Source organism: Herbaspirillum sp. ST 5-3 (genome assembly GCF_004804275.1).
Classification (GTDB): domain Bacteria; phylum Pseudomonadota; class Gammaproteobacteria; order Burkholderiales; family Burkholderiaceae_D; genus Noviherbaspirillum.
The window spans coordinates 313,912-371,582 of sequence record NZ_STGI01000004.1; the positions used below are offsets into that span (position 1 = coordinate 313,912).

At 57.0% G+C, this 57,671-nt stretch carries 51 protein-coding genes (1 of these 51 running past the window's edge); 19 read left to right on the forward strand and 32 right to left on the reverse strand.

Going from position 1 to position 57,671, the window contains the following annotated elements; translation table 11 throughout:
• Together E6W33_RS10580 and E6W33_RS10585 are read right to left on the reverse strand one after the other, a co-directional pair.
• Positions 1-1,338, reverse strand: the 5' portion of a protein-coding gene (locus tag E6W33_RS10580) for a PQQ-dependent methanol/ethanol family dehydrogenase (RefSeq protein WP_136417256.1). It extends 411 nt beyond the left edge of the window; 1,338 of the gene's 1,749 nt are visible here — the first part of the coding sequence; the start codon lies at positions 1,336-1,338; its stop codon lies off the left edge, out of view.
• A 498-nt stretch (positions 1,339-1,836) separates the two neighbouring features.
• On the reverse strand, positions 1,837-2,304 hold the full coding sequence (locus E6W33_RS10585; RefSeq protein WP_168798605.1) for a Spy/CpxP family protein refolding chaperone: 468 nt from the start codon (positions 2,302-2,304) through the stop codon (positions 1,837-1,839).
• A 227-nt stretch (positions 2,305-2,531) separates the two neighbouring features.
• On the opposite strand from E6W33_RS10585, the gene E6W33_RS10590 reads away from it, so the two are divergent.
• Positions 2,532-3,251 (forward strand): response regulator, encoded by a 720-nt coding sequence (locus E6W33_RS10590; RefSeq protein WP_211097299.1) that lies wholly within the window; start codon positions 2,532-2,534, stop codon positions 3,249-3,251.
• On the forward strand, positions 3,248-4,597 hold the full coding sequence (locus tag E6W33_RS10595) for an ATP-binding protein (RefSeq protein ID WP_136417258.1): 1,350 nt from the start codon (positions 3,248-3,250) through the stop codon (positions 4,595-4,597). Before E6W33_RS10590 ends, E6W33_RS10595 begins: the two co-directional genes overlap by 4 nt.
• Here E6W33_RS10595 and E6W33_RS10600 read toward each other — a convergent pair.
• The gene (locus E6W33_RS10600; protein WP_136417259.1) at positions 4,594-5,526 is read right to left on the reverse strand and encodes a hypothetical protein; all 933 of its coding nucleotides are present in this window, start codon (positions 5,524-5,526) and stop codon (positions 4,594-4,596) included. The genes E6W33_RS10595 and E6W33_RS10600 overlap by 4 nt on opposite strands.
• A gap of 119 nt (positions 5,527-5,645) precedes the next feature.
• Here E6W33_RS10600 and E6W33_RS10605 point away from each other — a divergent pair, with 119 nt between their 5' ends.
• The 6 genes from E6W33_RS10605 to E6W33_RS10630 all read left to right on the forward strand — a co-directional run bounded on the left by E6W33_RS10605 (position 5,646) and on the right by E6W33_RS10630 (position 14,102).
• Complete coding sequence (locus E6W33_RS10605; RefSeq protein WP_247869611.1) at positions 5,646-6,500, forward strand: M15 family metallopeptidase; 855 nt, start codon at positions 5,646-5,648, stop codon at positions 6,498-6,500.
• A gap of 91 nt (positions 6,501-6,591) precedes the next feature.
• Positions 6,592-6,861, forward strand: coding sequence for a PAAR domain-containing protein (locus tag E6W33_RS10610; protein WP_136417260.1), 270 nt, complete (start codon positions 6,592-6,594; stop codon positions 6,859-6,861).
• 56 nt (positions 6,862-6,917) lie between these two features.
• Positions 6,918-8,459: a hypothetical protein gene (locus tag E6W33_RS10615; RefSeq protein WP_136417261.1), complete on the forward strand. Its 1,542-nt coding sequence runs from the start codon at positions 6,918-6,920 to the stop codon at positions 8,457-8,459.
• Complete coding sequence (tssM, locus tag E6W33_RS10620) at positions 8,422-12,222, forward strand: type VI secretion system membrane subunit TssM (RefSeq protein WP_136417262.1); 3,801 nt, start codon at positions 8,422-8,424, stop codon at positions 12,220-12,222. Before E6W33_RS10615 ends, tssM begins: the two co-directional genes overlap by 38 nt.
• Before the next feature lie 30 nt (positions 12,223-12,252).
• Entirely contained in the window at positions 12,253-13,248 is a 996-nt protein-coding gene (gene tagF, locus E6W33_RS10625) for a type VI secretion system-associated protein TagF (RefSeq protein ID WP_136417263.1), read from the forward strand.
• Positions 13,249-13,301: 53 nt separating this feature from the next.
• The gene (locus E6W33_RS10630) at positions 13,302-14,102 is read left to right on the forward strand and encodes an OmpA family protein (RefSeq protein WP_136417264.1); all 801 of its coding nucleotides are present in this window, start codon (positions 13,302-13,304) and stop codon (positions 14,100-14,102) included.
• 286 nt (positions 14,103-14,388) lie between these two features.
• On the opposite strand, the gene tssA is transcribed toward E6W33_RS10630, so the two are convergent.
• The 9 genes from tssA to E6W33_RS10675 form a co-directional block, all read right to left on the reverse strand.
• Positions 14,389-15,462 (reverse strand): type VI secretion system protein TssA, encoded by a 1,074-nt coding sequence (gene tssA, locus E6W33_RS10635; RefSeq protein ID WP_136417265.1) that lies wholly within the window; start codon positions 15,460-15,462, stop codon positions 14,389-14,391.
• Positions 15,463-15,477: 15 nt separating this feature from the next.
• On the reverse strand, positions 15,478-18,198 hold the full coding sequence (gene tssH / locus E6W33_RS10640) for a type VI secretion system ATPase TssH (RefSeq protein WP_136417466.1): 2,721 nt from the start codon (positions 18,196-18,198) through the stop codon (positions 15,478-15,480).
• Positions 18,199-18,218: 20 nt separating this feature from the next.
• Positions 18,219-19,325, reverse strand: a complete 1,107-nt coding sequence (gene tssG / locus E6W33_RS10645) for a type VI secretion system baseplate subunit TssG (protein ID WP_136417266.1) — start codon at positions 19,323-19,325, stop codon at positions 18,219-18,221.
• Positions 19,289-21,130 carry a type VI secretion system baseplate subunit TssF gene (gene tssF, locus E6W33_RS10650; RefSeq protein WP_136417267.1) on the reverse strand — a complete coding sequence of 614 codons (1,842 nt, stop codon included), beginning with the start codon at positions 21,128-21,130 and terminating at the stop codon, positions 19,289-19,291. Before tssF ends, tssG begins: the two co-directional genes overlap by 37 nt.
• 6 nt (positions 21,131-21,136) lie before the next feature.
• Positions 21,137-21,646, reverse strand: coding sequence for a type VI secretion system baseplate subunit TssE (gene tssE, locus E6W33_RS10655; RefSeq protein ID WP_136417268.1), 510 nt, complete (start codon positions 21,644-21,646; stop codon positions 21,137-21,139).
• Between the two features lie 88 nt (positions 21,647-21,734).
• On the reverse strand, positions 21,735-22,241 hold the full coding sequence (locus tag E6W33_RS10660) for a type VI secretion system tube protein Hcp (RefSeq protein ID WP_136417269.1): 507 nt from the start codon (positions 22,239-22,241) through the stop codon (positions 21,735-21,737).
• A 68-nt stretch (positions 22,242-22,309) separates the two neighbouring features.
• Positions 22,310-23,797: a type VI secretion system contractile sheath large subunit gene (gene tssC, locus E6W33_RS10665; protein WP_136417270.1), complete on the reverse strand. Its 1,488-nt coding sequence runs from the start codon at positions 23,795-23,797 to the stop codon at positions 22,310-22,312.
• Position 23,798: 1 nt separating this feature from the next.
• Entirely contained in the window at positions 23,799-24,308 is a 510-nt protein-coding gene (gene tssB / locus E6W33_RS10670; protein ID WP_136417271.1) for a type VI secretion system contractile sheath small subunit, read from the reverse strand.
• 51 nt (positions 24,309-24,359) lie between these two features.
• On the reverse strand, positions 24,360-25,001 hold the full coding sequence (locus E6W33_RS10675; RefSeq protein ID WP_136417272.1) for a tetratricopeptide repeat protein: 642 nt from the start codon (positions 24,999-25,001) through the stop codon (positions 24,360-24,362).
• Positions 25,002-25,225: 224 nt separating this feature from the next.
• Between E6W33_RS10675 and tssJ the strand changes: the two genes are divergently transcribed.
• The 4 genes from tssJ to E6W33_RS10695 all read left to right on the forward strand — a co-directional run bounded on the left by tssJ (position 25,226) and on the right by E6W33_RS10695 (position 28,799).
• Complete coding sequence (tssJ, locus tag E6W33_RS10680; RefSeq protein WP_136417273.1) at positions 25,226-25,891, forward strand: type VI secretion system lipoprotein TssJ; 666 nt, start codon at positions 25,226-25,228, stop codon at positions 25,889-25,891.
• Positions 25,892-25,923: 32 nt separating this feature from the next.
• On the forward strand, positions 25,924-27,270 hold the full coding sequence (gene tssK / locus E6W33_RS10685; protein ID WP_136417274.1) for a type VI secretion system baseplate subunit TssK: 1,347 nt from the start codon (positions 25,924-25,926) through the stop codon (positions 27,268-27,270).
• Positions 27,267-28,061 (forward strand): type IVB secretion system protein IcmH/DotU, encoded by a 795-nt coding sequence (icmH, locus tag E6W33_RS10690; protein WP_282183690.1) that lies wholly within the window; start codon positions 27,267-27,269, stop codon positions 28,059-28,061. Before tssK ends, icmH begins: the two co-directional genes overlap by 4 nt.
• 312 nt (positions 28,062-28,373) lie before the next feature.
• On the forward strand, positions 28,374-28,799 hold the full coding sequence (locus E6W33_RS10695; RefSeq protein WP_136417275.1) for a hypothetical protein: 426 nt from the start codon (positions 28,374-28,376) through the stop codon (positions 28,797-28,799).
• A 45-nt stretch (positions 28,800-28,844) separates the two neighbouring features.
• On the opposite strand, the gene E6W33_RS10700 is transcribed toward E6W33_RS10695, so the two are convergent.
• The 7 genes from E6W33_RS10700 to mltG form a co-directional block, all read right to left on the reverse strand.
• The gene (locus E6W33_RS10700; protein ID WP_136417276.1) at positions 28,845-29,528 is read right to left on the reverse strand and encodes an ankyrin repeat domain-containing protein; all 684 of its coding nucleotides are present in this window, start codon (positions 29,526-29,528) and stop codon (positions 28,845-28,847) included.
• A 7-nt stretch (positions 29,529-29,535) separates the two neighbouring features.
• Positions 29,536-30,315, reverse strand: a complete 780-nt coding sequence (locus E6W33_RS10705; protein WP_136417277.1) for a TatD family hydrolase — start codon at positions 30,313-30,315, stop codon at positions 29,536-29,538.
• Between the two features lie 62 nt (positions 30,316-30,377).
• Positions 30,378-30,875 (reverse strand): GNAT family N-acetyltransferase, encoded by a 498-nt coding sequence (locus E6W33_RS10710; protein WP_136417278.1) that lies wholly within the window; start codon positions 30,873-30,875, stop codon positions 30,378-30,380.
• 17 nt (positions 30,876-30,892) lie between these two features.
• On the reverse strand, positions 30,893-31,282 hold the full coding sequence (locus E6W33_RS10715; RefSeq protein ID WP_136417279.1) for a PilZ domain-containing protein: 390 nt from the start codon (positions 31,280-31,282) through the stop codon (positions 30,893-30,895).
• A gap of 25 nt (positions 31,283-31,307) precedes the next feature.
• A complete protein-coding gene (locus E6W33_RS10720; RefSeq protein ID WP_136417280.1) occupies positions 31,308-32,348 on the reverse strand; it encodes a DNA polymerase III subunit delta' in 1,041 nt (346 codons plus the stop codon).
• 5 nt (positions 32,349-32,353) lie between these two features.
• Positions 32,354-32,962, reverse strand: a complete 609-nt coding sequence (gene tmk, locus E6W33_RS10725; protein ID WP_136417281.1) for a dTMP kinase — start codon at positions 32,960-32,962, stop codon at positions 32,354-32,356.
• Positions 32,963-32,995: 33 nt separating this feature from the next.
• Complete coding sequence (gene mltG, locus E6W33_RS10730) at positions 32,996-33,976, reverse strand: endolytic transglycosylase MltG (protein ID WP_136417468.1); 981 nt, start codon at positions 33,974-33,976, stop codon at positions 32,996-32,998.
• Positions 33,977-34,114: 138 nt separating this feature from the next.
• On the opposite strand from mltG, the gene E6W33_RS10735 reads away from it, so the two are divergent.
• From E6W33_RS10735 to E6W33_RS10745, 3 genes are read left to right on the forward strand one after another with little or no spacing between them, the layout of a single operon-like run.
• Positions 34,115-35,149, forward strand: coding sequence for a folate-binding protein YgfZ (locus E6W33_RS10735; protein ID WP_136417282.1), 1,035 nt, complete (start codon positions 34,115-34,117; stop codon positions 35,147-35,149).
• 21 nt (positions 35,150-35,170) lie between these two features.
• Positions 35,171-35,458, forward strand: a complete 288-nt coding sequence (locus E6W33_RS10740) for a DUF4936 family protein (RefSeq protein ID WP_136417283.1) — start codon at positions 35,171-35,173, stop codon at positions 35,456-35,458.
• Positions 35,449-36,174, forward strand: coding sequence for an NRDE family protein (locus tag E6W33_RS10745; protein WP_136417284.1), 726 nt, complete (start codon positions 35,449-35,451; stop codon positions 36,172-36,174). The genes E6W33_RS10740 and E6W33_RS10745 overlap by 10 nt, the downstream gene beginning before the upstream one ends.
• A gap of 5 nt (positions 36,175-36,179) precedes the next feature.
• On the opposite strand, the gene E6W33_RS10750 is transcribed toward E6W33_RS10745, so the two are convergent.
• The 10 genes from E6W33_RS10750 to E6W33_RS10795 all read right to left on the reverse strand — a co-directional run bounded on the left by E6W33_RS10750 (position 36,180) and on the right by E6W33_RS10795 (position 45,457).
• A complete protein-coding gene (locus E6W33_RS10750) occupies positions 36,180-36,605 on the reverse strand; it encodes a GNAT family N-acetyltransferase (RefSeq protein ID WP_136417285.1) in 426 nt (141 codons plus the stop codon).
• Positions 36,602-36,979: a thioesterase family protein gene (locus E6W33_RS10755; protein ID WP_247869613.1), complete on the reverse strand. Its 378-nt coding sequence runs from the start codon at positions 36,977-36,979 to the stop codon at positions 36,602-36,604. Before E6W33_RS10755 ends, E6W33_RS10750 begins: the two co-directional genes overlap by 4 nt.
• Before the next feature lie 197 nt (positions 36,980-37,176).
• Positions 37,177-38,073, reverse strand: a complete 897-nt coding sequence (locus E6W33_RS10760; RefSeq protein ID WP_136417287.1) for an alpha/beta hydrolase — start codon at positions 38,071-38,073, stop codon at positions 37,177-37,179.
• Positions 38,074-38,086: 13 nt separating this feature from the next.
• The gene (locus E6W33_RS10765; RefSeq protein ID WP_136417288.1) at positions 38,087-38,992 is read right to left on the reverse strand and encodes an SDR family oxidoreductase; all 906 of its coding nucleotides are present in this window, start codon (positions 38,990-38,992) and stop codon (positions 38,087-38,089) included.
• Between the two features lie 22 nt (positions 38,993-39,014).
• The gene (locus tag E6W33_RS10770; RefSeq protein WP_136417289.1) at positions 39,015-39,944 is read right to left on the reverse strand and encodes a glutathione S-transferase family protein; all 930 of its coding nucleotides are present in this window, start codon (positions 39,942-39,944) and stop codon (positions 39,015-39,017) included.
• 31 nt (positions 39,945-39,975) lie between these two features.
• Positions 39,976-40,971, reverse strand: coding sequence for an NADP-dependent oxidoreductase (locus E6W33_RS10775; RefSeq protein ID WP_136417290.1), 996 nt, complete (start codon positions 40,969-40,971; stop codon positions 39,976-39,978).
• Positions 40,972-41,068: 97 nt separating this feature from the next.
• Complete coding sequence (locus tag E6W33_RS10780; protein WP_136417291.1) at positions 41,069-41,503, reverse strand: PaaI family thioesterase; 435 nt, start codon at positions 41,501-41,503, stop codon at positions 41,069-41,071.
• The gene (locus tag E6W33_RS10785; protein WP_136417292.1) at positions 41,503-42,288 is read right to left on the reverse strand and encodes an SDR family oxidoreductase; all 786 of its coding nucleotides are present in this window, start codon (positions 42,286-42,288) and stop codon (positions 41,503-41,505) included. Before E6W33_RS10785 ends, E6W33_RS10780 begins: the two co-directional genes overlap by 1 nt.
• A gap of 60 nt (positions 42,289-42,348) precedes the next feature.
• Positions 42,349-44,163 (reverse strand): acyl-CoA dehydrogenase, encoded by a 1,815-nt coding sequence (locus tag E6W33_RS10790; RefSeq protein ID WP_136417293.1) that lies wholly within the window; start codon positions 44,161-44,163, stop codon positions 42,349-42,351.
• A gap of 115 nt (positions 44,164-44,278) precedes the next feature.
• Positions 44,279-45,457 (reverse strand): acetyl-CoA C-acyltransferase, encoded by a 1,179-nt coding sequence (locus tag E6W33_RS10795; RefSeq protein ID WP_136417294.1) that lies wholly within the window; start codon positions 45,455-45,457, stop codon positions 44,279-44,281.
• 329 nt (positions 45,458-45,786) lie between these two features.
• On the opposite strand from E6W33_RS10795, the gene E6W33_RS10800 reads away from it, so the two are divergent.
• On the forward strand, positions 45,787-47,451 hold the full coding sequence (locus E6W33_RS10800; RefSeq protein ID WP_211097300.1) for an MFS transporter: 1,665 nt from the start codon (positions 45,787-45,789) through the stop codon (positions 47,449-47,451).
• Between the two features lie 382 nt (positions 47,452-47,833).
• Positions 47,834-50,473 carry a bifunctional diguanylate cyclase/phosphodiesterase gene (locus E6W33_RS10805; protein WP_168798606.1) on the forward strand — a complete coding sequence of 880 codons (2,640 nt, stop codon included), beginning with the start codon at positions 47,834-47,836 and terminating at the stop codon, positions 50,471-50,473.
• Here the strand turns inward: E6W33_RS10805 and E6W33_RS10810 are convergent.
• Complete coding sequence (locus tag E6W33_RS10810; protein ID WP_136417295.1) at positions 50,470-52,902, reverse strand: penicillin acylase family protein; 2,433 nt, start codon at positions 52,900-52,902, stop codon at positions 50,470-50,472. The genes E6W33_RS10805 and E6W33_RS10810 overlap by 4 nt on opposite strands.
• Before the next feature lie 110 nt (positions 52,903-53,012).
• On the opposite strand from E6W33_RS10810, the gene nadB reads away from it, so the two are divergent.
• A complete protein-coding gene (nadB, locus tag E6W33_RS10815; RefSeq protein ID WP_136417296.1) occupies positions 53,013-54,614 on the forward strand; it encodes an L-aspartate oxidase in 1,602 nt (533 codons plus the stop codon).
• A gap of 58 nt (positions 54,615-54,672) precedes the next feature.
• Here the strand turns inward: nadB and nadC are convergent, their stop codons facing one another.
• The gene (gene nadC, locus E6W33_RS10820; protein WP_136417297.1) at positions 54,673-55,539 is read right to left on the reverse strand and encodes a carboxylating nicotinate-nucleotide diphosphorylase; all 867 of its coding nucleotides are present in this window, start codon (positions 55,537-55,539) and stop codon (positions 54,673-54,675) included.
• Entirely contained in the window at positions 55,536-56,675 is a 1,140-nt protein-coding gene (nadA, locus tag E6W33_RS10825) for a quinolinate synthase NadA (protein WP_211097301.1), read from the reverse strand. The genes nadC and nadA overlap by 4 nt, the downstream gene beginning before the upstream one ends.
• Positions 56,676-57,040: 365 nt before the next feature.
• On the opposite strand from nadA, the gene E6W33_RS10830 reads away from it, so the two are divergent.
• Entirely contained in the window at positions 57,041-57,646 is a 606-nt protein-coding gene (locus tag E6W33_RS10830; RefSeq protein WP_247869614.1) for a hypothetical protein, read from the forward strand.
• The last annotated feature ends 25 nt before the right edge of the window (positions 57,647-57,671 follow it).

Here is a 57,671-nt window from a genome sequence, read left to right on the forward strand (position 1 = left end):
TTTCTTGTAGCTGATCGGCTCGTTCCAGATCTCCATGCCCCACTCGTTGGCCGGCACGTAGAACAGCTTCGATTTCGGGCTGTATGCCATCGGCATCTGGTTCTTGCCGCCGAGGAAGGACGGCGCGGAGAATACGGACTTGCCCTTCTTGCCAGTCTCGCCCTTGGTCGGATCGCCGGGACGTCCCTCTTCGATATAGTTCGGACGGCCTGTCTTCAGATCGATGCTGCTAGCCCAGGTGATTTTCTTCACGAACGGAAACGCGTTTTGCAGCTTGCCGTTGTTCGCGTCGATCACGTAGAAGAAACCATTACGGTCGGCCTTGCCGCCGTAGCGCTTGCCGTCCATGTCGAATGTGACGAATTCATTGACGCCGTCGAAGTCCCAGCCATCGTGCGGCGTGGTCTGGTAATGCCACTTGATTTGCCCGGTCTCGACATCGATCGCGACGGTGGACGACGAGTACAGGTTGTCGCCTGGACGCAGGTGGCTGTTCCATGGCGCCGGATTGCCGGTGCCGAAATAGGCCAGCCCGGTTTTGGGATCATAGGTGCCGCCCAGCCAAGTCGCCGCGCCACCGGTTTTCCACAGTTCGCCAGGCCAGGTCTTGTTGGTGGTGCCGGATACGCCGTTGGGGATGGGATTGCCATCCTTGTCGTACTTGTAACCCATGTGGCCTTCCACCGTAGGCCGCGACCACACCAGTTGACCGGTGCGCGGATTGCGGGCTTCCACGCGGCCGACGATGCCGAACTCGCCGCCCGACACACCTGTCAGCAGCAGGCCTTTCGCAATCAATGGCGCCGCAGTATTCGAATAACCTGCGGCATAGTCGTCGATCTTTTCCTTCCACACCACTTCCCCGGTCGCCTGATCGAGCGCGACCAGCTGCGCGTCGAGCGTGGCGAAGATCACCAGGTTGTCGTACAGCGCTGCGCCGCGATTGATCACGTCGCAGCAAGGCATGATGTTTTCCGGCAGACGGTGTTCATATTTCCACAGCTTGGCGCCTGTCTTCACATCCAGCGCGTAGATGCGCGAATACGATGCGGTGACGAACATGCGGCCGTTGTAAATCAGCGGCTGCGATTCCTGTCCGCGCTGCTTTTCACCGCCGAACGAGAATGACCAGGCCGGCGTCAATCGACGAACGGTTTTGGTATTGATTTGCGTAAGCGGAGAAAATCGTTGGCCTTGCTGGCCCATTCCCCACGTCAGCACGTCGCCGGTCGATTTTGTGCCGGCTTCGATCATGGCGTCGGTGACGCCAGCGGCATGCGCCGCCAACGGCCCCGCCAGGGCTGCTAATACAGACAACTTGATCAGATGCGTTTTCATTCACTCCTCCTGTTATAGGTTTTCCTTCTTCAGCCAGGCAGCCGTCGCACATGACGCTACCCAACCTGGCCAACAGTGCTCAGGCACGTGACTGATCGACTGGTGCGCACGCAGCGCGCAATGCGCATGCGAGGAACCGATGTCATTCAGGCCTGTGTCACAAATCCTTTGGTGACGCGCATGGCTAACGCAATCTGTGTGCCATCTCTTATTTATCGATGTATGCAGGAGGTAGGAAGGAGGAAATCTACGGCGTACCTGATTTCATCTGATACAAAATTCACCACTTGTCCCAAAACGGGACAGTCCGCCTGACAGTGCGCGGCAAGCTTATCGAGCGCGGACAGCGCGATGCATCGTCATACGGTGCATCGCGCTCTAATGGAAATTCGCCAAGTACGAGTGTGAGACGAACGCCAGCCTTTTGCAGGCCGGCGTCGAAGAAGGGCAAGCCCCGATTCAATGACGAGGAAGCTGCCTTCCTCGTCGATTTACAAATTACCGACGGAAGCGACGATGTCCTCCTGCGGCAAACTCGTCGTTAAAAATCTTTTGCTGTTCGGGCGTCAGCACTGCATAGAAATCCTTCACGGCGACCACATGATCGGCCATGCGCTGTTCGCGATCTTTCATCAGTGCAAGCATTTTTTCCATGCGCTCGGGCGCGGATAACTTGTCCAGCTCAGCCCTATTGCCCCACGCAGGCGGGGTTCCCGGTTGCATTTTCTGGGTAAAGGTCTTCCACGCCGGCTCCTGAGCCGCCGTCAGCTTTAGCTTGTCATGCAGTTGCGCCTGGCGCTGTTCCATGCGCTCTTTCATGCGCTCGCTGAACCTCGCCGGACCACCATCTCCTCCCGGGCCCATCCCATAGCCCCAGCCCGGCCCGCCGGCATAGGCGGCAAAAGATCCGGCACCGATACCCAGCGCAACAAGCCCGGTCAACAATTGTTTGCGAAATTTCATCATGATCACTCCTATGCTCATATTCATTCGATGTATGCGTGCATCCGTTTCAGCACGGTTCTCATGATGGTGGCCGGATGTATCGGGAGCTTGTCTGCCACTCGGATTCTTGTAGCACCGCGTAACGCCTGAGGTGCAATTTGTATCGTGTTGTATCAGCCCGACCGGGCGAAATAGAGGGATACAATTCAGTCACGCCTTGTACCGTCCGAATCGCCATAATTACGTCTATGGAACAACCTGCCCAAATCCTGATCGTGGATGACGATCGCGAAATCAGTGCCCTTCTCGCCGAGTACCTGGAGAAGAACGGCTATCGCACGCTCACGGCCGGCGACGGCAAGGCGATGTGGAAAACCCTGGACGAAGCGCGCATCGACCTGATCGTGCTCGACCTGAACCTGCCCGGCGATGACGGACTGACCTTGTGCCGCAACCTGCGCACCCGCTCGAACATACCGATCATCATGCTCACCGCGCGCGGTGAACCTCTCGACAGGATCCTCGGCCTTGAAATGGGCGCAGACGACTATCTCCCGAAGCCCTTCGAGCCGCGCGAACTGTTCGCCCGGATTCGCAGTGTCCTGCGACGTGCACAGTCATTGCCGCATAATGCACAAACTGCCGAAGCGCAGCAGATGCACTTCGCCGGCTGGACCATGGATTTCACCGCGCGCCACCTGATCAATCCGCAGGGCACCGTCGTCGCGCTGTCCGGAGCGGAATATCGCCTGCTCAAGGTTTTCCTCGACCATGCCAATCGCGTCCTCAGCCGCGACCAGTTGCTCAACCTGACGCAAGGGCGCGACGCCGATCCTTTCGACCGGTCAATCGACTTGCAGATCAGCCGCCTGCGCCAGAAGCTGGGGGAGGATGCGCGCTCACCGCAGATCATCAAGACCGTGCGCAATGAAGGCTATGTGCTCGCCACGGTGGTTGCCAAGGAATGAGAGCGCTCTTCCAGTCCATGACGAGCAGGGTGATTCTCATCCTGATTTCCGGCGTCGTCGTCAGCGCACTCCTGACGCTGTTTCTCGCATTCGGCGAGAGCCAGCGGATGGCAAGACAATTTCGCGACTTCCATGCTGTCGAACGTGTGGCGCAGTTCATCGTTTCGCTGGAGACCGTTCCAGCCGATGTGCGGCCGCAGTTTCTTGCCGCAGCATCCGGCATGGGCATTCGTGCCCAAATGGCCGATCCCACCGAGGACGCGACCGAACAGCGCACCGAACTCGCCGAAATGTTGAATGAACGCCTGCCGCAGGAGTATCAAGTTGCGTCCGTCACGAGCAAGCCGTCGGACTGTCCGCCTCCAGGCATGCGTCGTCGCATGCGCCGTATGCCGGACCACTGGGCCGGCTGTGAAGCCTTGCTCATCACGCTGAACGACGGTGCAAGATTGCGCGTGACGATCGCGCCGCCGCGCGCGCCTCTGCCGCGCCCGCGGCAAGACTATCTGACCTACGGCGTCGTGTTTCTGATCAGCGTCGGCCTGCTTGCCGCGCTCATTGCACGCATGACCATGCGCCCGCTGAAAAAGCTGGCGCAGGCAGCCACCGAACTCGGCAACGACATCGAACGCCCTCCACTGGCCGAACGCGGCGCGCTGGAGATCCGCCAGGCCGCTGCTGCCTTCAATGCCATGCAATCGCGCATCCGGCATCACATCAAGCAGCGCGCCCATATCCTGGGCGCGATCACACATGATTTGCAGACGCCTCTGACACGACTGCGTCTGCGTCTGGAAAAAGTGGAAGATGCCGAGCTGCGGGAAAAACTCATCAACGACCTCTCCGCAATGCAAAGCATGGTGCGCGAAGGATTGGATCTTGCGCGAAGCATGGATTCATCCGAAGCCCTGCAACTGCTCGACCTCGACTCCTTGATCGACAGCGTATGCACCGACGCGGTCGATGCAGGCCAATCGGTGACGATCGACGGCAAGACGCGCGCTGCGCTGCGGGCGCGACCGCTGGCACTTCGCCGATGCCTCACCAACCTGATCGACAATGCGGTGAAATACGGCCAATACGCGCATGTCACGGCAGAACGCGACGGCGCATTCGCCACCATACGGATCAAGGATGGCGGTCCCGGCATCCCCGAAGCTGAATTGGAAAAGGTGTTCGATCCGTTCTATCGGTTGGAAAATTCCCGCTCCCGCGATACCGGCGGCACGGGACTCGGACTGACGATCGCGCGCAATATCGCGGAGCAGCACGGCGGTACTATTCGCCTGCAAAACCATCCGGAGGGCGGGCTTTTGGTCATCCTTTCGCTGCCCTGCAAGCACTAGTGAGTGTTGGCCGCCTTGTCCACGCTGGTTGGGCACGCCGGGTTCTTGCCCCAAAGACCCGAACAGATGCGCACGCGGCACAATTCGCCTTCAATGAAGCCGAGGGCCTTGCAGCGCTTCACCAGTGATTCGGTCGAATCCCCCGGCCCTCGCATGACAATTTCACTGCTCCGATCATTCGCTCGAGCCCGGTCCGGCACCACGGATACCGCTCCGGCATGCTGGGTTGAAGCGGTCTCTGCCCTTCCATGGGAAGGCTGAGTGCCACCTGCCGCGGGTCGCGACACATGAGACAAGAGTGCCGCAATGAGTTCAACATCCTTGTCCTTGCTCTTCCCGTTTGAAGACGCGAGCTTCGTCTTGCTTGTGCTGTCGTGTTTCTTCGTTTTGACGATCTCCTTACGCTCGACTCGACCTTTTTTCAAAGGAGCTTGAACTGATTTCGGGTCCGGCACAGTTGTTTTCTGCGGGCTCCCCTCATTTTCCTGCGCCGGATTCACGGTAATTGCCGTCGCCAGGGTCGTCGCGGGTGGTTCGAGCACATCATCCACCCGCGCAAGTGCGTGTTGCGCTTCGGGCAGCGCGGGCGACGGTTCGGCACCGTGCAGCTCTGCCGAGGCAAGTGTGGGCACCGATTCCACTGCCTTTAGGACGGGAGCCGGTTGGGGAAGCTCTCCTCTCACCGCTGAAGACAAGCTTTCATTCAGCCACGCCGGGTTCAAAGAAATGACCATAACGATGGCAACCATCAGCGCCAGTGCCGCGCCCAAGACCCGGCCGCGATACCCCCGCAGCTTTCCGCGCCGCGGCTCAAGCGCCTCCAGAATGCTGAATTGCGCGTTGCTGCTCGCGGCCGCTCCCGCTTCATACAAGGAGGGGAGATCCAATTTATTCATATTCACAACGGTTCCGGTCATTCGCTTATTCATTCGGTGGTCGATCTTTCCTGGAGCAAATGTGATTGCTCGCAAGTATTTGCCAAAATTGCATTTATAATAACATCTGATTTTGCTTTTTTGACAATGTTCAATTACAAAGGCTGGAGCTTGTGGGCGCAACGTTTTTCTTTGTATTTCTTGCGGTGATTTACGGTGCAGCGATCGGGTTCGGCGGCTGGTATGTCGCGGGAAATGATAGAAGACGGCAGTGGCGACTGCACTTCACGGAAAAACGCGCCGCTCTTATGGGATGGTTTAGCGCACGACGCCAATCGGCCTCATACCGGCGACGACAGGTATTTCCGCTCATCCTGACGCACGCCGACCACGCCCGCAACCTTCTTCACCGGCATCGGCGCGCCCTTTCCCTGGCACTAGTCATCCTTTGCGTGCCCCCCATCCTTGTTCAGCTGCTCGCACCGACCGGCGGCCTCGAAGGCTATGACGATATGCCGCGTGCCAGCGCGCCGGTCATTGCCGGCCTCCTCCAGGGCGAACAACTCGTTCCACCGCCGCCACTTCCGCCGGAACTGTTTGTGACCCGTGAAATCGCGGCCGAGAGAAACGAGCTCGCCTCTGCAAATCGGGAATGGAATGCATTCGATACCGAATTCCGCCAGCGCCTGCTGACCGTCTATCAGTTGATAGCAAAGCACGGATACCAGATGGCCCTCCTGGAAGGCTATCGCAGCCCGGAGAGGCAAGCCTCCCTCGCCCGGCTCGGCCCGCATGTCACCAACGCCGGCGCATATCAAAGCTATCACCAGTACGGGCTTGCCGCCGACAGCGCGTTTTATCGGGGAGGCAGGATCGTTATCTCAGAACGCGATCCTTGGGCGATGGAGGGCTATCGTCTTTATGGACAATTCGCGGAATCGGTCGGGCTTGTGTGGGGCGGGCGCTGGCAATTGATGGATTTCGGCCATGTCGAACTGCGAAAACCCGAAGTGATGGCGCGTCGCTAACAGGCAAATATCCAACGGCAAAAGGGGATGACTTTTTCCCGCAATTCAAGTTATCATCTAGACAAGTTTATCAAAACAACAACTTTGCCATATGACACGACCATTCATCGTAATCGGTGACTCCACGGACCACGGCGGAAAGGTCGTGGGCGGCGCCGCCACCACGGATACACATGGCAAGCGGATAGCGCGTGTGGGTGACAAGGTTACTTGTCCGAAAAAGGGTCACGGCGGCACAACGGTCATTGTCAGCGGCGATCCAACTGTCACCATCGACGGCAGTCCTGCCGCCCGTCATGGAGACAAGACAGCATGTGGCGCGGTGCTGATCGCAACACAGTTCCCGACAGGCAGCAAGTAGCCGAAAAGGAATCTTGCCACAATTCAAATCGCCACTTGCAATCCAGCCCTTTATCGATGTCATCCCAATTTCCATCCAGCAGCAGGTTGCGCCGCACGTCACGCGTCGCCGTCGCATCCATCGCGCTGATCGCCGCAACCTGGTGCATCGTGCTTACCTGGTGGCATGTCACGCAACGTGTTATTACGACTTCAGACACCCTCGTCTATCTCATCGCGCTTCCGGTCCTGCTCGTGCTTAGTCTGGGGATCCTTGCCTGGCGCGCCTCAAGCAAGCAATCCGCAGCCAAGGCCGAAAGTCCAACATCGGAAATGCCGGACGCAGTACCGATACCCAGCGCGGGCTTCCTGCCCGCCGCTAATCTGCCCATTCTCGGCACCTGGTCCGCAACCCCGCTCTCTTACACTGCCGGGGGATTTATCGAGTCGCTCGCAGAACGACGGCGTCGCCCGGTGCCGGATGAATTTTTAACCGATGGCAACGGATTTCCGGTGCTATCCGGTAGAACCCGCGATCTCGACACGACATTCGTCGAGGAAAACCTGCGGCAAATTTTGCGCATCGAACTGGCGGAAAACGCGCACGAGGAAGCGGAAGAGGAATTGCGCGACGCCGTCATCAGGGCGCTCACCCTCCTCGACTCTGTCGTGGAACAGGCGTTACAAGAATGGCCATCGGAGCTGATTGATGAAAACGGGTCAGACGCCGCACCTGCTTCATCAATCCCCATTTTGCGCGGTTCGGCCGGAATACGTCCACCGTCCGGGAAGGCTCTTCAACTTCGCGTCACGTTGCTCGTCGCCGACGACCTTTCTCCGCCTGAACACCTGCTCATCCAGAAGTTTCTAGTTTCCCGAATCACAAGCCTGCAGCACGCCGTTCAAGATCTCACAGTCGAAGTCATGCCCGCCTGCGACGACGCGCGCGCCTTGACCCTGTCCGAGGACTTTCGCCGCGCCACGCAAGATGACGACCGTCCGCGCGCACTATTGCTGCTAGCCTGCGATTCCCTGCTTTGCGCAAACGTGGTCGAGAATCTGGAGTCCAAGGGAAAGTTGTTCGACGCGGAACGGCCTAATGGTCTGATGATCGGCGAAGCGGCTTTCGGCGTCCTGTTCGCCAATCAGAGCGCATTGGTTACCGCAACCGTGCAACCGCTCTGTCATTTGACACCGGTGCAACGAGTGCAGCGCGAAGCCCCCGTCGATGCGCGAGTTCGGACTTCGTTCCTGCATCTCGCCAGGACTGTGGAGGCCGCACTAAAGGCTTCCGGCATCCCAGCGAACCAAATAGGGACTGTCGTATGTGATGCAGACCACCGGGCCAACAGAGTGCTGGAAAGCATCGAAGCTATTGCCGCCCATGCGCCCCAACTCGACGCTATTCAAAACCGCCTCGCCCCAAATGAAGCATGCGGCCATCTTGGCGCCGCCTCGGTACTCGGTGTCCTTTCCGCCGGCATAAGCCAGTGTGTCGACGCTGGTCATCCGGTTCTGGTTTTCAACGTCGGTCACGACACCGATCGCGCCGCCACATTACTTCTCCCCGCAAACGGCTTCCATGCCGAATCGGATTCACAACATTCTCAAGCCGTATAACCGATTGATTTCAATGAGCCGCATCTTCGATTTCCTCAAGGACAAGCGGGTAATTTCCGCGCTTGGTCTGATACTCGGCCTCGCCGTCATCTATCTTGTCGCCTCGGTATTTCATGTGCCGACGAAGTGGTCTATTGCGATAGCGCTTGCTTTTCTGCTCGCATGGACTGGCTACTGGGTCATGCAGTGGAAGCAATCGCGGCGCGCTTCCGACGCCATGGACCGCATGTTTCAGAACCAGGCGGAAGAAGCCGTCAAAGCGGCTCCGGCCGGCCAGAAACAAGATGTCGATGTCCTACGCAAGCGATTGCTCGAAGCGATCCAGACGATCAAAACATCCAAGCTCGGCCAGACAACGGGGAGCGCCGCCTTGTATGAAATGCCGTGGTACATCATTATCGGCAACCCTGCCGCCGGCAAGAGCACCGCAGTGATTAACTCGGGATTGAATTTCCCGTTCTCGGACAAGGGCGGCCAAGCCGTTCAAGGCCTCGGAGGAACGCGCAATTGCGACTGGTTCTTCACAACCGAAGGCATTCTGCTCGACACCGCCGGCCGTTATGCCGTGCATGAAGAAGATCGAAGCGAATGGTTCGGCTTCCTCAGCCTGCTCAAGAAATATCGCCCCAAGGCGCCGATCAATGGCATCGTCATTGTCGCCAGTATCGCCGAACTGACGAACAATCGACCGGAAGTCACCATCAATCTCGCAAAGCAGTTGCGACAGCGCGTTCAGGAACTCACTGAGCGACTCGAGCTCTTTGCACCGGTCTATGTGATGTTCACCAAGGTCGATTTGATCGCAGGATTCGTCGACTTTTTCGAAGATTCCGATGCAGAGGAGCGCAGCCGCGTGTGGGGCGCAACCCTGCCATATGACATGGACGGCAAGGCTAACGCAGTCTTGTTGTTCGACCAGCACTTCGACGCACTCAGTGACGGCATCAAGGAACTCGGCAGCACACGCATGTCGCTCAATCGAGGCCAGGCCATGAGCCCTGGCATTCTGACTTTTCCCATGGAGTTCATTGGTATCAAACAGCATCTTCGAACGTTCATTGCGACTCTCTTCGAAGAAAACCCATTCCAGTTCAAGCCCGTTTTCCGCGGCTTCTACTTCACAAGCGCCGTGCAGGAAGGTGTGGCAACTCACGCGACCGGCCAGCGCATCGTCCAGCAATACGGGCTTTCCATCGGTCGAAAAATGACGGCAAGCATCAGCTCCAATACGGGCTTTTTCCTCAGGAATCTGTTCTCGTCCGTCATCTTCGCCGACCGCAACCTGGTGCGCCAATACGCAAGCCGGAACAAGCTGCTGATGCGACAAGCCATCTTTTTCGGTAGTGTGCTGGTGCTTGGCCTGCTGCTCGGCGGCTGGAGCTGGTCATTTGTCACCAATCGCCAATTAGTCGCCAACGTTCAGGCCGACTTGGAGAAAGTCGTCAAGATCCAGGAAACAAGTGTCGACCTTGCTTCCCGGCTTGAGGCGCTCGAAGTCATGCAAGACCGGCTGGAGCAACTGCAGCGCTATCGTACGACCAAGCCCCTGGCGCTTGGCTTCGGTCTGTATCAGGGCGCACGTGTCGAACATATGCTGCGCGCCGAATACTTCAAGGGACTGCAACAGGTAATGCTCGCCCCGGTAACAGCCAACCTCGAGAGCTTTCTTGGCGAGGTGAATGCCAATGCAGGCAAACTCGAATCTGCAGTGAGGCCGCAGTCGAACACCGATACTTCCGCGACAGGGGCCGCGACCGACACCAGACAAGCCAGAGCAGGCGGCGCCTTGTACAAAGACCTTTCACCGACCAACCCCGAGGACGCCTACAATGCACTTAAAACCTACCTGATGCTTGCCAGCCGCGAGCATATCGATGCCGGCCACCTGGGGGATCAGATCACCCGCTTCTGGCGCAACTGGCTGGAAACGCGCCGCGGCAATGCCCCGCGTGAACAAGTGATTCGCAGCGCCGAAAAGCTCATCACCTTCTATCTCGCCCAGGCGCAGGAACCGGACTTCCCGCTCATTGAAAATAAACTTGCCCTGGTTGACCAGGCGCGCGAAACACTCCGCGTGGCCATCAAGGGAACGCCTGCGCGTGAACGCGTATACAGCGAAATCAGGATGCGCGCCTCCACGCGCTTCCCCGCTGTCACCGTCGCCGGCATCGTCGGCGATCAAAACAAGGAGATTGTCGCCGGCAGCCATGCAGTCTCCGGTGCATTTACCCATGACGCATGGGAGCAATTCATCGAAGCAGCGATCAAGGAGGCGAGCACGAAGGAATTGCAGAGTGCAGACTGGGTTCTGAAAACGACCGCTCGCGACGACCTGTCGCTCGAAGGCAGCCCGGAACAAATCCAGCGCGAGTTGGTGCGCATGTACAAGACCGAGTACATCAGCGAGTGGAAGAAGTTCGCGCAAGGCATCACGATTGCCGACTTTGGCAATTTCGACAAGGCGGTAGCAGGCATGAACCGGCTCGGCGACCCGATATCATCCCCGCTCAATATTCTGCTACAGACCTTGTACCGGGAAACGTCCTGGGACAATCCCTCGCTCGTCAACCAAGGGCTACAAAGTGCGCGTAATGGAATTGCCGATTGGTTCCGCGCCACCATTCTTCGCCAGACACCTTCGCAGCTTAATGTCAACCTCGGCACGGCCAAACCAGGTGAAATCCGGACGGGCATGATCGGTCAGAATTTTGCCGCCATCGCCAATCTCGTTGTCGTACGTGGAGAGAACAAGGACAGCTCGCTGATCAACGGCTATCTCGCCCAGCTGTCCAAAGTGCGTACGCGTTTCAATCAAATCAAGAACTCGGGCGATGTAGGCCCGGCGAGCCGGCTACTGATGCAAGCAACGCTGGACGGTGGCAATTCGGAACTGTCAGAAGCGCTGAAGTATGTCGACGAAAGCATGCTGACGGGCATGCCGGACGCCGAGCGCTCAACCATACGCCCACTACTGGTTCGCCCGTTGATGCAGGCGTTTGCCGTCATCGTTCAGCCAACCGAGGCAGAACTGAATCGAACCTGGGCAGCACAAATATTCGAACCATTCAACAAGTCACTGGGCACGAAATATCCTTTTGCTGCCGACTCGCGGGTTGAGGCGACGCCGGCTGAAATTGTCCAGATGTTCGGGCCGGACGGCGCGATCGCCAAGTTCGTGCAGACCACCATGGGTCCCTTGGTAGTGCGACGCGGTGATACGATTTCGGCCCGAACCTGGGCCGATATGGGCCTGCATCTCAATTCATCTTTTACCCAAAATCTCGCGCGCTTCATCGCTGCTCAGGGCGCATCCGCCCCATCAGCGTCCGGCAACACCCAGCCTCAAACCAACTTCCAGCTCCAGCCACTACCGACCCCCGGCCTGGTCGAATACCGGATCGAGATCGACGGTCAAAGCCTGCGTTACAGAAACGGCAGGCAGGATTGGCTTAACTTCACGTGGCCCTCATCCCTCGGCCAACCAGGCGCGAAAATCACCGCCATCACCGCCGACGGGCGATCGGTCGACGTTGTTGATTTTCCCGGTCAATTCGGACTGGAAAAACTTATCAATTCGGCGCAGCGCAAAAAACTCGATAACGGCCTGTTCTCCATGACCTGGACGGGTGCTGGTACAACGGTAGGCGTCAATTTCAAGCTCATCAGCGATTCGCGGAACGGCAGCAACGGATCAGGAGCCGCTGCCGAGACGGGATTGCGTGGCCTGAAACTGCCAGCCTCGGTGGCAGGTATCGAAGGCTGACATCAGATATTTGAACAGGCGAAGCAAATCATGAGTTCAAGCAATGCAATTCAGCTACGCAATTCCAGCTCACTCTATTTTGGAAAGATCGCCTCACGCGGTGATTTTGTAAAAAGCACGTCTGGCACCAAAATCATTGCCCTGATCGACAACTGGATCGCGCAAGGGATGGAACTGCTGATCGCGAATCCCGGATGGAAGAATTACTACGACAACGCCGGCCCCGTCGACTTCCTTCTCCTGGGAACGCGCAAGAAACGCGCAATATGCGGCTCGCTGATTCCGAGCGGCGATGCATCTTCCCGCCGCTTTCCATTTATCGCTGCGACTCTGTTCGAGACTGATAACGCACTCGAATTTCTCCACCTCAGTCCGATGGTGCTGGAGCGGCACGTCAATCATCAACGAGCCCTTATTCATCACGCGGCCAAAGCGCATGACGCCGTAGACACATTGATTACGTTAAGTGACGTACCGCTGGAAGCTGAGTTCGCGAGAAGCAAAGTCTGCGATGGCTACGATCAGTTCCTTGGTTCCACCACTGTCGCCGGGCTGACGAATGCCCTCGGCATCTCCGATGGCCAGGCATCCGTGCGCCAGATGGTTCTTGCGATCGGATATCTGCTGCAGCCCGTGTTGACCAATTACGCGGTTGCGCCTCAAAAAGGTCTGGCCATGCCGCTACCGCGTGACCCGACGAGGCTCGCGCTGGTCAAGGCCCTATGGCTTCAACTGATCAGTGTCTTTCTCTCCAGAGCAGACTTCGAGCTGAGCGTATTTTCATGCATGCACTTTGGCAGCCCCAAACTGATTCTCACTTTCAACGGCACGACACCAACCATCTTTCGCGCGCTGTTTGAAGAAGATACGGCATCGGCTACGCTGATCGACATCAGCCGATCCACTTGGGTCGAAGACCATGCATTGCAGGACGCGGCGACACTTAAGTTGTCAAGCTATCTGGAACATGAGGAACTCTCATTGCAGCAGCTTGTTGAAACCTTTCGGCAAGGATTTTCTGGATAGATGAACGATATCCCCGCCGGATGCCGCCACTTCACGTCAATAATTTATTTCGAATGAACATCTCTCTTCGCTCAAGCATCACCTTGTCGGCCATCATGATGCTTCATTCCGCCATGGCGGCCGCAGGCGACGGCACCTCACCGTCCCAGGTTTCCGTCCCGCCGGGACGCGTTGTTATTTCGGGAACGGTTCCGGATGAAGCCAGTAAAGCGGCCTTGCTGGCGCGCCTGCAAGAGATCTATGGGGCCGGCCAGGTCATCGATCAAATAGGCGTTGGTGGTGTTGTAGCTCCGCCTAACTGGTCGGCCAATGCATCGAAGCTCATCACCCAGCGATTGAAGTCCATCAGCAAAGGGCAATTGGTCCTTGAAGGCACAACTGTTTCCATTCGAGGCGAGGTCAATAGCGAAACGGTGCGTAAAGCAATCGCAAATGACTTTGCCACTGCACTCAATCCAAATTATGTCGTGAAGAATGGTCTTCGCGTCACCGCTGACGATCAATCCCTGGTCGATAGAGCATTGGCAAATCGCGTAGTGGAATTTGAGCCTGGCAGCGCAATGTTGACCGAATCCGGGAAGGAAATTCTCAACGAAATGGTGGATGCACTGAAAAAACTGGATACCAAGAAAATAGAAATCATCGGACATACCGACAACGTCGGGGCACCTGCGCGTAATACTTCTCTTTCGCGCTCACGTGCCGAGTCCGTCAAGACATATCTTGTGGCACACGGAATTTCTTCGCAAGCATTGAACACCAGCGGCATGGGCGCAGACCAACCAATTGTTTCTAACACCACCGAAGAAGGCAGGCGGCGAAATCGGCGTATCGAGTTTCGGGTAAGCCAATAAGTGGATGGATCTATTCAGAACATTGCCTTGCTGCGCCGCTAATTAAAGACCTAAGTACCTGCTCATAAAACACTGTGAGATGGATGTGGTCCGTGTCGGATGCGATGCAAGGCGCCTGACCCGACGGAGTGCGAGCACTGCCAGGGGCGGGCAACGCAGTAGCGCGCCGACTTGGGCCACAGACAATCACAGTTTTTTATGAGCAAGTACTTAGACCCGGCGTTGTCTTGCATGAAGTGTGCCGATCTGTAATTCCTACCACATGAGATTTTCGCAGCAGGAACAGTCAAGCTCCACGACTGCTGTCCTGATCAGCTTCCAAGCCCAGCAATTCCTCGATGTGCGACATGCTGCTCTGATCCTTGACCACGCTCCGCAACCACAGGTGCAAAGGCATTGCCCCCCAATGGGCGGCCTTATCTGCAAGATACGCGACCGGACTGTGAGGCTCGGTAGTTCGGAAAAACTTCGCGACCTCGCGCAATGCCTCCAACGCCTGTGCACGGGTTCGGATAGGTCCACGAGACGTCGCCTGGGCGGCCAACTCCCCCTCAATGGGGTCCGAGCTTCCGTTCATGCCTGCTGGCGTATCCTCGACTGAAAGGATGCCGAGCTCCTTGGCAATTGATTCGAGGCGCTGCCGGATCGCGTCAATCCCGTCGCGCAATTGTGTAAACGACGGACCGTCGACACCGAACTGACGATCTGCCGCCGTTGCCAACTGCATTAATGCGTCACGACCGCGCGAAGCATCATCCATCCATTGCCTGTACAGTGACTTCTCAGTCTTGCCGGCAGCGCTAGAAAATTTTTCGAGCGTGGCGCCTTCTTCCGCATTTTCCGCAGCCTCCGCATTGCGTTGCCGTTGCGCCTGCAACTGGCGAGCCGCAACATAATCGTTCAAGCTGTATTGACCTTCCTTTGCGCGCGTGAGGGGTATCTGACGAACAAGTTCCGACATTCTCAGGTTGAGCCAGTTCAGCGTGCCAATGCGCATCTCCTGGTCTCCCTCATCGCCCTGCGGATGAATGTCCAGACCAAAACGCTCCATCAGGCGCGCATGAAGCTCGATGCCGTCGGCAAGGCCGCGCAATCCAGCTGTCTTTACAAGACCTTCGGTCAGCCATGCTGCCAAACGCAAGTCCTTGCTGCGAGTCCGAAGCAAGTCGGTGCAACAAGCGATCACTGCAGGCCAATCGGCTTGCTTGAGCGTCGTTTGCCACGCGCCATAATCCACATTCGGGTCGTCTTCCCGCCGCGCCTCCTGAATCTGGTCGAATTCGGCAGAAAAGGACAAATCCTCGCCGCACGGCCGAGCGTCGGAAATTGGTACTAACAAGTCGCTGATATTTGCAGTCATAAGCTTTGTACCCGATCAATTGACCTTGTAACTGAACTGGCCGTCCTTGTTGACACCGATCTTGACTGCATTGATTGGCTTACCTTCCGCCATCCGCACAAGAACCGTTTCCGCAATTTGCGGCAGCATTGTCCCATTAAGAATATGGTCGACATTACGTGCACCTGAATCCACTTCCGTGCAGCGGGCGAGTACCGAATCAACAACCTCACTGCTGAATGAGAGCTTCGCCTTGTGGTTTAACTGCACTCTCTGCTTGATTCGATCCAATTTGAGACAAATGATTTCGGCGAGAATCGGATCGGGCAACGGATAATACGGAATGACCTTCATTCGTCCAAGAAAGGCCGGTTTGAATGCTTTATAAAGCTGCGGTCGGATGGCCTCAGCCAGGTTTTCGGCGCTCGGAAGTTCGTCCACGCTCTTGTTCAGACAAGCCTGCATGATGCTCTGTGAAGCGACATTGGACGTAAGGATGATCACCGTATTCCTGAAGTCGACTTCGCGGCCCTCGGCATCATCCATCACTCCCTTGTCGAATACCTGGAAAAACAATTCCAGAACATCGGGATGCGCTTTTTCTATTTCGTCCAGAAGCACCACGGAATAGGGCTTTCTTCGCACAGCCTCAGTTAACACTCCCCCTTCGCCATATCCGACATATCCCGGTGGCGAACCCTTCAGGCCCGATACCGAGTGGGATTCCTGATATTCGGACATGTTGATAGTAACCAGGTTACGCTCGCCGCCGTACAAGATGTCAGCGAGCGCAAGCGCAGTTTCTGTCTTGCCTACGCCGGAGGGTCCGACGAACAGGAAAACTCCTTTGGGCTTGTTTGGTTCCTCAATGTTGGCACGCGCCGATCGAACGCGTTGCGCAATTTGCTCCAATGCATGCGACTGGCCAACCACGCGTTCCTCGAGTAAAGGCTTCAGGTTCAGAATCGTCTTGATTTCATCCTTCACCATTTTGCCCAATGGAATGCCAGTCCATCCCGAGATGATTTCCCCCACCGTCTGGCCGTCAACGCATACCGGCACCAACGGCTTCTCTCCTTGAAGCGAGATCAGCTCCACGCGCAGGAGGTCCAACTCACGTGTCCGTGCCGCGCTGTCAGAAGCTGGTGCAGCACTCTCGTTGATGGCGGCATCACCGCCCGCTTCAAACGCATCGGCCCGCCCGGTTCCAGCATGCGGGCCGGCCTCGAGCTGGGCGCACAACTCCTGGATTTTCTTCACCAGCGACCTCTCGGTTTTCCACCGGGCTTCGTCCAACGCCAGCTGTGCCTGGCTTGCCTCTCGCTCTGCGCGCAGTTCGCCAAGCCGGCCGGCGTGCGAACCGCCGCTGGCCATCTCTCTTTCCAATGCAGCAATTTCTTCCGACAGCGCCGTGATCGATCGCCGGCGGTCTTCAATGGAACCCGGTGTGGCCGAGTTGCCGAGCGCTACTCGCGCGCAAGCCGTATCAAGCACACTAATCGCCTTGTCCGGCAGCTGTCGACCGCTGATGTAGCGCGCTGATAGCCGAACTGCGTCCACAACAGCCTCATCCAGAACACGAACATTGAAATGGCGCTCCATCCTGGCCACCAGACCCCTCAGCATCGAACAGGCTACTGCTTCTGACGGCTCTTCAACTTTCACAACCTGGAAGCGGCGCGCAAGTGCAGCGTCCTTCTCGAAAAATTTCTTGTACTCGCTCCAGGTCGTGGCCGCCACCGTGCGCAACTCACCTCGCGCGAGAGCCGGCTTCAGCAAATTGGCCGCATCGTTCTGCCCCGCCTGTCCGCCGGCGCCAATAATGGTGTGTGCCTCGTCGATAAAGAGAATGATCGGATGCGGGCTGCGCTTGACCTCTTCAATCACACTGCGCAGGCGATTCTCGAACTCCCCCTTCACGCTCGCCCCTGCTTGCAGCAGGCCGAGATCGAGCACATGCAGCTCGACGCCTTTCAGCGACGAGGGGACATCGCCGTCCGCAATCCGTTGCGCAAGCCCCTCGACGACCGCCGTCTTGCCAACCCCGGCCTCGCCAGTCAGGATCGGATTGTTCTGCCGCCGCCGCATCAGGATGTCAATCGCCTGGCGGATCTCAGGATCCCGACCGATAACCGGGTCGATTTTTCCCTCGCGTGCGTGTTGGGTCAGATTGATGGTGTACTGGTCGAGCGCCGGCGTTTTTGCTGAAGACTCACGCCCGCTCGTCATCTGAACCTCGGACGCACCCTCCAGTCCGGGAATGAAGTCGGCGGATTCCAGAGCTTCCGGAAAAGCGGAGATCAGGTCGGAAAGCTTGTGCTTGAGCTCCTCGACCGAAAACCGGACAAATTGCTTCGAGCCTCGATATGCTAGTTGCGAAAGATCGGATGCCGTAAGAAGAGCAAGCAGTAGATGTGCGCTGCGGATACGAGGAGTCTGACTATCGAGGGATGCCAGAAGCCACGCATGCTCGAATAATTTCGGCAAGTGTTCGGAAAACACCGGAGTACGCGAGTTTCCGGATTTAAAACCTGAAATTTCGTTGAGCAGATCTTTTTCAAGAGCCGTATGGCTGATATCGTAATGCCGGCAAAGGAGCGCAAAGTCGCTGCGCCTGTTATCAAGAAGCGCGAGAAAAAAATGCTCCAGATCGACCTCATATTGCCCACGTGTCACGCAATGATTGACGGCCTGCTCCGCCGCTTGCTTGCATGTCGAGTTCAATTTACCGATTAGTACCTTCAAGTTCGCTGTCATGTCTAAAAAAAATAAGTCTGTCAAATAGGATCGGAGGCTCGGATCAGATAGGCCGTGTCGGATGCATCTGCCCAGATATTGCGGGACTTGAACCAGCCGTTCCAGCCGAGACGCGTGCCGCGTGACTGCGTATCCAGACATGCGGCGCCGATATCCCGCTTATCCAGAACGAGTCTCACCTCACAGTCGAACGTGGCGCCAACCATGAGCCGAAACAAGCGTCTCAAACTTTTGAACGCCGAGCCGCCGGGAAGGAAACCATCAAACTGGTCACGTCGCATGGGGCCGATTGTCAATCGCAACTTCGTATGACGATCCCATACGCGATTCCCACAAAATCCTGTTTGTCCCAACACGCAGTTCGCCACTCCAAGACGAGTCAGTTCGTGCTGCGGCAATTCGAACCATTGCCCGACAAACTGCTCTATGGTGCAGCGGATTTGAAAATAATCAGCGGCGATGCTGGAGAACCATTGTGCCGATTGCGGTCGCTGTCGAAGCGCTGCGGAGTAATAAGCGAGTGACTCGTCAGGAATGCCTTCCGCGCCGTCGATCAAGCGGTCGCGGGTACCTTTTAACCCAAGGCCGGCAAGGCTCAAGATGGAAGGCAGAAAGCAATTCTTGAGGTCTGCCTCGTACTGAAGATGAAGTCGGTACTTTAGCCAGCTCTGATAAAACAGCGCAACCGCCCGGGTCGTAAAAATATCGAAAAATGCACGGGAAGCAGAGTCCCGATAAAAGATTTCGCGCTCTGCCACATGCTGTGTGTAATGTCGCGGCAAGACTCCAGACGGCCCTGTAAGCCCCATGAACGATGGTGTCATGGTGACCTTTTTAAACGCTCCCAGGCCGGTTCGGCCAGACGCGTCATTGCATCCCTCGGTGTCGGATTCCGGCGCATTTTCCCATTCGAAATCGAGAGACTCGATCTCGCTCGGAGGAAATGCCAGCGATACCGAGCTTCGAAAACTGATTGTCTGGCCGAGCACGTCTGCATCTTCTTCACACGAATGGGCGCGGGATTGTGCGAGAAGCAGGCGCACCGCCTGAAAAAATTTGAAGCGGTACGGCTCGTCGCGCAGACGATCAATCAGGCCAGGATCGATGCGCCGTTTCTCACCGGGCATGTGAGCAGCTCCTGTCCTGATTGTTTGGAAATCAATACCAATTGCGTGAAGCTATTGGCGTGAACGTAGTGTCCGAAGAAATGGTCCAGGATCTGGGCAAATGTGAACAGGCCAATACCTGCATAATGCGTTTCATCCAGTGTGATGCGGATCTGCATCCCGCGCGCAAATACGGGAAATGGATTACCGGGAATACGCGCCGTGACCGGCTGCTGGTCAATCGCCGCAATACCGTTGATCTGCTTGTTGTTCGCAACGGAACCCGCGATATCGTAAAGCGTCAAGATTTCCTTGATCGCGTCCACTCCCTGCCCCGACAGCGAAAGATGATTCAGCGACAGATGGGAAATCAAACGCCATTGTGCACCCCGACCTTTGGGAAAACGATAACTCGGCGTCGGTTTGCGCAACATCCGTATTGTCTTGGCAATCGTTCCGCCCTCGGCGAACAGGTCCCCCTCCAGCAAACCGAAGGGCAATTGGGATGGCAGGTCACGATTGGTACACGTGAGGTCCAGGCTCAAAGTGTTTGTTGCGGGGCGCTGCAAATCCATTGTCGAATCAATCAGCGACAACGCCATTGAATAGCTCGACGACGTGCCGTCGTCCTCGTAGCTTGCATGCCAATATCGAACCGGGCCATCGTGTGGCTGGCCGTGCCGAATCGAGTAGAAAGGAAGGAACTCGCACACTTCTTCTCCATCGACACTCTGCCTGACCTGGAAAACATGCCTGATGTCGTAAACTTCATAGGCCGCTGGCCGCCGACTGTCGACGATGACTGGGTATGTCGTTTCCGTTCCGCTAACCCGAATCGGCTCGGGAATTTGCCGGAACAAGTTGACAACCGGCGTACATCCGAGCACGAAATTGTCCTTCGTAATGCGGTCCAGCAGGTTGGCAGACGAACTCCTGTCTGCCACACCCGCCAAGCCGATTCGAATTTCCAGTGTTCGCGTGTGTAGCGGCAATTTCTCGTTCAGCGCGACCAGGTCAAGATCGAAAAAATTGAATTTCTCGGGAAAGACAAAATATTCGAGCATCAATTGATGAGCGCGATGCGAACGCGGATCTTCCTCAAGCAATGCTTCATCATCAGCAAATCCGACCGGCAGGATCGCGCTGGCCGGCAGTTCGACTTTTTCCGGCATCGTGGGCGACGTCACCCAGAGCCCAAGCGCTTTCGAGAATAATGCCTCGCGGACCAGTGCAACAACGGCGGGCTCGCCGTTCAGATAAAAGCGAAGCTTGTTCGCTCGCAGGGCGTCGAAACCGACGTTGTCCGACGACACGGCAAGCTCAAGTCGTATTACCGAGCTGATGGAGCGTGCTATGTTGACGGGCAGCCCGGTGACGTCGAAGATATTCTCGTAGGCCGCGTTGACAACCTTTATCGGCCAGATGTCAACGTCATAAGTGGTCGTAAAACGGCATGGAACACCGCGCACGGGGCGTGTGTTGAGCAGCGTACTTCTTGGAATGCGTGCTGCCTTCGCAAGCTGTGCCGCGCCGCTCCCACTATCAAAATGCGCAATGGATACGGACGGAAATGGTTTGAGATATTGCGGAAAAACAACCTGCAAGAGCGAGTCGGTAAATTCCGGATATTCGTCATCCAGCTTCTTGTGAATGCGTCCCGCCAGAAACGCGAAAGATTCAATCAGGCGTTCAATATGGGGATCCTCACACGTCTCGCCAGACAACAACAGGCGCCCCGCAACCTTTGGATAACGCCGGGCAAAGTCACTGGACTGTCGGCGCAAAAAGGTGAGCTCACGCTCGTAGTACGGCAACAAGGTATCCATGAATTCTCAACTAGCAACCGAGCGTTTGGCTTTGCTGACGGAGTATTGGAGGGTTGATGGCTGCAACAGCGCATCAAAGAAAACCGGCTCGGTAGCCGGATGGACGACCAACAGCGCATGAATGGCGAAGCGCAAACGGTTGACCACTCCACTTTCCAGCTCCAGCAAGACACGCACCTGCTTCAGACGGCGTTCATGCGTCGCGATCGTGCGTTCCAGCGACCGGCAGATATGGTTTCGATCGGCCGGGTTTGCCAGGCTCCGCCCGACGAAGTCGCCCATGCCATAGCTGCCGATCGACTTCAATGTTTCGGGAAAGTGAAGAAAGACGTCCTCTCCGTAAGCGCATCGACAATTCAGCAGGGCTTCCAAATCACGTGCCACCGATTCTTTCAATTCTTCGTCGCCGATGAGGCGGATCGGATTACGCTCTCCCGCCTCTCGCGGCGCGTTATCAGTGAGCCGGTCGAGCAATGTGGGGGGATATTTGGCAGTCGAGAGCAAACCTGAAGACATGAATAATCATGAAGCATAGAGGTGGACGAAGCATGAATTGCGGCGCGTTAGCAGCGCCGCAACCACGGAATGGAGACGTATTCGGTGATTACACTGCTTCAGTCGCCTTGTTCTTCGACAGGCTCCACATTTGCGGATTGCTGCCGCCTTTCTTGCCATCGATGCCTTGTACCGTGTACGTCCATTTCACCGAAGCGTACTTCAGTGTGATCGTCTCGGTCGGCAGGCCTTCGCCGTCGACCGTCGGAGTAACGGACGAGACAATGACATGGTTGAGAACGATTTCCAGATACTTGACCTTATCCTTGCCACTAGCGCGCATGAAATCGATCGTTACCTTGTTATAGGTATCACCCTGGCTGCATGCCAGCCACAACGACGGGCTTGTGGAGTCAATATCCTTGACGAAAACCATATCGCCGTGTTCGCAACGTTCCGCGGTGTGGCCGCCGGAAGTACTCGCTGTCGCCGACTTGGGCTGGCGAATCAAGTGGCTCCAGGACAGCGCCTCAAGCCATTTCGGGTGGCCTTCGTCGCGCGACTCGCCTTCGATCTTGGTATCACCACCCTCAAACTTCAGGTAGATATCTTTCATGCTCTATAGCTCCTTAAAAATACGCACGCTAGTGTGCTAACAGGGTTTTACAACTACCGCAGAAGAACCTATGCCTTTGCCGACTGCGGCAACTCGGCAACTAAACGCAACGAGACACTCAGCTCATCAAGCTGGAAATGCGGACGCAGGAATGTGACGGCGCGATAGACGCCAGGGCGTCCGGGAACTTCCGATACCTGCACGGATGCCTCGCGCAAGGGATACTGCGCCTTGACTTCCTGTGATGCGGAATCGTCCATCACGACGTATTGTGCGAGCCAGTTGTTCAAAAACTGCTCGACATTTGACGCAGCCGCAAAACTGCCGATCTTGTCGCGCATCATCGACTTCAGGTAATGAGCAATCCGGGACGACGCAAAGATGTATTGCAACTGGGTGGACAGCACCGCATTGGCATTGGCCGCATCGCTGTTGTATTTCTTTGCGCGCTGCACCGACTGAGCGCCAAAAAATGCTGCATAGTCGGTATTCTTGCAGTGCACGAGCGGAATGAATCCGAGATCGCTCAGCTCCTTTTCCCGGCGATCAGTGATGGCAATCTCGGTTGGGCACTTCAGAGCGATTTCGCCGTCGTCCGTCTTGAAGGTATGTGTCGGAAGGTCTTCCACGAGGCCGCCGCCTTCAACACCACGGATAGCCGCACACCAACCGTAATGTTCGAACGCGCTCGTGAGCCGCGCCGCAAACGCATAAGCGGTGTTAATCCAGAGGTACTTGCTGTGGTTCGTGCCGTCCACATCCTCCACAAAATTGAATCCTTCGACCACGGCACCTTCCTTCGGGTGGTAAGGCATGCGCCCGAGGAAACGTGGAATGGTCAGTCCAACATAGCGTGAATCTTCAGACTCCCGGAATGACTTCCACTTGGCGTATTCCAGCGTATCGAAAATTTTCGCCATGTCACGCGGCCTTCCAAGATCGGCAAATGACTCCAATCCAAGCAGTTCCGGCGAAGCGGCGGAAATGAACGGAGCATGGGATGCCGCGGCCACATGCGACATCTGCTCGATGAAGTACATGTCTTCTGGCTGGCGATTGATCTCGTAGTCGCCGATCAAGGCGCCGAAGGGCGCACCGCCAAATGTTCCGAACTCTTCTTCGTACACCTTCTTGAACAGCGCGCTCTGGTCAAAATCGATCGCATTGCTGAAGTCACGAACCAGATCCTTCTTGTTCGCATTCAACATCTTGATCTTGAGCGTCTCGCCGGTCGAGGTATGCTTGCAAAGAAAGTGCAAGCCGCGCCAGGTGCTCTCCAATTTCTGGAATTCGGGCGCATGCAGAATTTCACTCAACTGATCTGAGATGAGCGAGTCCAGCTCGGCAATGCGAGCATCCAGAGTCGCTGCAAGATTGCTGGAGATAACGACAGTGCCTTCGAGAACTTGTCCCACGAGTTCGCCGATCAGATCCTTTGCACGCGACCTTTCCGTATCCGAACGTGCCACCCTGCTTTCGCTCACGACGCGATCGAGCAAGCTGCCCGCAGATTGTTCTTCAAGAGCGAAGTTCGAGGCTTGTGCTTGAGCGTTCATCTCAGTCCTCCTTCCGCTTTGTTTCCTTGCCTAACTGCTGCAGGTTTTCGGTATTCGACAGAACCTCGCTCAATACATCTTCCAGCTTCTCATTGCCGGCGAGCTTGTTACGCAAGTCGGACAGCTTGCCGCGCGCCTCAAGCAACTTGCGCAAGGGTTCAACCTGCTGGACGACAGCTTCCGGACGAAAGTCCTCGATCGACCTGAATTTGATATCGACCGCGAATTCCCCACCCTTTTCGCTGAGCGTGTTCTTCACGCGGTATGCGGCGCGCGGTTCAACGCCTTTCATGACGTCGTCAAAATTGTCGAGGTCGACATTGACGAATTTGCGCTCCTTGAGTTTGGGAAGCGTCACTTCCGAATTGCCTGAAAAATCGCCCATGACGCCGACGACAAACGGAATTTCCTTTTGTTCGATCGCATTGCCGATTTCGACGTCATAGGTGAGTTGTACGCGTGGGGGACGAACGCGCTGCAGCTTCTTCTGCACGCTTTCCTTCTTTGACATAGAGAGTTCTCCTTCGATGACTGATATCAGATGAGGTTTGGGGGCCGTGTGCTATTTCAATGACTTGAACGGGTCCGTCGAGCTGGCGTCTGGGTTACCTTGCGGGGCTTTCGAAATTCTGGTTGTTGCAGCAGATCGCGCATGCAACTTCGGTCGTGGCGCGGTGCTTGCCGGCTTCCCCTCACTGCCGCCAGCTGGCACCAGTACTTTTTCGCCGAGTACACCGCGCAGCGAATTGGTCAGGTTCTCCGCCTCAAGGCGCGCGCTCATGTTGACCGCTCCATTCGGCCGCAAGCCGGCGACCGCTCCTGCTGCGACCCGAAGACCTGCCACAACCAAAACACTCTTTGCCTCCTGATTTGCCACGTCGCGCTGCAATACCTCATTGGCGGCGACGATGGCCGATGGGTAGTTACCCATTTCAAACCAGATGTTTGCCATCTTCAGCCACGGCACTACGCTGGTCGGATTCTCTTTTGCAGCCCTATTCAACAAGGCGACTGCCTTTTCGTTCTGCCCCTTCGCAAGCTCCGCATCAGCGTCCTTGTAAAGCAACTCGACGTTGGCTTTTTCTCCGCCGGGAGGCGTGGTTGCACAGGCGGCGAGCAGGGAGACAGCCAACACCATGGCTCCGATGCAAAAACGACCGGCACGCGACGAACGCTGGCCACCAGAAGATTTGGGTATTGGCATTTTTATTCCTTGCGGTACAGGTTGTGGAAATTACTGGGCGAGGAAGTTTGCGGCTTGACAGTTTTCACCAGCAGCCACCGTTCCATCAGACAATTTTGACAAACTTATAATTAACACATTACCAACATTCAGCTATACTAACTGAAACATTATAAAAAACACAATTGTTTTTTTGATATTTTATTTGCTGCATATCTCGGCAAGACAGCTTGGAAAGGATCTGCATGTCTGAAGTCATGACGCGACGAAGCCGGGTTCCTCGGTTCACGGAAGGCTGGCTCGTTGCCAATCTGATGTCCGGATGGACGCCCGCAGCGATTACAGCTCTTGTACTGCTTACCGGTTGCGGCTCCGCAACTCAGCTGGTTGCCGGAAAGATCACGGAGGTTGCACTGAATTCAGTCGGCATAAAACTTCCGGACAGTTCGGCGCCTTCAAGTAAATCGAAAACCATTGCATTGCGGCTGGAGGGGGCGCGCGACATGAACGCTGGTGATGACGGACAAGGACTCGCTACGGTGATACGCCTGTACAAACTGCGGAACCAGAACGGCTTCCTGGCCATGCCCTACTCGAGTGTCGGCTTGGCGGACAAGGAAAAAGAGGCGATCGGGAACGATCTCGTTGAGGCAAGAGAGCTGACTTTGTCACCCGGGCAAACACTCGATATCCAGGAAAAGCTTCCAGGCGATGCAGTCTACCTGGCAGTCGCCGCATTGTTTCGCTCACCCTATGCACAGCGTTGGCGATATGCGTTTGCAGCATCCGACGCGGAGCGCTCGGGAATCACCCTTGGTGTTCACGCATGCGCGATGACAGCAACTAGCCCCTCACCTTTCGGCGTCCCGGCGAATGAAGCAGCCCTGCTGGCTTCTGCCAGATGCAAATAACAACGACACAGGAATTTTTACTCGTCAATAATATGAACCGCTCAGCAAAGATTCTATGGGGTGAAGGTCTTTTCCTCCGCCCACAGCATTTTCAGCGCCAAGACCTTTACCACGAGTCACGTCTGGTCGAGTTTGGGCGCGCCGCCCATCCTTACCTTTGGGGTGTCCGCGATGTGAAGTTCGATACGGAAGCGATCAACGCAGGCGTACTTCGAATTACCAGCGTCACAGGCATTCTCCCCGATGGCGAGATCGTCAACGCACCCGACAATGACGCACCGCCGGAGCCGGTCAATCTGGCATCAATCGAGAATATCGGCAATGGCGTCGTCTTCTTCCTCGCACTGCCCTATCTGCGCGATTTCGGTCCCAATTTCTCCGCCCAAGTCTCGCCAGGCCAGGCATTCCGATACCATCAATGCGAAGAGCAGGCACCGGATCTGTACACCAATGCCATCGATTCCGAACTTACGATTCTGAAAAAATCATTTCGCTTACTGTCCGAACACGACAATCGGGAGCAATACGTTTCGATGCCGATTGCACGCGTGCGTGCGACGAGCTCCGGCGGCTACGAACTCGACTCCGCATTCGTTCCACCCGTTCTGACGATTCGCTCGTCCCCATCGATCTTCCTGATGGCGCGCCGTCTGATGGAAATCCTGCAGGCGAAGGCACAAGCGCTCTATGGCTATCATCGCGAACCTTCACTGAATGTTGTCGAGTTTCGCTCGGGCGATATTGCCTCGTTCTGGCTGCTGAATACCGTGAACAGCGCGTACGCGTCGCTTCAACATTTGTTCCATCATCCGGCTCTGCACCCCGAGCGTCTGTTTCACGAACTCCTGAAGTTGGCCGGACAGCTGCTGACATTTTCAAAAGCGTACAGCCTTTCCGATCTGCCGATATACAAGCATGCAGATCCCGGGCCGGAGTTTGCCAGGCTTGACCACATCATCCGGGAATTGATTGAAACGGTAATTTCTTCGCGCTACTTCTCGATCGCGCTGACCGAGGTGAAGCCTGCCTTCCATCTCGGCCGCATCGATCCCGAAAAATTGACCAAAAATGCTTCGTACTATCTTTCGGTAGCCGCCGACATGCCGCCCGCGGATCTTGTAGAAACCGCGCCACTACGCATCAAGGTCGGTGCTCCGGATGATGTGGAACGGATGGTGTCGTCAGCGATGCCCGGCGTGCGGCTGATGGCGGCGCCTCAAGTCCCGGCGGCCATTCCGGTTCGGCCGGGATGCTATTACTTTTCAGTTGAACCACATGGCGCACTTTACGAACGCATGATCGCTTCCGGATCGATCATGGTGTACGTTCCGGCCGGATTCAAAAACCTCAAACTCGAATTGTTCGCAGTAGCGCAATGATCATTGACACTCTCACCCAAAACACCATTTCACCTGCCCCTTCCTTGTTCGCGGAAGGTACGCCGCTGCGCCAGGAACCAAATCATGCGCCGCGCACCCTGATCGATCTGATGCATGACGGTTTTTACCTGCTCCTGTTACTGAAGAATCGATACGTTCCAGCCGATGCGGATCAGTTTGCAACCCAGATACGCCGCTTGCTCGATAATTTCGAGCGCAATGCGCGTCGCATGAATGTGTCGATCGACGACATCTATGCGGCGAAGTATGCTTTTTGCGCGGCTGTGGACGAGACCATTTTGTCTTCGGAGATGGCAATTCGCGATACGTGGGAGCGCGCTCCACTGCAACTGATGCTGTTCGGCGACCAGTTGGCTGGTGAAAATTTCTTCAAGGAGCTGGAGTCTGTCCGGGAACGCGGCCACAGCAGTGTGCAGACGCTCGAGGTGTTCTACATGTGTTTGCTCACCGGCTTCCAAGGCAAATATGCCTTGGAAAGCAAGGAAAAGCTGAACTATCTGATCGCCACGCTGGACAAGGAAATCACGCATTTGAAGGGCAAACGCCCTCAGTTCGCCCCGCACTGGAAGTCGCCGGATAACATCAAACACATGATGAGAGCCGAGGTTCCTATCTGGATTATCGGTACAATCCTCGCGTTTCTCGGGCTTATGACCTACGCGGGTCTCGCCTGGCTGCTTGCGCAGGACACCAATACGACGCTCGGAGCCTACTTCGATATCGTCAAGCTGACGCCAAAAATTGCGAATATCACGATCAGCTTTCCCTGATCAGCTTGTTGACGCTTTCCCAGGCGACTTTATCCATATCATTCCGCGCGAACCGGATCCGGTTTGCGCGGGCCTTTCATTCCTTCCGTGACCATAGCGTAGATGCATAACCACCGGACAGGTGATTTGAATTATCAATTAATTAACATATTTAGTCAGTGTAATATTGCGCAGATTTAACAAATTGTAAATCTTCTGGATTTTTCAGCTTTACCGCCGTCGCCCCAACAAGAATCGATATCAGCTAACAACGCAATCCGGGGCAACACATGCTCGCTCTGTTTGTCTTGCACATGGTTGGAGGTTGGTACGATGGACTCGATTCCCTACGAAACAGTATCTCTGGAAGAAGCGAAAGCATCGGTACATGGACCGATTGCGAAAGTGGATACGGCACCGCCACCGAAGAAAAACTGGACTCCCTGCCGGCTGCCCGCGCATAACACCAACGACCTGGCGGCAGCAACCTTCAAATGGCTGGCAACGCTTCCCAAGGAAGCCCGCCCAAATGCACTGGCACTCAAGTTTCCGCGCATCGCCAACCGGCTTGCGGAAATATGGAAGCGCCCTCTTCAGTGCGAACGTTATATGGATGACTTGATAACCGATGTTCGCGGCGACCGCCAGGGATTCCCGCCCGATGTCGTTGCAGACCTCGCAGCGCTAAAAAAATATTTCATGAAAACCAACAAGACCTTGCATTACGGCGTATGGGGCAACCGAATCGGCTTCGACTGAGCGCCGCTTGAGTATATTGAATTGATTGTCTGCGCAGGCAGCCCGTTATAGCTTGCCTGCTTTTTTCAAACGATAGGTCAAGCCCTCGGCAATATCCTTGTGCCCATGCTTTTCCGCGAAGTCGATCGCGCTCATGCCGAGTTCATTCTTGAGAGTCGCGTCCGCGCCTTCGTCAAGCAGAAGCTTGACGGTCAGGATATGCCCGCCGCGTGCAGCCATCATGATCGGCGTGGTTTTGTTCGGTGACTCGGCATCGATATACGCGGACTTGTCCAGCAGGATTTGCACGATATCGTTATTACCGATGGCGGCCGCATAATGCAAGGGCGTCCAACCGGGTTTGTTGACTTCCGCGCCCTTGGCGAGAAGTGCATCGACTGCCGCCTTGTTTCCCTTGTAGCACGCGATCATTAGTGCCGTATCGCCGTTGAATGCTTTCGCCTCAAGATTGAGATCCCGAGCGTTGAGCAGCAAATCGAACACGCGCATCGAGCCATCGCGCAACGCGAGAATCAGCCCGGTATCTCCACGCTCCGCTTCAATCAGGTTCGGGTCCAATCCACGCGCCAGCAGCGATTTGATAGTCCCCGCATCATCCGCCTTGACCGCACGAAAGAAGTCGTCGTACGCCCCGGCTAATCCCACGCCCGGAACGCCAAGGACGATCCCGGTTATGCCAAGCATCACGATGGTTTTTCTGCGTTTGCGATTCCGTTCAAGTTTCAGCATTGGCGCCTCACCGGGATAACTTGAACAGTTTGAAGAAATTGTCGCTAGTCTGCTGCGCGACGCGTTCGAGCGGAATTTCCTTCAGCGTGGACAGGAATTCGGCGACATGGCGAACCAGACCAGGTTCATTCATCTTGCCACGGTGCGGCACCGGGGCCAGATAAGGCGCATCGGTTTCAATGAGCATGCGTTCAAGCGGAACGGCGCGCGCAACTGCCTGCAGTTCCTTTGCGCTCTTGAAGGTAACGATCCCCGAGAAGGATATGTAAAAGCCCATGTCCATTGCTGCTTCCGCAACCTGCAAGGATTCGGTAAAGCAGTGCATCACTCCGCCGGCGCCACCCGCATCGGTTCCAGCGCCCTCCTCGCGCATGATGCGAATCGTGTCATCAGAGGCGGAACGGGTATGGATGATCAACGGTTTGCCGGTGGCGCGTGATGCCCTGATGTGCTTGCGAAAACGCTCCCGCTGCCACTCCAGGTCGCCTTCGAGCCGGTAATAATCCAGTCCCGTCTCACCGATCCCGACAATTTTCGGATGCCTGGATAAGCGGATCAGGTCATCCGCACTGGGCTCCGGCGTTTCCTCATAATCCGGATGAACACCGACCGAGGCATAGATGTTCGGATATTTTTCCGCGAGTGCAAGAACTTGCGGAAATTCCGGCAGATCAACCGACACGCAGAGCGCGTGCGTGACCCCATTCTCTTCCATCTTGCGGAAAATATCCGGCAAGCGGGCAGACAACTCCGGGAAATTGATGTGGCAATGAGAATCGATATACATGGGAGCACATTTTACGCCCTCGGGCGTATCCCGGTCTTGCCATCGAACCAGCGGAATTCCGATCAAGCGATCCGTTTGCCGACGATGATCAAGTCTCGCTCGACGCCGTCCAGTGTCGCCACGTGCGGCAGGTGACCCCAGGTTGTGAAGCCGAATCGTTCAAACAGTTTCAAGCTTGGTAAATTGTGTCCGAAGATAAAACCAAGCAAGGTATGAACACCGATCTTCGGCGCGAATTCGATGGCCTGTGTCAGAAAATACTGCCCGAGTCTCTTCCCGCGAGCCGCTTCATGAAGATAGATCGATAGCTCCGCAGTGCCGGAATACGCCGGCCGGCCGTAAAAATTCGAGTAGGACAGCCAGCCGATGATCTGCCCGTCCGCCTCCGCCACCCACAAGGGCCGTCTTTCCGGATGATGTTCGGCAAACCAGGCATGGCGCGATTCAACGGTAACGGGTTCGGTATCCGCCGTAACCTGGCGTGACGCGACCGTGCTGTTATAGATGGATACGATGGCGGGTAAATCTTCGAAGCGTGCGAGTCGATGCGAGTAGGTCATTGCTGGGAAATGCGGATTTATAGAGTATGCGTCGCGCGTGAAGAACGCAGTGCCGCGCCGAGCAGTTCCTCGATACGGTGTTTGACGCGCAGCCCACTCTCGTCGGATGAGAAGTGGACGCCGATGCCTTGCGCCTTGTTGTTGTTCGCGCCGGCAGGAGTAATCCAGGCGATCTTCCCGGCGATCGGATATTTGGTCGGATCGTCCATCAGGGTCAGGATCAGATAGATTTCGTCACCAAGCTTGTAGGCCTTGTTGGTCGGAACGAAAATCCCGCCGTTGGCTAGGAATGGCATGTAGGCGGCATACAATGCCGCTTTTTCCTTGATGGGCAGCGACAGGACGGACGGGCGCGCAACGTTGGCGCCCCCGGCGGATGAGGTCTGGATCACAGGAGCTTCGGCCATGACTACCCTTTAAGTTCGGACGACATCATGAAGGAAAAATGGATGAGTATTCCAGCAACATATCCTCAATAAAAAGCTTGGCCGCCAGCGGATGCTCCGCAATGGCACGTCTGTCCTTGACCGATTTCAGCGCTTGCAGCAGATCGCCGATGTCGGCCCGCTTTGCCAGTGCGGCAAGTTCTTTCTGGTATCGCGGATAATACCGGATTCTGCCCGAAAGTTTGAGGGAAAACACGTCATATAGCCAGCGTTGCAGCCACGCGACCATATTGGGAACGGGTGTTTTCTGCAGTTTTTCAGCCACTTTCAGCGCGGTTTCCACACTCGGCCTGGCCAGCGCACGAAGAAATTCATCAAGGACCTCCCGCTCTTCGGTCTGTGCCAGAGCCTGGGCAGCGAGCGGTGCACCGCCTTGCTCGGCCAGCCAGACGTCGGCATCGCCCACCCCTTGTTCCTGCAGCCATGCCAGCGCTTCTTTCTGTAACGGCATTGTCAGCGCAAACTTTCGGCATCGCGACAAAATTGTCGGCAGCAGGCGGTCAAGACTGTTGGAAACCAGCAGGAACATGGTCTGCGGCGGTGGTTCCTCCAATGTTTTGAGCAAGGCATTGGCGGCTGCCGTGTTCAGCGCTTCCGCCGGATACACAAGAATGACGCGCATGCCCTGGCGGTGCGTCGATACATTCATGAAATCCGCAAGCGCCCGAATCTGATCGATCTTGATCTCTTTGGATGGCGCTTTTGGGGCCTTGGCCGACTTCTTGCCGTCGCCCGCCTCCGCGTCATCGGTATCGCCCCCGTCATCCTCGTCCAGTACCTCAGGACGGACGCGCCGATAATCCGGGTGATTGTATTGTGCAAACCAGCCACATGGGTCGCACTGGCCGCATGCATGCCCGTCCGGTGATGGCGCCTGGCAAAGCAGGGATTGTGCAAAATGCTCCGCGAAGTCGGTCTTTCCGATGCCCTCCGGGCCGTGGAACAGGATGGCGTGAGGCAGACGCTGCCTCAACTGCTGAAGCTGCTGCCACGCGGCGTGCTGCCAGGGATATAGTGCCTGGGTCATGGGCTTCACATGCCTGCAATGATTTCCGCAAGCTCTTTCTGTATGACAGAAATCGCCTGGGTCGAGTCGATCACTTTGAAACGGGCGGGAAATTGCGCCGCACGGCGTAAATATTCCTGTCGGGTGGCCTGGAAAAACTCCGCCTTTTCCCGCTCAAACTTGTCCAGTTCGCGCGTGGCATCGAGGCGAGCGCGCGCCACATCGAGCGGCACATCGAATAGCAAAGTCAGATCGGGTTGCAGATGGGGATGAACCCATTGCTCCAGCGCTTCCAGCTTGTCCAGGGCGAGTTTTCTGCCGCCGCCTTGATAAGCAAAGGTCGCATCCGTAAAGCGGTCGGAGATGACCCAATCGCCGCGCGCCAAGGCAGGCTCGATCACTTCCGCAATATGTTCCCGGCGCGCTGCGAACATCAGCAGGGCTTCCGTTTCAAGATGCATTTTTTCATGCAGGAGCAGCTCTCGCAGCTTCTCGCCCAGCGGCGTGCCGCCCGGCTCGCGCGTGACGATCACAGTCCTGCCGCCGGACTTGAGCAAGTCTGCGACAAACGCCAGATGCGTGGATTTGCCGGCGCCGTCGATCCCCTCGAAAGTGATGAATTTGCCAAGTGTCATGAATGCGATTTCTTGTTCTCGATACAGCCGGCATTATCGCTGGTATTTGTTCACCGCGCGGTTGTGGTCGTTCAGGTTGCTGGAAAATACGCTCGTGCCATTTCCCCGCGAGACGAAGTAGAGCGCATCGGTTTTGGCGGGATTGAGCGCCGCCTCGAGCGACTCTGCGCCAGGCAATGCAATCGGTGTCGGCGGCAGGCCGGCGCGGGTATAGGTGTTGTAAGGCGTATCCGTCTCGAGGTCGCGCTTGCGGATATTGCCCTTGAACGCGTCGCCCATGCCGTAGATAACGGTCGGATCGGTTTGCAGCAGCATGCCCCGCTTGAGACGATTGATGAAGACGGCTGCGATCATGTTGCGTTCGGATTTCTGCCCGGTTTCCTTCTCCACGATCGATGCCATGATCAAGGCCTCGTAGGGTGATTTGTAAGGCAAGGAAGGGTCGCGCCGGCCCCAGGCCTCGTTCAGGCGTTTCTGCAACAGGGAGTGCGCCTGCTTGTAAACCTGCAGGTCGCTCGCCCCCTTGGCGAACAGGTACGTGTCCGGAAAAAACAAGCCCTCCGGCTTGCTGTATTGCGGGTTGATCTTCGCGAGGAGTTCCTGGTCCGACAGCGCGGCGGTATCGTGCTTGAGCGCGGGATGACTGGCAACCGCCTGCCGCATTTGCCTGAAAGTCCAACCCTCGATGATCACCAAGGCCTCCTGCGCGAACTCGCCCCGCGCCAGTTGATCGATCAGCGCAAGCGGCGTGGTTCCGGGCTTTAGTTCATAATTGCCTGCCTTTAACCTGCCGCTCTTGCCGCTCAAGCGCGCCAGAAAGCCGAGCAGGGTCGGATTGACCGGAACGCCGGCGCTGGCGATCTGTTCAACGCTGCTGCGCACGCCGCTACCGGCCTTGATGGAGAACTCGATCGGTTTTTCCCCCATGCCGATGATGGGCTGGTGCGCCCAGAATGTCACTGTGGCAGCCGACAAGACGGAAAAAACAATGACAAAAAGAAGTAATTTCTTGATCAAAACAAAACCCTGCAAAATTCATGTTCGTCTGACAGCGGCGTCCGATGATGTTCGGACGCATTTCTCAGACCTCACTATAATCAACCCAAGATGATAATGGCTAAACCAGCATTTCTTTAAGGTAGGACTGTATTTATGAACGCATGGTTGCAATTTTTGAGTCAGCACGAGGCACGCATCGATGATTCCTCTGGTACGCCACTGGTGGAGTTCACCCGCCCGGCGGAGCTTCCAAGGAACTTCATGGCGCCGCTGACGGATGTCGGCTTGATCGCCGCGACGGGTGAGGACGCCGCAAGCTTCCTGCATAACCAACTGACCAACGATGTCGAACATCTGTCCCCATCGGAAGCGCGCCTGGCTGGCTATTGTTCGCCCAAGGGGCGCCTGCTCGCGACGTTTTTGATGTGGGCAAGCGCAGACGCAATCATGCTGCAGTTGTCCCGCCCCATCCAGCCCGCCGTGCAAAAACGCTTGCAGATGTTCGTGTTGCGCGCGAAGGTGAAACTGAACGATGTCACGGATAATCACGCGGTGCTTGGCATCGGCGGGCCATCGGCCACAGCGGCATTGTCGACCTGGTTTTCCGCATTGCCCGCAAGCCCGTTTGCGAAGATCGATTCGTCGGCCGGCAGCCTGATCCGCCTTCCCGACGCACTTGGACAAGCGCGTTACCAATGGATCGCCCCCCTCGCCATTGCCGAGGAGGCTTGGCCGCAATTGATCAACACCTTCACCCCGGTCGCCACTTCGCTGTGGCGCCTGACCGATATCCACGCGGGTGTTCCACAGGTCACGCAAGCCACACAGGAACAGTTCGTGCCGCAGATGATCAATTTTGAGTTGATCGGCGGCGTCAACTTCAAGAAAGGCTGCTATCCCGGCCAGGAAATCGTCGCGCGCAGCCAATACCTCGGCAAGCTCAAGCGCCGCATGCTGCTGGCATTCGTGGAGACAACGGATGCCAGGCCGGGCATGGAAATCTTCTCCAGCACAGATCCCGGTCAGCCCTGCGGTCAAATCGTGAATGCGGCGTCGAATCTGCAAGGCGGCATCGATTGCCTGGTTGAGATGAAAATAGCGGCCGCCGAAGAGGGGACTGTTCACCTCGGTTCCGCCGAGGGCCCCGTGCTCAAGTTCGGCATGCTGCCCTATCCGCTTCCCGCCTGACCGGTCGAGCACCGAGCGAGCATGGATTTATATATCTACTATCGTGTTCTTGAGAAGAACGCCGCGGCACTGCGCGAGCAGGTCGCGGCGGTGCAAGGATGGGCTTCGCAGGAATATGGTATCGTCACTGGACTGAAGCGTCGGCCTGAAGAAAAGGATGGACGGAAGACCTGGATGGAGATCTACGCGTCCGTGCCAAGCGGTTTCGAAGCGATGCTCGAACGCGTAGTCGAGCAAGCAGGATTGGCCGCTCTGATCGATGGCCCTCGCAATACAGAATTTTTTGTGGATGTCTCTACATGTGCTTGATCGTTTTTGCCTGGCAGGTCGTTCCGGGTATGCCTCTGGTTGCCGCCGGCAATCGCGATGAATTCTATGATCGCCCCGCCTCGCCCGCAGCGTGGTGGAACGACCATCCGCATGTCTACGCCGGACGCGACCTGCGAGGTGGTGGCACCTGGCTGGGTGTGACGCGCGACGGCCGTTTCGCAGCTATTACGAACATCCGCGCCCCCTCCGAAAAGCGCGATGATGCGCCAACGCGCGGCGCACTGGTCGCCGATTATCTCGCCGGCGATATGTCGCCGGAAGAATACCTGGACACCATTTCGCATGGCGCGCATCGCTTCAACGGCTTCAATCTGTTGCTTGCCGATCAGGACAACCTGATCTGGTATTCCAACCGCGCGGAGGACGATCAGCGTAACGGCAAGCCTTTGCCGCCCGGTATCTATGGTCTGTCGAATGGCTCGCTCGATTCACCGTGGCCGAAGGTGGTTCGCACCAAGGCGCAATTCGCCAGCCTCTTGTGCCAAGGCGCGCCGGAAGACGCCTATTTCGATATGCTGACCGATACGACGCGCGCCTCGGATTGCCGTCTTCCGAAGACCGGCGTCAGCCTGGAATGGGAACGCGTCCTGTCCGCCGTTTGCATCGAATCGCCGGAGTATGGGACGCGCGCTTCGACCGTCGCGCAACTGCGTTCCGGCAATACCGCGCAGCTCCGCGAGCGCATCATCCGCTAGTCAGGTCACGGGAAGTGATACCGCATCGCGATGTGCGGTATGCCGGCCTCCATGAACTCCTCACCCTCGCGCACGAAACCAAAGCGCCGGTAAAAGGATTCGGCCTGCGTTTGCGCATTCAGGATCACGGCGGCATCGCCGCGTTTTCTGGCTTCATTCATCAATGCTTCAAGAAGCGCGCCGCCTACACCCTGCCCGCGCATCCCTCTCATGACCGCCATGCGACCGATGTGCCCGTCCGGCAGCAAACGCCCGGTCCCGATCGCCTTGCCGCCAGCTTCGTATGCCACGGCATGTATGCACAGGGGATCCATGTCATCCCACTCCATCTCCTGCGGCACCTTTTGCTCGACCACGAATACTTCATAGCGTATCGCTTGCGCGTCGGCCCGCTGCATGGCCCAGTCGCCGACGTTCACATCGATGCTCATACGGCCTCCGGAGCAAATTTTTCGAACTGAGTCAACCTGGCACGCCATTCCTCCGGCAAGGGCACACCCTTGCGGGCTGTCGTATCGGCATAGACATACACCAGTTCGCCCGAAATCAGATGCTGGTCTCCGAGATGAATCTCCAGCACAAAACGTACCGATGTCCGGCCGAAAGCCGCACATCGCACGCCGATGTCGAGAATGTCGTCGAAACGCGCCGGCGCCTGGTATTCGATGGTGGCCTTGCGCGCGAACATTTCGCGGCCGTCGCTCGCCTGTTGCAGAACGCTCGGCAAACCGGTCGCACGCCAATACTCGGTAAACGCGACATCGAAATAGGTCAGATAGTGCCCGTTGAAGACGATACCTTGCATATCGACTTCCGCCCAGCGCACTCGCAGGGAATGGAAAAAGGAAAAATCTTCACGTGCCATATCGATGAGAGAAAAAGTTCAGTCGACAATTATGACTGATTTGGACGCTCTGCATTATCGACAAACAGAGCGTACCGAATCTTCAACCTGAACCTGGCACGGAACGAGGGCCGATCCCTGTGCAGGAGCGGCGGGCATTACTCCGAAAGAAAGCCGCGGATCAGGCGATTGACGCGCTCCGGCTGCTCGTGAATGATCCAATGCGAACCTTCCGGGATGCGCACCACCTTGAGATCGTCGATCAGATCCTCGAGCCCATTCAACAGGGATTTCGGAAGCGCCCTGTCGTTCTCGCCCCAAATGACCCGAGTCGGAATCTTGATCCGGAAATCAGCCGGATTCAACTGCAGTTTCAACGGGCCGGGATGATTCTCGGTCGGTGGATGCAGGGGTGATGCACGATAGTAATTCACGCCGCCGGTGAGACCGCGCGCCCAGCACGCATGGTATTTCTCACGCACCTCGCCGGTAAACCAAGGTGCCGGCCCCTCCCCCATGCCAATCAGCATACGCTCAAGCCGTGCGAAATTGTCTTGCGCGAGCGCGCTTTCAGAGCCTTCCGCTCGCAGCCAATTCATGTACTCGCTGGCCTCCTTTTGCGCCGGATCTGTCGCAAGCGCTTGCATGAACAGGTAGGGATGGGGCGAATTCACGATGATGAGCCTGTGCAGCAACTGCGGAAGCGCAATCGCGAAATTCCAGGCGATTGCGCCGCCCCAGTCGTGGGCCACAAGGATGAACTTCTCGTAACCAAGATGCGCCGCCAGCAGCCGCAGGTCGTCCACGATATGCCTTGCCTTGTAGGCAGCAAGATCCGTCGGCATGTCCGACAAATTGAAACCGCGCAAATCCGGCGCGACGGCGAAATAATCGCGTCCGAATTCGCCCAGTTGCGCCTCCCATTCATACCAGAACTCAGGGAAGCCGTGGACAAACAGAATCAGAGGTTTGCCTTTTTCGCCTGCGCTGGCGTAGTGCAGACGAATGCCGTTGGGTAGCGATGCGTACTGATCGGGTTGAATGGGCGCGCTCATGTCGGTAACGTCCTTATTTAACGTTCAACTGGGTCTGCAGCATCTCGCGAATCTGCGGCGCGGCAGCGAAGGGATCGCTCGGATTGCGTTGCAAGATAATGTCCTCCATCCGCGTTTGCACATTGCCGAGCGCGTGCGGATGCGAATAGACATAGAACTTGCTTTCCTTGATAGCGTCGAAGGTTCGCTCAGCGACTTGTGCGGCGCTCACTTTGCCGGACGACACTGCCTTGTCGGATACCGCCTGGGCAGCGAGCTGGCTCGTGGTCGGTCCCTGGTCGTTCTTGACATCGTCCGGGCGATGGAGATGCGACTGATTGATACCCGTGGGTACAAAATACGGACACAGAACCGATGCCCCAATCGGCGCCTTGATCAATTGGAGATCGTGATACAGCGATTCGGACAGCGACACCACGGCGTGCTTAGAAACATTGTAGATGCCCATCGTCGGCGCATTCAGCAGCCCTGCCATCGAGGCGGTATTCACGATGTGGCCTTCGTAGCCGGGTTCTTTCTTTGCGCATTCGAGCATCAATGGCGTAAAGATCCGTACCCCGTGGATCACTCCCCACAGGTTCACGCCGAGCACCCATTCCCAATCGGCCACGGAGTTTTCCCAGACCAAGCCGCCTGCACCCACGCCGGCGTTGTTGAAGACCAGATGCACCGCACCGAATTTTTCCATCGTTGCGTCCGCCAAAGCCTGAACCTGCTCGGCCTTGCGCACGTCGCAGCGGACCGCCAGCACTTGTGCGCCTTGCGCTTCCAGTTCCGCCTTCGCCTTGTCGAGCCCTTCCTGCTGCACGTCGGCCAGGACGAGCCTCATGCCGAGGCGGGCGCCGATGTTGGCAAATTCGCGCCCGAAACCGCTCGCGCCACCGGTAATGACGGCCACCTTGTTTCGAAAATCTTTCATGTTGTCTCCTGCTTTGAGTGATTTAGATTTTTTTCAGTTGAAAACCGAGACGCGGGAAATGCACCACGACGCTGCCGGCCTTCGGATCCTCACGCCGGACCGCGTATTCGTTGTCAGCACAGATCACCAGCTCGCCTTCGACCGGGTCCAGTGCATAGTCGGTCGGCATGACTGCAACGCGTTCTCCCAAGGGGATTCCATGCGTATCGACGAAAGGCAAGTGACCGGTGTCAGCGGCGGCACTGTCGCGCGCAATTTCCAGCGCCTGGCCGGCGCTCATCTTCTCCGACTGGTGATGCCCGAACTCGGCCATTCGCACGATCCACGCCTTGAGCCGCGGGGCTTCATCCAGAATGCCCGCAAGCGGCTGCGCAAGTTGTATGAACCACATGCAGTGGTAAACGGAAAAATCGGCAATGCTTGCCTGCTCACCGAGCAAATACGGTTTGTTCGCAGCCAGCATGTCATCAAGACGGCGCAGATATTCGCGCAGATTGCCGGTCGCTTCCGATGCCGACATGCGGGGCGCGTTACCGCGCATTGCTGCACGATCGGCGCCGAATGCTTTCATCTGTTCGGGCGTCAGCGGTCCCAGCAGGTAGGGCATGGCAATCGGTTGAAAAACATAGGCAACCGCCGTCCAGAACAGAGTGGAGTCGGCCCACTGCGCGAGGGTGTGCGCCAATCCGGCGACCGGGGCCGGATACAACGATGGCGTCGGCGAGATACGTTCCAGTACATCGGCAATCAGCGCGGTGTCGCAATAAACGTCAGCACCGATCTGCAGCACCGGCGTGCGGCGATAGCCGCCGGTCAGCGCCGTCAAATCCGGCTTCGGCATGACGGCCGGAATGTGCACCGACTTCCAAGCGAGTTTCTTGAATCCGAACATCAACCGGATTTTTTCCGAGAAAGGCGAGTTCGCGTAGTGATGAAAAATGAGTGCGGGCATGAAGTCTCCGAAAGGATAGAAGCGTCGGGGGTCAGATCAGCTTGACCAGCTGCTTGCCAAAATTCTTTCCTTTCAGCAGTCCGATAAATGCCTCCGGCGCGGCTTCCAGCCCTTGTGCGATCGATTCACGGAATTTCAGCTTGCCGGTCGCGACCAAGGTGCCCAGTTCCGTCAAGCCTTGCGGCCACAGGTCCATGTGTTCCGAGACGATGAAACCGCGCATGGTCAGGCGCATGGTCAGGAAAACACGGAAGTTTTTGACCGCCATCGATTCGCCGTTGTAGCCGGAGATCAGGCCGCACAGGGCAATGCGTCCGAAAGGATTCATGCGTGCCAGGCAGGCGTCGAAGATTTCGCCGCCAACGTTCTCGAATATGGCATCAATGCCATTCGGCGTCGCCTTCGCGAGATCGGCGACCAAGTTGCCAGCCTTGTAATCGATGCAGGCGTCAAAGCCGAGTTCATTGACGACGTAGTCACATTTTTCGGCACCGCCGGCGATGCCCACTGCACGACACCCGCGCAGCTTGGCCAACTGTCCCACGACGCTGCCCACCGCACCGCTGGCTGCGGAAACCACAATGGTTTCGCCCGCTTTCGGCTGCATGATTTGTGTCAGGCCATACCATGCCGTCATCCCGGGCATGCCCACCGCACCAAGATAAGCTGACAGCGGGACGTGCGTGGTGTCGAGCTTGCGCAGCATGCTTCCATCAGACACACCCATCTCGGACCAGCCGAGCATGCCCTGCACCTTCTCGCCCACTGCAAATTTCGGGTTCTTCGATTCGATCACTTCGCCAACAGTGCCGCCGATCATGACCTCGTTCAATGCCTGCGGCGCCGCATAGCTTTTCACGTCTTCCATGCGCATGCGCATGTAAGGGTCGAGCGACAGGTAATGGTTGCGAATCAGGATTTCGCCGTCCTTGAGGGTCGGAACGGGCGCTTCTTCAAGACGAAAATTTGCGGGAACAACCTCCCCTTTCGGGCGGGAGGCAAGGACCATGCGTTTGTAGGTAGTCATTCAGTGCTCTCTTTTCGTTATTGATCAGGGAATGCAGTCGCCCGCTTGCCGCTCTCGCCATCATGCGTGGCGACAGGTGCGAGCCGACTGCGATGTGCTACTCGTGTTCCAGTTTCTTGGCGACGTCGAGACGTTTCAGGTACTTGAAGGTGCCCATCGCCTTGGCGGCCAGCTTGTCGTCATTCCACACTTCACCTTCGCAGAAGCAGATCGTTCGCGCGCGGTGAAACGCCTTGCCCTTGGCGACGATCCGCGCGCCCGGATGGCCGCCCGGTTGAAGAAAACTGGTCTTCATTTCGATCGTGACGCCGCCGCGTGCATCCGGATCCAGCGACCTGCCGGCCATGGACATCGCGACGTCGAGCAGGGTCATGATGATGCCGCCATGCGCCACATTCCAGCTATTCATGTGGCGCTCTGACAAGGTCAGCGCAACCTGTGCTTCGCCGCCGCCCATGCGGATGAACTCCACTCCGAGGTCATGCAAGAATGGTATCTCGGACGGAAACGGTTGCGTTTTCGACGTATCCATTAGTGAACCGCCGAGACGCCACCGTCGACTGCGAGGATCTGCCCGGTAATGTGCTTGCCCGCATCGGATGCGAACAGCAGTGCCGCGCCTTTCAGGTCTTCGTCATCGCCAATGCGATGCAGCGGTGCGCGTTTGGCAAGGTTTTCCTCACCCAGGTTTTCCAGCACACCCTTGGTCATCTTGGAAGGGAAGAAGCCCGGCGCCAGCGCGTTGACCGTGATTCCGTATTGTCCCCATTCGCCGGCCAGCGTGCGGGTGAAATTCACAACCGCGCCCTTGGATGTGTTGTATGCGATCGTTTGCATGCTGTCCGGACCGTTGCCGGACAAGCCCGCGATCGAGGCGACGTTGACGATGCGGCCGTACTTGCGGGGAATCATCGATTGCTTGGCCACGGCTTGCGACAGCAGGAAGATGCTGCGCACATTCAGGTTCATCACCTTGTCCCAGGCTTCCAGCGGGTAGTCTTCCGCCGGAGCACCCCAGGTTGCGCCCGCGTTATTGACGAGGATGTCGATATGGCCAAGGCGCTTGAGCGCTTCCGCAACCAGCGGTGCGATCGCGGCCTCCCTGGACACGTCAGCCGCAATGGCGCTTGCCTCGATACCGCGTTCTTTCAAATGTGCGACCGCTTCGTCGAGGTCGGCCTGCTTGCGCGAGGACAGAACGATCTTTGCGCCCTGCTCGCCAAGCGCTTCCGCAATCTGCAAGCCGAGGCCGCGCGAGCCGCCGGTCACCAGGGCCGTTTTTCCCGTCAGGTCGAGCAATTGTTTGATGGTACGCATGGAGTCTCCTTCGTGTATGTTGTTCAGGCTTGATGATTCATGCATTGCGCCACGTCATGTTCAGAACCAGGCGTCCTGCATTTCCAATGTGGTCGTATCGATGCTGTCCAGCAAATCGAGTTGCGGCTGTACCTTCGGCAGTTCCCATTTGAAGAAGAACGCACAGGCCTGCAGTTTTCCCTTGTAGAAGTCCGCGTCGTGGCCGGACTTGCCGACGGATAGCAAGGCTTGCTGCAGCCACATCCATGCAACGACGGCATGGCCGAATGCTTCGAGGTAGACCGATGCATTCGCAAGCGTCTTGTTCATGTCGCCGGCGCTGTACAGCTTTTGTGTGACTTTCTCGATTCGCTGCAGTACGGCGCCAAGCGATTTCGCATAACCGGCAAGCTCGGCCACCTCCAGCGCCTGCGCAATCGTCTTCTGGACTTCGACGCCGAGCGCCTTGAATGCCGCGCCGTTTTGCATCGTCACCTTGCGTCCGAGCAAGTCGAGGCCCTGGATGCCGTGGGTTCCTTCATGAATCGGGTTCAGACGATTGTCGCGATAGAACTGTTCCACGTTGTATTCACGCGTGTAGCCGTATCCACCATGAACCTGGATCGCGAGGCTGTTCGCTTCAAGGCACCACTGCGACGGCCAGGACTTGGCGATCGGCGTCAGGATGTCGAGCAGCAAGGTTGCGTGCTTGCGCGCTTCTTCCGACTCGGCCGTCTTTTCCTCGTCAACCAATCGAGCGCAGTACAGATTCAGACCCAGGCCTCCTTCGACATAGGTCTTTTGTGCGAGCAGCATGCGCTTGACGTCGGTATGCTGGATGATCGGGATCTGCGGTTGCGCCGGATCCTTGGCCATCGGGTGCCGTCCCTGCGGACGTTCGCGCGCATACTCCAGCGCGTGCAGGTAGCCGGTGTACCCAAGCATCACCGCACCCAGTCCCACGCCGATCCGCGCTTCGTTCATCATATGGAACATGTTGGCGAGCCCCTTGTGGAGTTCGCCGACCAGATAGCCGACTGCTCCGCCATTGCCCGCCGGTTTGAACTTGCCTTCGCCGAAGTTCAGCAAGCAGTTCGTGGTTCCGCGGTAGCCCATCTTGTGATTCAGGCCGGCCAGGACCACATCGTTGCGCTCCCCCAGCGAGCCATCCGGATTCACCAGATACTTGGGAACGATGAACAGCGAGATGCCTTTCACGCCCGGAATCAACTTGCCGTTCTCGTCCGGGACCTTGGCCAGCACCAGATGCACGATGTTCTCCGACAGTTCATGCTCGCCGGCAGAGATCCACATCTTGTTGCCCTTCAGGCGATAAGTGCCGTCGGCCTGCGGCTCTGCACGCGTCGCAATGTCGGACAGGGAAGAGCCCGCCTGCGGCTCGGACAGACACATGGTGCCGAAAAAACGGCCCGTCATCATCGGTTTGACGAAGGTGTCGATCTGTTCCGGCGAGCCGCATTTGAGCAGCGTATTGGCATTACCGATCGTGAGGAATGGATATGAGGACGTGCCGACGTTGGCGCCCTTGAAATAAGCGAGGCCGGCCTTCTCAATCACGCATGGCAATTGCATGCCGCCGAGGTCATAATCCTGCCCCGCCGCCATCAATCCCGATTCGCAAAAAGCCTTCAGCGCCGTTTTGACTTCAGGAATGATATGAACTCTTTCGCCGTCGAAGTGCGGCTCTTCCTGATCATTCTTCTTGTTATGCGGCGCAAACAAGTCGGTGGCGATCTGTTCGCAGGTATCCAGCGCGGCATTGAACGTTTCGCGCGAATGGTCGGCGTAGCGTGCACGCTTGGTCAGCTCCTCCGCCCGCAGCCATTCATACAGGACGAACTCAAGGTCGCGCCGGGAAACGATTTTCGATTGCATGATAGTCCTCCGTGCGCACGGGCCCGCCCGCCGCACGCCTATGTGAACGATTTCAAAGATACGGGGCGAATGACCCCTAATGCGAACGTGGGCGCCGAAGCGCCCACATTTTTTCTTACACGACTTCGAACAAGCCGGCTGCGCCTTGGCCGCCGCCGATGCACATCGTGACAACGACGTACTTCGCACCACGGCGCTTGCCTTCAATCAATGCGTGGCCGGTCAGACGTGCTCCGGAAACGCCATACGGGTGACCGACGGCGATTGCGCCACCGTTCACATTCAGGCGATCCATCGGGATGCCGAGCTTGTCGGCGCAATACAGCACTTGCACGGCAAACGCTTCATTCAGTTCCCACAGGCCGATGTCTTCGACCTTCAGGCCGGCTTTTTTCAGCAGCTTGGGAATGGCGAAAACCGGGCCGATGCCCATTTCATCCGGTTCGCAGCCGGCAACCGCAAAGCCGCGGAAGATGCCGAGCGGCTTCAATCCCTTCTGCTCTGCAAGCTTGCTGTTCATCACAATGGCCACCGACGCACCGTCAGAATACTGGCTCGCATTGCCTGCGGTGATGACGCCGCCCGGAATCGCCGTGCGGATCTTCGACACGCCTTCCAGCGTCGTGTCGGCGCGAATGCCTTCGTCAGCGGAAATCGTGACTTCCTTGGTCATCAGCATGCCGCTTTCCTTGTCGGCCACGCCCATGATGGTGGTCATCGGAACGATTTCGTCATTGAACTTGCCAGCCGCCTGGGCAGCCGCTGCACGCAACTGGCTTTGCACGCCATATTCGTCCTGGCGCTCCTTGCTGATGTTGTAGCGCTTGGCAACGGTTTCCGCGGTCTGCAGCATTGGCCAGTAGATTTCCGGCTTGTTCTGCTTGAGCCAGGTTTCCATGATCATGTGCCGGTTGGATTCGTTCTGCACACAGGAAATCGACTCGACGCCACCAGCGGCATAAATGTCGCCTTCACCCGCGATGATGCGCTGCGATGCAGTCGCGATCGTTTGCAAGCCGGAGGAACAGAAGCGGTTGATGGTCATGCCCGGGGTAGTCACCGGGCACCCCGCGCGCAAGGCGATCTGACGTGCGATGTTGCTGCCGGTGGCGCCTTCCGGCGTGGCGCAGCCCATGATGACGTCCTCGACTTCACCCGCATCGATCTTTGCGCGCTCGATCGCCGCTTTCAGCACATGGCCGCCCAGGGTGGCGCCATGCGTCATGTTAAATGCACCCTTCCAGGATTTGGCCAGGCCGGTGCGGGCTGTGGATACGATGACGGCGTCAGTCATTTGAAGCTCCTTGAGTTGAATTGGTTTGGTTGTACGAATCGGTGCTCGTGCTTATCGCTTGTTTAACGGTCTGGTTACCGGACTACTCAATTAATGAAACACCAGAATATCATATTTTTAGCACGATCGTTCGTAAATCTGAAAACCGCCTATCCCACTCAAAAAGTAGTGTCCCACCGAGAGGAAAACCACCGATTTTGCGACTTTCCTGCTGTAAGGTTTTGTAAGTTTGAAGCAAGCGTGCCGTAAGGTTGGCGATGCACACTCCGCTTGTGCAACAAATGGGCAAGAGTCTTTGCACATTCATATTAATTAACGAGGAGATAAGCATGGCGACAGTTCAGACAACGGCTGCGCGCGGTATGACGGCAGAGGAGCGGAAAGTCATTTTCGCATCTTCGCTGGGCACCGTGTTCGAGTGGTACGACTTCTACCTATACGGTTCACTGGCAGCGATTATCGCGAAGCAGTTCTTCGCCGGTACCGATCCCAACACCGCATTCATTTTCGCACTGCTGGCATTTGCGGCGGGCTTCATCGTTCGTCCGTTCGGCGCGCTGGTGTTCGGTCGCCTTGGCGACATGATCGGCCGCAAGTACACCTTCCTGGTCACCATTCTTATCATGGGTACGTCCACCTTCGTGGTGGGTCTGCTTCCCAGCTATGCCTCCATCGGTATCGCTGCACCGGTCATCCTGATCTCGCTGCGTATTCTGCAGGGCCTCGCGCTCGGCGGCGAGTACGGTGGTGCAGCAACTTATGTTGCCGAGCACGCACCGCACGACAAGCGCGGCGCGTTCACTGCCTGGATCCAAACCACTGCGACCCTCGGCCTGTTCCTGTCGCTGATGGTGATTCTCGGCACCCGCACCGCTATCGGCGAAGCAGCTTTCGCTGACTGGGGCTGGCGCATTCCGTTCCTGGTCTCCGTGTTCCTGCTGGCTGTGTCGGTATGGATCCGCTTGTCCATGAACGAATCACCTGCTTTCGCCAAGATGAAAGCGGAAGGCAAGACCTCCAAGGCTCCGATTTCCGAATCCTTCGGCCAATGGAAGAACCTGAAGATCGTTATCCTGGCATTGATCGGCCTGACCGCAGGTCAAGCAGTGGTCTGGTACACCGGCCAGTTCTATGCACTGTTCTTCCTGACCCAGACTCTTAAGGTCGACGGCGCAACGGCTAACCTCCTGATCGCTGCATCGCTCGTGATCGGCACGCCGTTCTTCATCGTATTCGGCGCTCTGTCCGACAAGATTGGCCGCAAGCCGATCATCCTCGGCGGCTGCCTGCTCGCGGCAGTGACCTATTTCCCGATCTTCAGCGCAATGACCCACTATGCCAACCCGGCTCTGGAATCGGCGATCAAGAACGCTCCGGTCGTGGTCACGGCTGATCCGGCTGACTGCCAGTTCCAGTTCAACCCGACCGGCACCAAGAAGTTCACGTCTTCGTGCGACATCGTGAAGGCGAAACTGGCTGCCGCTTCGGTGAACTACTCCAACGAAGCTGCCGCACCGGGAACGATCGCTAGCGTCAAGGTCGGTGACATCACCATCCAGTCGTACAACGCCAACGCACTGCCGAAGGAAGAAGCTGCGGCCAAGGAAAAGGTACTGTCCAAGGAACTGGCCGATGCCATCAAGGCACATGGCTATCCGTCCAAGGCCGATCCGGCACAGATGAACAAGGGCATGGTGCTGGTGCTCCTGACCATTCTCGTGATCTACGTGACGATGGTATACGGCCCGATCGCCGCAATGCTGGTCGAACTGTTCCCGACCCGGATTCGCTACACCTCCATGTCCCTGCCGTACCACATCGGTAACGGCTGGTTCGGCGGTCTGTTGCCGACCACCGCGTTCGCACTCGTTGCGTTCAAGGGCGACATTTACTACGGTCTCTGGTATCCGATCATCATCGCCATGATGACCTTCGTCGTCGGCTTGCTGTTCGTCAAAGAGACCAAGGACAACGATATCTACGCTGCAGATTAATCGTCTAATCGTCCCAGGCCTGCCTTCGGGCAATCCTGGTTTTGAAGCCGCCAGAGTTTCTGGCGGCTTTTTTTATGCGCGCGCTTTCCACAAAATTGGCGAGTCAGGTCAAGAAATATTGCAAATTGCGTACGCTTTATTCGACTAACACTGTCCAAAACTGTCAACATTTGATATTGTCTATATGTTAATACTCTAACTACCCACGGACAGTGATGTTCAATTCATCCCGACAGAAAGAGATAGCGCATCTCAATGACCATCGTTTGCTTCCGTCCTCTTCTTGCCTGAAAGTGCCGACCAGTCGGCACGGCCCACACATCCCCCCCTATTCTGCCGGGACGGCGCGCTCCCTTCCGAGGGCCAAATCTGCACTGGCGCGATGAGACTCTCCTCACTGCGCCTTGCCGGAGTCGTCACAAGGGAAGAAATCTTCCGTGTGGCGTCCGTTTGCCTTTACATCACCCTATTGCTGCATGCGGTGCTGGCGGCGTTCGTTAACAAGGTCATGCTGTCGGACCTGAGTGTGGTTGCAGTCAGCGTTTTAGTTCTGCTGTTCTTCAATGCGCTCGCACGATATGTCTGGCCAGATGCGGTCATTTACGGGCGGGGTCGCCTGCTCCTGGAATGGTCTGCAGCAATTTTCGTCATCACCAGCCTCGCGCTCCAGCAATCCATGCCGGCTCAGCCTTTACCTTGGCTGATCGGACTGGCCGGCGTTTTCCCGCTCAGTGTCGAGGCACCTCTTGCATTGGGCCTGCTCCTTGCAGTCGCCCTCATCGAAGCAACGCTGAACATCATGCTCGGTACGCAATTGGTGGACTGGCTTCCGCAGCTGTTCGCAACCGCTTTCGTCGGTCTGTGCGCGCTTTTTCTCGCCAACGCATTGGCAAGCAATGCGAATGCAATCCAGCAGGCGCATTTCAACCAGCGGCGATTCGATGCCATCGCCCGGGCGACACGACACGTATTCCTCATTGTCGACGCTGGATTTCACATCAAGTTCGTCAACCAGGCCTTGCAGGAGATCGTCGGCTTCTCGCAAAAAGAAATCGAAGCGAACATGATTCGTCCCGAGTTTCATCCCGAGGACAAGGAAGCTCACCGGAGAAAGCTGCGATATCTCCGCGACACGCCGCGCAGCAGCATTTTTTCCCGCCATCGCTGCAAACACAAGGACGGGCACTGGGTATGGCTCGAAACACGCGGACACAACATGCTGCACGACGATGCGATCAATGGGCTGGTATTCAGCATTGAGGACATTTCGGCGCGCAAGGGGGCGGAAATCAAGCTGGAGGAAGAACACGCGCTGCTGCGCGCCGTGCTCGACTTGAATCCGTCGATGATCTACGCCACCGACAGGCAAGGCCGATTCACCATCAGCAACCTGACCTTCCAGCGTCGCTTCGGCTATGCGTCGGAAGGAGCAATGCGGGGAAAGACGATTTCCGATGTATTCCTCGCCACGGCACCGAAAGGCACAGATCGTAGCGCGAGGGAATTGGCGGAGCGCTTGTACCGTCAGGATCTGCAAGTTGTGCAAAATGGCGTGCCGCTGGAAGATCAGGAAATCCAGTGCGCGTGGGACAACGACATGCGAAGCTGGCATCGCGTCAACAAGTATCCGCTGCGCGACGCGCATGGACAGACAGTGGGCGTGCTCTGCATTTCACGCGACATCACCGATCGCAAGGAATACGAAATGCGCCTGCAGCACCAGGCGCTGCATGATCCGCTGACCGGCTTGCCGAATCGGCGCTACCTGCTCAAGACCATTGCCGATGTCATCGCGCAAGCAAACGAAGCATCGAACCAGCTGGCGATGCTGTTCTGCGACCTCGACTTCTTCAAGAGCGTCAACGACACGCATGGCCATGATTTCGGCGACAAATGCCTGATGGAAATCACTCGCCGGATCCTCGCCGAGCTCCCGACCGATGACTTCGTTGCCCGTTTTGGCGGCAATGAATTCGTGATCCTGTCGACTGCAAGCATCGACGAGGCCAAGACCAAGGCAGAAGCCTTGCTGCAAGCGGTATCGCAACAGCTCACGGTCGACGACACAGTGGTGAAGATCCAGACCAGCATCGGTATCGCCTTGCTTGAGCCGGAGCACAAGAATCCCTCGGAGCTGATCCGCGACGCGGATGCCGCCATGTATCAGGCAAAGGAACGCGGGCGCAATCGCGCGGAAGTCTTCGACGCGTCGCTGCAGTTGTACAGCACCAAGCGCGCGCAAATGGACGTGGCACTGCGCTTTGCCTTGGAACGCGACGAACTGACGCTCGTATATCAGCCGAAGGTATCGATTCTCAACGGCGCAGTGAAAGGTTTCGAGCTGCTGTTGCGCTGGAATAATCCGCAATATGGAGCAATACCGCCGATGGAGTTCATTCCTGTCGCGGAGAGCTCCGGACTGGTGGTACCGATAGGTTTGTGGGTGCTGGAAGAAGCCTGCAAGCAGCTGTGCAGATGGCAGTCCGACTATATCGAGATGACGCCATTCACGATTGCCGTCAATGTTTCGATGCGACAGCTTCTGCAGTCGACCTTCCTGAATGACGTCAAAGATATTCTCGACCGCACCGGCGTCAATCCGAATGCCATCGAACTGGAGCTGACCGAGACCTCCGCGATGGCCAATCCGGTGCAGACGATCGAGACGCTCACCGTCCTCAAGGAACTCGGATTCCGCCTTGCGCTTGACGATTTCGGCACAGGCTACTCATCACTTTCCTACCTGCATCGACTCCCGATCGATGTGTTGAAGATCGACAAGACCTTCGTTCAGGGCCTGGACAAGAATCCGAGCGATGCCGAGATCGTTCGCCTGATCCTGGCACTCGCGCAGACACTCAATCTCGACACCGTCGCGGAAGGCGTCGAAACGCGCGAGGACATGCTCAAGCTGAAAAAGATGGGCTGCTACCTGGCGCAGGGTTTTGCGTTCTCGCCACCACTTCCCGCGCATGCCGCAGCCGAGCTCTTGCGCACCTCACAGCATTTTCAGGTTGCCTAGGGCGCGAGGGTTAACACTCCCAGGCGTTTTTTCTCCACATCGTCGCGCCGCATCTTCATTGGCACATACGCGACCTCCGACCAACGCTGCGTGTAGTTGCTATAGAGCGGCGACAGCAGATTGCCGGACTGTCCGGTGGAGTGGATGAAGCGCGAATTTTCCAGGTTCGACAGGTCATAAAGCGCACGCAGGCTGGCGGCATGCCGGCTGGTAAACGGCTCCTTCTCGTCTCGCAGATTGTGACGTCCGACATTCACGGTAAACGTGTCCCCGGGAGTCGGAACGCGAATGTCAAAGAAACGGGCCAAGGCATCGACCTTGCCGAACGGGCGATGCTCGGAGCGCGCGACATGTGCATCTCCCCAGCGCCATTTCGATATTTCGGGACCATAGCGCTGCACCAGCTCGCTCAGTGCAAGATCCAGCGAAGCGGACAACAGCTCCTCGCAGGTCTGCGGATGTGCCGGCGAGCGCTTCGTCACGTCGGCGCACCACCTGCCCTCGCCGTCCTTGTTCTTGAGGACATTCACCATGGGCTCGTGCACGTTGCGCTGCTCCCAATAGTCATTCATCAGCGCGTCGCCCAGTTCGTCGGCAAAAATCTGGCGAGATGCCGCCCGGATCCACGCATTGAAAATAAGCGGCTCCGGCCGATTGGTATCCATCGAGCCGTTCCAGCCGCGCAGCGTGTCCAAGGCTTCCTTGGCGCGATCGGTTTTCGGTACCGTGTTGCGCAGAATCGGCAGAATCTCCTGCGCCGCGAGCGAAACATAATCCTTTTGTATCTCGGCAAAGCTGGCCAGGCTGTGCTTCGGCTTTGCATCCAGCAACTGGTTGATGCGCGACGCACGATACGGCAATGTCCATTCGCTGGTCAGGAAATGCGGATAACCCGGCCCGACGATCTTCTGGTTGGCCGTCGCGATGCGCTGCGACGCCGGGTTGAACTGGCGAGGCAGTTCATCGAACGGGATGAAACCGTCCCAGTCGTAACGCGCATCCCAGCCCGGCGCCGGCGCCAGGCCTTTCAGGTCGTTCTCCGGTTTGCGAATCGGCACGCGCGCAGGTGCAACGAAACCGATATTGCCATCGATGTCCGCATACACCATGTTCTGCTGCGGCGAACCGAAATCCTTTGCCGCCTCGAGGAATTGCTGCCAGTTCTGCGCCTGATTGAATTTCATGCCCGCCTGCAGCGTGACATCGTCAGGGCGAAGCGCCGTCCAGGCGAACGAGACAACGTATTTCTTCGCGTCGAGAGGTGCCTTGTCCAGAATCGGCAAGGCACCCGTGATTACCGGACCGTGCCTCGTTTCCGCGACATCGAAGGTGACATCCTGCTGCCCCTTGACCTTGATGGTCTCGGTGCGCGTCTTGAATTCCGCCCATCCGTCCGGGGTCTGATATTGCTTCTTGTTCGCCGGATTGATGTGCTCGATGAACAGGTCTTGCACGTCCGGAGCGGTATTGGTGAAGCCCCAGGCGATTCTGTCATTCCGTCCGAGCACCACCGAGGGGATGCCGGGCAGAGTCGCGCCAATGACATTGAGCCCGGGTGCCGACAAATGCGCGAAGTACCACAGGGCAGGAGCAGACAAGCCGAGATGCGGATCGTTCGCCAGCAGCGGCTTGCCCGTTTCGGAAAGCGCGCCGGAGACCACCCAGTTATTCGATCCCATGCCTTCCACGTAGGAAGGCGGCGCGATGGCGGCGACGGCTGCAAGTTGTTGCGTTGTCCCGGACAATTCGCGATACAGCTTGGTGTAATCCTGCGTCGCCGTGACCGGATCGCCCGGATAAGGCGGGAGAAACTCGTTGATCTGTCCCAGCGACAGCCGCTGCGACGCGCGCATGCGGAGCAATTCCTGCGTCCAGTTCGAGCCAAGATCCCAGGCCATCATCGTTTGCCAGCCAATCGAGTCGACCGGATGCCAGGGCGCCGGAGACGGCGCACCGGAAAGGATGAATTCTGCTGGCAAGGGCCCGCTGCGGTTTTCGAGATACGCGTTCACGCCGCGTGCGTATGCATCAAGTGCCGCTCGTGTCTCGGGGGCGAGATTGGCGAGGATCCGTTCAGCGTTGCGCCGCACCCCTAGCGTACGCAGGAAACGGTCGGTGCCGAGGGCGCTGGGGCCGAGAATTTCCGATAGCCGACCAGCCGGAATGCGCCGATTCAGCTCGAGTTGCCAGAGGCGATCCTGCGCATGCACGAAGCCGAGTGCGAAATAGGCGTCGGCAGTCGATTTTGCAAAGATATGCGGTATTCCCTCCGCATCGCGCACGATATCCACCGGCGCGTTCAATCCGCTCAACTTCAAGTTACCGTCGATCTGCGGCTGGCTTGCACTGCGGTACCACAACGCCGCAGCAAGCAATGCCATGAGCAACACCGCCAGCAGCAGCGCAACTTTTTTCAATATTCCAGTCATACACTTATTGCCTTCAAAATTCGCGACCAAGATTATCTCGGAGCAAAAACTTCCCAAATGGTAAGATGTCGTTTTACGTGATGACAACGCATACAGGCAGCACTTATCTTATGAAATTTGATGTCGCTATCGTCGGAAGCGGATTGGCCGGCCTCTCGGTCGCCCTGCATCTCGCGCAAACCCGTAAAGTGGCTATCGTCTCCAAACGCAGCCTGCTCGATGGCGCCAGCAATTGGGCGCAGGGAGGCATCGCTGCGGTGCTCGATTCCGGCGACAGCCACGAGCAACATATCGCGGATACCCTGATTGCAGGCGCCGGATTGTGTGACGAAGGCGCAACCCGCCATATCGTTGAAAACAGCCGCGAAGCAATCGAATGGCTGATCGAGCAAGGCGTTCCCTTTACCCGGGATCCGACAGCCGAACTAGGGTATCACTTAACCCGCGAAGGTGGCCATAGCCAGCGCCGCATCATTCATGCCGCCGATGCCACCGGGCACGCGGTGCAGGTGACGCTAGAACAGAAGGCACGCTCGCATCCGAACATCACGGTGCTGGAAGATCACATCGCGATCGATCTCATCAAGTCCGACAAGCTGTCTTCCAGCAATGGCACGCCCCACTGCGTCGGCCTGTACGTGCAGGACGTCAATACCGGCAAGGTCATGACGCTGGCGGCCGACCAGACGGTGCTTGCCACTGGCGGCGCAGGCAAAGTCTACCTGTACACCACCAATCCGGATACCGCCACCGGCGACGGCATTGCAATGGCGTGGCGCGCCGGATGCCGCGTGGCAAACATGGAATTCATCCAGTTCCATCCGACCTGCTTGTACCATCCCTACGCCAAGTCCTTCCTGATCAGTGAAGCTGTGCGTGGCGAAGGCGGCCTGCTCAAGCTGCCGGCCGAGGCCGGAGCATCCGCAGGCCGGCGCTTCATGCCGGCGCATGACGAACGCGCAGAGCTGGCGCCTCGCGATGTGGTGGCGCGCGCAATCGACTTCGAGATGAAAAAACGTGGTCTGGATTATGTCGAACTCGACATCAGCCATCAGCCGCCGGAATTTCTCAAATCGCATTTCCCGACCATCTACGCACGCTGCCTGGAACTTGGAATCGACATTACCAAGCAACCGATCCCGGTGGTGCCGGCCGCGCACTACACCTGCGGCGGCATCGTGACGGACATGTTCGGCCGCACGGATATTCCCGGCTTGTACGCCGTCGGCGAAACCGCCTATACAGGACTGCATGGTGCCAACCGCCTCGCCAGCAACTCCCTGCTTGAATGCCTCGTCATCGGACAGTCCGCCGCGAAGCATATCGAGCAACAGCCGAAACCGAAGTCGATGTCACTGCCGGCATGGGATGAGAGCCGGGTGACGGATGCCGATGAAGAGGTGATCATTGCGCACAACTGGGACGAATTGCGACGCTCGATGTGGAACTACGTCGGCATCGTCAGGACCACAAAACGCCTTGAACGCGCCCAGCATCGCATCCGCTTGCTGCGTGAAGAAATCAACGAGTACTACTCCCAGTTCCGCATCACGCGCGACCTGCTTGAATTGCGGAATCTGGTTGAAGTGGCATCGCTGATCGTGGAAAGTGCCCTGTCGCGTCGCGAAAGCCGCGGCCTGCATTTCAGCCAGGATTTTCCGGAGACCTTGCCCAAGGCCTTGCCGACAGTGCTGTCGCCTGCACGGCGATAGATTTGAAGGTCATGAATGGAACATACGCTCCATTCATGACATCAATTACGAGCGAAACTTATCCGACAATGCGCAGCGAATAGTCGGTCGCGCGCACATCCTTGGTCAGGCTGCCGATCGAAATCCGGTCGACGCCCGTCTCTGCAATCGCACGAACCGTGTTCATATTGATCCCGCCGGAGGCTTCCAGAACAGCCTTGCCGTCGGTTCGTTTCACGGCTTCGCGCATCATCTCCAGCGTGAAATTGTCGAGCAGGATTGAAGTCGCGCCTGCCGCCAATGCGTCTTCCAGTTCCGTCAGGTTCTCAACCTCAATCTGAATCGATACACCTGCATTCAAGGCCTGCGCGGCACGCATTGCCTGGGTGATGCCGCCGGCGGCCGCAATATGATTTTCCTTGATCAGAATGCCATCGTAGAGGGCCATGCGCTGGTTCTTTCCGCCGCCGACACGGACCGCGTATTTCTGTGCCAGACGCAAACCGGGGAGCGTCTTGCGCGTGTCGAGAATCGAGGCGCGCGTGCCGTCCACCACATCCACATACTGCCGCGTCGCCGTCGCCACACCTGACAGAAGCTGCAAGAAATTCAATGCCGTACGCTCCGCAGTCAGCAAGGCGCGCGCCGGAGCTTCGATCGCACACACCTCGCTGTCTTTCGTCATCACCGCGCCTTCCGGATACCGCCAATCAATGCGAATGCGCGGGTCGAGTTGCGTCATCACACCCTCGAACCATGGCGCTCCGCACAATACGGCGGATTCACGCACGACGACACGCGCCTTGACCCACTCGTTTTCCGGTACCAGTTTGCCGGTGACGTCGCCGGTGCCAACGTCTTCTGTCAGTGCGGCCTGAATGTTGGATTCAAAGGCGCCCGCAAGCAGCGCGTCGAACGGCGCAAACGGATTTTGTAATGTGCTCATGCCGGTCCAATCCCCGCAAACAGTTTTTGTTCTTTCGCCAAGTCGCTACTCGGTCGGACATTGGCTTTCAGTTGTGCTGCGAACGTCAGCATGCGGTCAATGCAGACGTAGGCTTTGCGACCAACTTCGGGATCGACGTGGATTTCGTTCTTGCCCGACTCCAGCACATCGGCCAGATTCTGCAGTCCGTTCATTGCCATCCACGGGCAATGCGCGCAGCTCTTGCAGGTCGCGCTATTGCCTGCGGTCGGCGCGTCGATGAAGCGTTTGCCGGGCGCAGCCATTTTCATTTTGTGCAGGATGCCGTTGTCCGTTGCGACAATGAATTCTTCCGCGTCCAGGGTCTGTGCGGCGGCGATCAGTTGCGAGGTCGACCCGACAACGTCGGCCAGTGCAACGACGGCTTCGGGCGATTCGGGGTGCACGAGCACCTTGGCATTCGGATGTTCCTTTTTCAACAGCTCGAGCTCGATTCCCTTGAACTCGTCATGCACCAGGCATGAGCCCTGCCACAGCAGCATGTCCGCGCCGGTCTTCTTCTGTATATAGCTGCCGAGGTGCTTGTCCGGGGCCCACAAGATCTTTTTACCCTGGGCGTGCAGATACTCGACGATCTGCAAGCCGATCGAGGACGTGACCATCCAGTCGGCACGCGCTTTCACGGCTGCGCTGGTATTGGCATACACCACGACCGTGCGATCAGGATGCGCATCGCAAAAGGCAGCAAACTCGTCCGCCGGGCAGCCGAGGTCGAGCGAACAGGTGGCGTCCAGATCCGGCATCAGGATCGTCTTTTCCGGGCTCAGTATCTTTGCCGTTTCGCCCATGAATTTCACACCGGCGACGATCAGGGTCTTGGCCGGATGATCCCGGCCAAAGCGCGCCATCTCGAGGGAATCGGACACGCAGCCGCCCGTCTCTTCCGCCAGATCCTGCAAGTCGGCATCAACGTAGTAATGCGCGACGAGAACGGCTTGTCGTTCTATCAATAGCTGTTTGATACGCGCCTTGAGGGCAGCTTTTTCAGCGGGCGATGGCGTTGCGGGCACCCGTGCCCACGCGTTGGCAACGCAGCTTGTGCCGGAATTCATTTCCGGTCGTTCGAATTCGACGGTTTTGATAGGTTGAATCTGCATGATATGAAGCGCTAATCCCGAGCCAATAGGACAACAAAAGAAAGAGTATGACCGATAAACAAAAAACTTGGGGCCAACAGGCGATTTTCAAGCAGTTATGCAGCTTGATTCGCCCGGTTTGTACGGCGCAACAGGATGGTCGTATGTTAAAGAGGGTTTTGTTTCTATTTTTCGACTTGACGCAGGTAAATATTTACGTCGCACCAAATAGGTAGCATACTTAGTCTGACAAAAATCAATAACGAGTTGAGCCATTTCAATATAAGTAGGCAATTCCATAATTGCCATCAAGAATAATCTGGGTGGCGGGAATTCTGCATGCGTCGTTTTCGCATGCGCAATCACTCAAAAGACGAAAATCCAACATGGCATTTTCGGGTGGGGACACAAAGCCTATGACAAGCATCGTTTTCGACAAGACGGAAAAGGGCCGTGAGGAAATCGCTACGCGGAAGCACCAGTTAGCGACGCGTCTGCGCACGCTATTGGTGATGATTGACGGCAAGCAAAGCAGTGAAGAGCTGCTGAAAAAAGTTTCAGGCATCGGGCTGAATGCGGAAAGCCTCGCCGAGCTGGAGAAAAACGGATTTATTCAAAGCGTCGTGACTGCAGCCCCAGCACCCGCTCCGGTTGCCCCGCCAGCACAAGCTCCTGCCGCCGCTCCGGCGCCCGGCGCCGGCGTCCTGCCCGCGGGACAAAGCCAGTTCGAAGCGATTTATCATTTTTATACCGAAACCATCAAGAGCACCATCGGCTTGCGTGGCTATACCTTGCAACTGAAAGTGGAAAAAGCTGCTTCGATCGACGAATTTCGGCAGTTACGCAATCCATACCTGGAAGCCGTGCTCAAAGCGCAAGGCAAGGAAATGGCACGCAGCCTGAGGGATCGTCTGGACCAACTCCTCTACCTTGGCGAGGCCGTTCCTCCACAAACCACGATCACGGGCTTGAACGGGACGTCCTCGGAATAAGGACTTCAATTCAGCAGAATGGCAA

Bases quoted from the DNA above. Each gene is read 5' to 3' on its own strand.
- E6W33_RS10585 (WP_168798605.1), bottom strand. From the start codon at position 2,304: ATGATGAAATTTCGCAAACAATTGTTGACCGGGCTTGTTGCGCTGGGT.
- E6W33_RS10590 (WP_211097299.1), top strand. From the start codon at position 2,532: ATGGAACAACCTGCCCAAATCCTGATCGTGGATGACGATCGCGAAATC.
- E6W33_RS10595 (WP_136417258.1), top strand. From the start codon at position 3,248: ATGAGAGCGCTCTTCCAGTCCATGACGAGCAGGGTGATTCTCATCCTG.
- E6W33_RS10600 (WP_136417259.1), bottom strand. From the start codon at position 5,526: ATGAATAAGCGAATGACCGGAACCGTTGTGAATATGAATAAATTGGAT.
- E6W33_RS10610 (WP_136417260.1), top strand. From the start codon at position 6,592: ATGACACGACCATTCATCGTAATCGGTGACTCCACGGACCACGGCGGA.
- E6W33_RS10615 (WP_136417261.1), top strand. From the start codon at position 6,918: ATGTCATCCCAATTTCCATCCAGCAGCAGGTTGCGCCGCACGTCACGC.
- tssM (WP_136417262.1), top strand. From the start codon at position 8,422: ATGCCGAATCGGATTCACAACATTCTCAAGCCGTATAACCGATTGATT.
- tagF (WP_136417263.1), top strand. From the start codon at position 12,253: ATGAGTTCAAGCAATGCAATTCAGCTACGCAATTCCAGCTCACTCTAT.
- E6W33_RS10630 (WP_136417264.1), top strand. From the start codon at position 13,302: ATGAACATCTCTCTTCGCTCAAGCATCACCTTGTCGGCCATCATGATG.
- tssA (WP_136417265.1), bottom strand. From the start codon at position 15,462: ATGACTGCAAATATCAGCGACTTGTTAGTACCAATTTCCGACGCTCGG.
- tssH (WP_136417466.1), bottom strand. From the start codon at position 18,198: ATGACAGCGAACTTGAAGGTACTAATCGGTAAATTGAACTCGACATGC.
- tssG (WP_136417266.1), bottom strand. From the start codon at position 19,325: ATGCCCGGTGAGAAACGGCGCATCGATCCTGGCCTGATTGATCGTCTG.
- tssF (WP_136417267.1), bottom strand. From the start codon at position 21,130: ATGGATACCTTGTTGCCGTACTACGAGCGTGAGCTCACCTTTTTGCGC.
- tssE (WP_136417268.1), bottom strand. From the start codon at position 21,646: ATGTCTTCAGGTTTGCTCTCGACTGCCAAATATCCCCCCACATTGCTC.
- E6W33_RS10660 (WP_136417269.1), bottom strand. From the start codon at position 22,241: ATGAAAGATATCTACCTGAAGTTTGAGGGTGGTGATACCAAGATCGAA.
- tssC (WP_136417270.1), bottom strand. From the start codon at position 23,797: ATGAACGCTCAAGCACAAGCCTCGAACTTCGCTCTTGAAGAACAATCT.
- tssB (WP_136417271.1), bottom strand. From the start codon at position 24,308: ATGTCAAAGAAGGAAAGCGTGCAGAAGAAGCTGCAGCGCGTTCGTCCC.
- E6W33_RS10675 (WP_136417272.1), bottom strand. From the start codon at position 25,001: ATGCCAATACCCAAATCTTCTGGTGGCCAGCGTTCGTCGCGTGCCGGT.
- tssJ (WP_136417273.1), top strand. From the start codon at position 25,226: ATGTCTGAAGTCATGACGCGACGAAGCCGGGTTCCTCGGTTCACGGAA.
- tssK (WP_136417274.1), top strand. From the start codon at position 25,924: ATGAACCGCTCAGCAAAGATTCTATGGGGTGAAGGTCTTTTCCTCCGC.
- icmH (WP_282183690.1), top strand. From the start codon at position 27,267: ATGATCATTGACACTCTCACCCAAAACACCATTTCACCTGCCCCTTCC.
- E6W33_RS10695 (WP_136417275.1), top strand. From the start codon at position 28,374: ATGGACTCGATTCCCTACGAAACAGTATCTCTGGAAGAAGCGAAAGCA.
- E6W33_RS10700 (WP_136417276.1), bottom strand. From the start codon at position 29,528: ATGCTGAAACTTGAACGGAATCGCAAACGCAGAAAAACCATCGTGATG.
- E6W33_RS10705 (WP_136417277.1), bottom strand. From the start codon at position 30,315: ATGTATATCGATTCTCATTGCCACATCAATTTCCCGGAGTTGTCTGCC.
- E6W33_RS10710 (WP_136417278.1), bottom strand. From the start codon at position 30,875: ATGACCTACTCGCATCGACTCGCACGCTTCGAAGATTTACCCGCCATC.
- E6W33_RS10715 (WP_136417279.1), bottom strand. From the start codon at position 31,282: ATGGCCGAAGCTCCTGTGATCCAGACCTCATCCGCCGGGGGCGCCAAC.
- E6W33_RS10720 (WP_136417280.1), bottom strand. From the start codon at position 32,348: ATGACCCAGGCACTATATCCCTGGCAGCACGCCGCGTGGCAGCAGCTT.
- tmk (WP_136417281.1), bottom strand. From the start codon at position 32,962: ATGACACTTGGCAAATTCATCACTTTCGAGGGGATCGACGGCGCCGGC.
- E6W33_RS10735 (WP_136417282.1), top strand. From the start codon at position 34,115: ATGAACGCATGGTTGCAATTTTTGAGTCAGCACGAGGCACGCATCGAT.
- E6W33_RS10740 (WP_136417283.1), top strand. From the start codon at position 35,171: ATGGATTTATATATCTACTATCGTGTTCTTGAGAAGAACGCCGCGGCA.
- E6W33_RS10745 (WP_136417284.1), top strand. From the start codon at position 35,449: ATGTGCTTGATCGTTTTTGCCTGGCAGGTCGTTCCGGGTATGCCTCTG.
- E6W33_RS10750 (WP_136417285.1), bottom strand. From the start codon at position 36,605: ATGAGCATCGATGTGAACGTCGGCGACTGGGCCATGCAGCGGGCCGAC.
- E6W33_RS10755 (WP_247869613.1), bottom strand. From the start codon at position 36,979: ATGCAAGGTATCGTCTTCAACGGGCACTATCTGACCTATTTCGATGTC.
- E6W33_RS10760 (WP_136417287.1), bottom strand. From the start codon at position 38,073: ATGAGCGCGCCCATTCAACCCGATCAGTACGCATCGCTACCCAACGGC.
- E6W33_RS10765 (WP_136417288.1), bottom strand. From the start codon at position 38,992: ATGAAAGATTTTCGAAACAAGGTGGCCGTCATTACCGGTGGCGCGAGC.
- E6W33_RS10770 (WP_136417289.1), bottom strand. From the start codon at position 39,944: ATGCCCGCACTCATTTTTCATCACTACGCGAACTCGCCTTTCTCGGAA.
- E6W33_RS10775 (WP_136417290.1), bottom strand. From the start codon at position 40,971: ATGACTACCTACAAACGCATGGTCCTTGCCTCCCGCCCGAAAGGGGAG.
- E6W33_RS10780 (WP_136417291.1), bottom strand. From the start codon at position 41,503: ATGGATACGTCGAAAACGCAACCGTTTCCGTCCGAGATACCATTCTTG.
- E6W33_RS10785 (WP_136417292.1), bottom strand. From the start codon at position 42,288: ATGCGTACCATCAAACAATTGCTCGACCTGACGGGAAAAACGGCCCTG.
- E6W33_RS10790 (WP_136417293.1), bottom strand. From the start codon at position 44,163: ATGCAATCGAAAATCGTTTCCCGGCGCGACCTTGAGTTCGTCCTGTAT.
- E6W33_RS10795 (WP_136417294.1), bottom strand. From the start codon at position 45,457: ATGACTGACGCCGTCATCGTATCCACAGCCCGCACCGGCCTGGCCAAA.
- E6W33_RS10800 (WP_211097300.1), top strand. From the start codon at position 45,787: ATGGCGACAGTTCAGACAACGGCTGCGCGCGGTATGACGGCAGAGGAG.
- E6W33_RS10805 (WP_168798606.1), top strand. From the start codon at position 47,834: ATGAGACTCTCCTCACTGCGCCTTGCCGGAGTCGTCACAAGGGAAGAA.
- E6W33_RS10810 (WP_136417295.1), bottom strand. From the start codon at position 52,902: ATGACTGGAATATTGAAAAAAGTTGCGCTGCTGCTGGCGGTGTTGCTC.
- nadB (WP_136417296.1), top strand. From the start codon at position 53,013: ATGAAATTTGATGTCGCTATCGTCGGAAGCGGATTGGCCGGCCTCTCG.
- nadC (WP_136417297.1), bottom strand. From the start codon at position 55,539: ATGAGCACATTACAAAATCCGTTTGCGCCGTTCGACGCGCTGCTTGCG.
- nadA (WP_211097301.1), bottom strand. From the start codon at position 56,675: ATGCAGATTCAACCTATCAAAACCGTCGAATTCGAACGACCGGAAATG.
- E6W33_RS10830 (WP_247869614.1), top strand. From the start codon at position 57,041: ATGGCATTTTCGGGTGGGGACACAAAGCCTATGACAAGCATCGTTTTC.